The organism is Mesorhizobium sp. B2-1-1 (assembly GCF_006442975.2).
Taxonomy (GTDB): domain Bacteria; phylum Pseudomonadota; class Alphaproteobacteria; order Rhizobiales; family Rhizobiaceae; genus Mesorhizobium.
This window is the reverse complement of record NZ_CP083954.1, coordinates 4,091,623-4,149,293: the sequence shown is the minus strand read 5'-3', so window position 1 is coordinate 4,149,293 and position 57,671 is coordinate 4,091,623. Positions and strand designations below refer to the sequence as shown.

General features: G+C 63.4%; 47 protein-coding genes, 1 tRNA gene and 1 pseudogene (2 of these 49 only partly in view). 26 read left to right on the top strand and 23 right to left on the bottom strand.

What is annotated here, in order from left to right; translation table 11 throughout:
* Positions 1–988: the 3' portion of an L-threonine 3-dehydrogenase gene (gene tdh, locus FJ972_RS20450; protein WP_140494176.1), read on the top strand. 47 nt of this gene lie to the left of the window's left edge; the window shows 988 of its 1,035 coding nt (coding positions 48–1,035); the start codon falls outside the window, past its left edge; its stop codon occupies positions 986–988.
* Between the two features lie 39 nt (positions 989–1,027).
* Here the strand turns inward: tdh and FJ972_RS20445 are convergent, their stop codons facing one another.
* The 4 genes from FJ972_RS20445 to FJ972_RS20430 all read right to left on the bottom strand — a co-directional run bounded on the left by FJ972_RS20445 (position 1,028) and on the right by FJ972_RS20430 (position 3,867).
* Positions 1,028–1,675, bottom strand: a complete 648-nt coding sequence (locus FJ972_RS20445) for a CDP-alcohol phosphatidyltransferase family protein (RefSeq protein ID WP_181167398.1) — start codon at positions 1,673–1,675, stop codon at positions 1,028–1,030.
* A 4-nt stretch (positions 1,676–1,679) separates the two neighbouring features.
* Positions 1,680–2,606 carry a phosphatidate cytidylyltransferase gene (locus FJ972_RS20440; RefSeq protein ID WP_413466299.1) on the bottom strand — a complete coding sequence of 309 codons (927 nt, stop codon included), beginning with the start codon at positions 2,604–2,606 and terminating at the stop codon, positions 1,680–1,682.
* Positions 2,607–2,626: 20 nt separating this feature from the next.
* Positions 2,627–3,265 (bottom strand): lysophospholipid acyltransferase family protein, encoded by a 639-nt coding sequence (locus tag FJ972_RS20435; RefSeq protein WP_140521705.1) that lies wholly within the window; start codon positions 3,263–3,265, stop codon positions 2,627–2,629.
* A 158-nt stretch (positions 3,266–3,423) separates the two neighbouring features.
* On the bottom strand, positions 3,424–3,867 hold the full coding sequence (locus tag FJ972_RS20430) for a MarR family winged helix-turn-helix transcriptional regulator (RefSeq protein WP_140521707.1): 444 nt from the start codon (positions 3,865–3,867) through the stop codon (positions 3,424–3,426).
* Between the two features lie 99 nt (positions 3,868–3,966).
* Between FJ972_RS20430 and hmgA the strand changes: the two genes are divergently transcribed.
* The 3 genes from hmgA (at position 3,967) to FJ972_RS20415 (ending at position 6,968) form a co-directional block, all read left to right on the top strand.
* Positions 3,967–5,280 (top strand): homogentisate 1,2-dioxygenase, encoded by a 1,314-nt coding sequence (gene hmgA, locus FJ972_RS20425; RefSeq protein ID WP_140521709.1) that lies wholly within the window; start codon positions 3,967–3,969, stop codon positions 5,278–5,280.
* Between the two features lie 118 nt (positions 5,281–5,398).
* Positions 5,399–6,412, top strand: a complete 1,014-nt coding sequence (locus tag FJ972_RS20420) for a fumarylacetoacetate hydrolase family protein (protein ID WP_140521711.1) — start codon at positions 5,399–5,401, stop codon at positions 6,410–6,412.
* Positions 6,413–6,431: 19 nt separating this feature from the next.
* Entirely contained in the window at positions 6,432–6,968 is a 537-nt protein-coding gene (locus FJ972_RS20415) for a DinB family protein (RefSeq protein ID WP_140494164.1), read from the top strand.
* A gap of 9 nt (positions 6,969–6,977) precedes the next feature.
* Here FJ972_RS20415 and FJ972_RS20410 read toward each other — a convergent pair whose 3' ends face one another.
* The 3 genes from FJ972_RS20410 to hppD form a co-directional block, all read right to left on the bottom strand.
* A complete protein-coding gene (locus tag FJ972_RS20410) occupies positions 6,978–7,355 on the bottom strand; it encodes a type II toxin-antitoxin system VapC family toxin (protein ID WP_140494162.1) in 378 nt (125 codons plus the stop codon).
* Positions 7,352–7,576, bottom strand: a complete 225-nt coding sequence (locus tag FJ972_RS20405) for a type II toxin-antitoxin system Phd/YefM family antitoxin (RefSeq protein ID WP_023813589.1) — start codon at positions 7,574–7,576, stop codon at positions 7,352–7,354. The genes FJ972_RS20410 and FJ972_RS20405 overlap by 4 nt, the downstream gene beginning before the upstream one ends.
* A gap of 70 nt (positions 7,577–7,646) precedes the next feature.
* Complete coding sequence (hppD, locus tag FJ972_RS20400) at positions 7,647–8,759, bottom strand: 4-hydroxyphenylpyruvate dioxygenase (RefSeq protein ID WP_140521713.1); 1,113 nt, start codon at positions 8,757–8,759, stop codon at positions 7,647–7,649.
* A gap of 138 nt (positions 8,760–8,897) precedes the next feature.
* Between hppD and FJ972_RS20395 the strand changes: the two genes are divergently transcribed.
* A complete protein-coding gene (locus tag FJ972_RS20395; RefSeq protein ID WP_140494158.1) occupies positions 8,898–9,365 on the top strand; it encodes an Lrp/AsnC family transcriptional regulator in 468 nt (155 codons plus the stop codon).
* Here FJ972_RS20395 and FJ972_RS20390 read toward each other — a convergent pair.
* The 4 genes from FJ972_RS20390 to aztA form a co-directional block, all read right to left on the bottom strand.
* Entirely contained in the window at positions 9,362–9,700 is a 339-nt protein-coding gene (locus FJ972_RS20390) for a TIGR01244 family sulfur transferase (RefSeq protein ID WP_140494156.1), read from the bottom strand. The genes FJ972_RS20395 and FJ972_RS20390 overlap by 4 nt on opposite strands.
* Before the next feature lie 144 nt (positions 9,701–9,844).
* The gene (gene aztC, locus FJ972_RS20385; RefSeq protein ID WP_140494154.1) at positions 9,845–10,786 is read right to left on the bottom strand and encodes a zinc ABC transporter substrate-binding protein AztC; all 942 of its coding nucleotides are present in this window, start codon (positions 10,784–10,786) and stop codon (positions 9,845–9,847) included.
* A 28-nt stretch (positions 10,787–10,814) separates the two neighbouring features.
* Entirely contained in the window at positions 10,815–11,690 is an 876-nt protein-coding gene (aztB, locus tag FJ972_RS20380; RefSeq protein ID WP_140515812.1) for a zinc ABC transporter permease AztB, read from the bottom strand.
* The gene (gene aztA, locus FJ972_RS20375) at positions 11,690–12,523 is read right to left on the bottom strand and encodes a zinc ABC transporter ATP-binding protein AztA (protein ID WP_140494152.1); all 834 of its coding nucleotides are present in this window, start codon (positions 12,521–12,523) and stop codon (positions 11,690–11,692) included. Before aztA ends, aztB begins: the two co-directional genes overlap by 1 nt.
* 221 nt (positions 12,524–12,744) lie before the next feature.
* Between aztA and FJ972_RS20370 the strand changes: the two genes are divergently transcribed.
* The gene (locus FJ972_RS20370; protein ID WP_056562755.1) at positions 12,745–13,089 is read left to right on the top strand and encodes a RidA family protein; all 345 of its coding nucleotides are present in this window, start codon (positions 12,745–12,747) and stop codon (positions 13,087–13,089) included.
* Between the two features lie 61 nt (positions 13,090–13,150).
* Here FJ972_RS20370 and hutC read toward each other — a convergent pair whose 3' ends face one another.
* Both hutC and FJ972_RS20360 read right to left on the bottom strand, forming a co-directional pair.
* Positions 13,151–13,897: a histidine utilization repressor gene (gene hutC, locus FJ972_RS20365; protein ID WP_140521715.1), complete on the bottom strand. Its 747-nt coding sequence runs from the start codon at positions 13,895–13,897 to the stop codon at positions 13,151–13,153.
* A gap of 13 nt (positions 13,898–13,910) precedes the next feature.
* Positions 13,911–15,266 (bottom strand): formimidoylglutamate deiminase, encoded by a 1,356-nt coding sequence (locus FJ972_RS20360; protein WP_140521717.1) that lies wholly within the window; start codon positions 15,264–15,266, stop codon positions 13,911–13,913.
* 96 nt (positions 15,267–15,362) lie between these two features.
* Between FJ972_RS20360 and hutI the strand changes: the two genes are divergently transcribed.
* From hutI to FJ972_RS20320, 8 genes are all read left to right on the top strand, one after another.
* The gene (hutI, locus tag FJ972_RS20355; protein WP_140521719.1) at positions 15,363–16,598 is read left to right on the top strand and encodes an imidazolonepropionase; all 1,236 of its coding nucleotides are present in this window, start codon (positions 15,363–15,365) and stop codon (positions 16,596–16,598) included.
* Entirely contained in the window at positions 16,595–18,130 is a 1,536-nt protein-coding gene (gene hutH, locus FJ972_RS20350; protein WP_140521721.1) for a histidine ammonia-lyase, read from the top strand. Before hutI ends, hutH begins: the two co-directional genes overlap by 4 nt.
* Positions 18,131–18,200: 70 nt before the next feature.
* Entirely contained in the window at positions 18,201–19,016 is an 816-nt protein-coding gene (gene hutG / locus FJ972_RS20345) for an N-formylglutamate deformylase (RefSeq protein ID WP_140521723.1), read from the top strand.
* Between the two features lie 36 nt (positions 19,017–19,052).
* Complete coding sequence (hutU, locus tag FJ972_RS20340) at positions 19,053–20,723, top strand: urocanate hydratase (RefSeq protein ID WP_140521725.1); 1,671 nt, start codon at positions 19,053–19,055, stop codon at positions 20,721–20,723.
* Positions 20,724–20,734: 11 nt separating this feature from the next.
* Positions 20,735–21,322, top strand: a complete 588-nt coding sequence (locus FJ972_RS20335) for a HutD family protein (RefSeq protein WP_140521727.1) — start codon at positions 20,735–20,737, stop codon at positions 21,320–21,322.
* A 266-nt stretch (positions 21,323–21,588) separates the two neighbouring features.
* The gene (locus FJ972_RS20330; RefSeq protein ID WP_140521729.1) at positions 21,589–30,165 is read left to right on the top strand and encodes a GH36-type glycosyl hydrolase domain-containing protein; all 8,577 of its coding nucleotides are present in this window, start codon (positions 21,589–21,591) and stop codon (positions 30,163–30,165) included.
* A gap of 354 nt (positions 30,166–30,519) precedes the next feature.
* Complete coding sequence (locus FJ972_RS20325) at positions 30,520–32,292, top strand: glucan ABC transporter ATP-binding protein/ permease (RefSeq protein ID WP_140521731.1); 1,773 nt, start codon at positions 30,520–30,522, stop codon at positions 32,290–32,292.
* A gap of 165 nt (positions 32,293–32,457) precedes the next feature.
* A complete protein-coding gene (locus FJ972_RS20320) occupies positions 32,458–33,222 on the top strand; it encodes a heme ABC transporter permease (RefSeq protein WP_140521733.1) in 765 nt (254 codons plus the stop codon).
* 24 nt (positions 33,223–33,246) lie between these two features.
* On the opposite strand, the gene FJ972_RS20315 is transcribed toward FJ972_RS20320, so the two are convergent.
* A complete protein-coding gene (locus FJ972_RS20315; RefSeq protein WP_181168505.1) occupies positions 33,247–34,305 on the bottom strand; it encodes a D-TA family PLP-dependent enzyme in 1,059 nt (352 codons plus the stop codon).
* A gap of 186 nt (positions 34,306–34,491) precedes the next feature.
* Here FJ972_RS20315 and FJ972_RS20310 point away from each other — a divergent pair, with 186 nt between their 5' ends.
* Positions 34,492–35,178, top strand: coding sequence for a D-lyxose/D-mannose family sugar isomerase (locus FJ972_RS20310; RefSeq protein WP_140494127.1), 687 nt, complete (start codon positions 34,492–34,494; stop codon positions 35,176–35,178).
* Positions 35,179–35,272: 94 nt separating this feature from the next.
* Here FJ972_RS20310 and FJ972_RS20305 read toward each other — a convergent pair whose 3' ends face one another.
* Positions 35,273–36,277 (bottom strand): L,D-transpeptidase family protein, encoded by a 1,005-nt coding sequence (locus FJ972_RS20305; protein WP_140521737.1) that lies wholly within the window; start codon positions 36,275–36,277, stop codon positions 35,273–35,275.
* Positions 36,278–36,627: 350 nt separating this feature from the next.
* Positions 36,628–37,122: a hypothetical protein gene (locus tag FJ972_RS20300; protein WP_224519168.1), complete on the bottom strand. Its 495-nt coding sequence runs from the start codon at positions 37,120–37,122 to the stop codon at positions 36,628–36,630.
* A gap of 221 nt (positions 37,123–37,343) precedes the next feature.
* Here FJ972_RS20300 and FJ972_RS20295 point away from each other — a divergent pair, with 221 nt between their 5' ends.
* Complete coding sequence (locus FJ972_RS20295) at positions 37,344–38,531, top strand: helix-turn-helix domain-containing protein (protein ID WP_181173467.1); 1,188 nt, start codon at positions 37,344–37,346, stop codon at positions 38,529–38,531.
* 38 nt (positions 38,532–38,569) lie between these two features.
* Here FJ972_RS20295 and FJ972_RS20290 read toward each other — a convergent pair.
* A tRNA-Gln gene (locus FJ972_RS20290) sits at positions 38,570–38,643 on the bottom strand.
* A 122-nt stretch (positions 38,644–38,765) separates the two neighbouring features.
* Positions 38,766–39,698: a lysylphosphatidylglycerol synthase domain-containing protein gene (locus FJ972_RS20285; protein WP_140521741.1), complete on the bottom strand. Its 933-nt coding sequence runs from the start codon at positions 39,696–39,698 to the stop codon at positions 38,766–38,768.
* A gap of 426 nt (positions 39,699–40,124) precedes the next feature.
* Between FJ972_RS20285 and FJ972_RS20280 the strand changes: the two genes are divergently transcribed.
* Together FJ972_RS20280 and FJ972_RS20275 are read left to right on the top strand one after the other, a co-directional pair.
* The gene (locus FJ972_RS20280) at positions 40,125–41,474 is read left to right on the top strand and encodes a Ppx/GppA phosphatase family protein (RefSeq protein WP_140521743.1); all 1,350 of its coding nucleotides are present in this window, start codon (positions 40,125–40,127) and stop codon (positions 41,472–41,474) included.
* 343 nt (positions 41,475–41,817) lie between these two features.
* The gene (locus tag FJ972_RS20275) at positions 41,818–42,615 is read left to right on the top strand and encodes an RlmE family RNA methyltransferase (protein WP_140494122.1); all 798 of its coding nucleotides are present in this window, start codon (positions 41,818–41,820) and stop codon (positions 42,613–42,615) included.
* A gap of 6 nt (positions 42,616–42,621) precedes the next feature.
* Here FJ972_RS20275 and FJ972_RS20270 read toward each other — a convergent pair whose 3' ends face one another.
* The gene (locus FJ972_RS20270; RefSeq protein ID WP_140494120.1) at positions 42,622–44,043 is read right to left on the bottom strand and encodes an MFS transporter; all 1,422 of its coding nucleotides are present in this window, start codon (positions 44,041–44,043) and stop codon (positions 42,622–42,624) included.
* Between the two features lie 209 nt (positions 44,044–44,252).
* Here FJ972_RS20270 and FJ972_RS20265 point away from each other — a divergent pair, with 209 nt between their 5' ends.
* The 5 genes and pseudogenes from FJ972_RS20265 to FJ972_RS20245 all read left to right on the top strand — a co-directional run bounded on the left by FJ972_RS20265 (position 44,253) and on the right by FJ972_RS20245 (position 47,614).
* Positions 44,253–44,498 (top strand): type II toxin-antitoxin system Phd/YefM family antitoxin, encoded by a 246-nt coding sequence (locus tag FJ972_RS20265; protein WP_140521745.1) that lies wholly within the window; start codon positions 44,253–44,255, stop codon positions 44,496–44,498.
* Positions 44,495–44,944, top strand: a complete 450-nt coding sequence (locus FJ972_RS20260; protein ID WP_140521747.1) for a PIN domain-containing protein — start codon at positions 44,495–44,497, stop codon at positions 44,942–44,944. Before FJ972_RS20265 ends, FJ972_RS20260 begins: the two co-directional genes overlap by 4 nt.
* Before the next feature lie 137 nt (positions 44,945–45,081).
* Entirely contained in the window at positions 45,082–46,584 is a 1,503-nt protein-coding gene (gene guaB / locus FJ972_RS20255; protein WP_140494114.1) for an IMP dehydrogenase, read from the top strand.
* A complete protein-coding gene (locus tag FJ972_RS20250) occupies positions 46,535–47,164 on the top strand; it encodes a hypothetical protein (protein ID WP_140494112.1) in 630 nt (209 codons plus the stop codon). Before guaB ends, FJ972_RS20250 begins: the two co-directional genes overlap by 50 nt.
* A 29-nt stretch (positions 47,165–47,193) precedes the next feature.
* Positions 47,194–47,614: pseudogene (locus FJ972_RS20245) on the top strand (MAPEG family protein).
* Between the two features lie 30 nt (positions 47,615–47,644).
* Here FJ972_RS20245 and rnd read toward each other — a convergent pair.
* The 3 genes from rnd to FJ972_RS20230 form a co-directional block, all read right to left on the bottom strand.
* Positions 47,645–48,796 carry a ribonuclease D gene (gene rnd, locus FJ972_RS20240; protein ID WP_140494108.1) on the bottom strand — a complete coding sequence of 384 codons (1,152 nt, stop codon included), beginning with the start codon at positions 48,794–48,796 and terminating at the stop codon, positions 47,645–47,647.
* Between the two features lie 75 nt (positions 48,797–48,871).
* Positions 48,872–50,116, bottom strand: a complete 1,245-nt coding sequence (locus FJ972_RS20235; protein WP_140494106.1) for an MFS transporter — start codon at positions 50,114–50,116, stop codon at positions 48,872–48,874.
* A gap of 99 nt (positions 50,117–50,215) precedes the next feature.
* The gene (locus tag FJ972_RS20230; protein WP_319023019.1) at positions 50,216–51,220 is read right to left on the bottom strand and encodes a DMT family transporter; all 1,005 of its coding nucleotides are present in this window, start codon (positions 51,218–51,220) and stop codon (positions 50,216–50,218) included.
* Here FJ972_RS20230 and FJ972_RS20225 point away from each other — a divergent pair.
* Together FJ972_RS20225 and aspS are read left to right on the top strand one after the other, a co-directional pair.
* A complete protein-coding gene (locus FJ972_RS20225; protein ID WP_140521749.1) occupies positions 51,220–52,086 on the top strand; it encodes a LysR substrate-binding domain-containing protein in 867 nt (288 codons plus the stop codon). The two genes, FJ972_RS20230 and FJ972_RS20225, sit on opposite strands and share 1 nt — an antisense overlap.
* Before the next feature lie 179 nt (positions 52,087–52,265).
* Positions 52,266–54,056, top strand: a complete 1,791-nt coding sequence (aspS, locus tag FJ972_RS20220) for an aspartate--tRNA ligase (protein WP_181167403.1) — start codon at positions 52,266–52,268, stop codon at positions 54,054–54,056.
* A 123-nt stretch (positions 54,057–54,179) separates the two neighbouring features.
* Here the strand turns inward: aspS and FJ972_RS20215 are convergent, their stop codons facing one another.
* Positions 54,180–55,370: a hypothetical protein gene (locus FJ972_RS20215; protein WP_140521751.1), complete on the bottom strand. Its 1,191-nt coding sequence runs from the start codon at positions 55,368–55,370 to the stop codon at positions 54,180–54,182.
* A 312-nt stretch (positions 55,371–55,682) separates the two neighbouring features.
* Here FJ972_RS20215 and parC point away from each other — a divergent pair, with 312 nt between their 5' ends.
* Positions 55,683–57,671 carry the 5' portion of a DNA topoisomerase IV subunit A gene (gene parC / locus FJ972_RS20210; protein ID WP_140515655.1) on the top strand. 264 nt of this gene lie beyond the right edge of the window, so the window shows 1,989 of its 2,253 coding nt (coding positions 1–1,989); its start codon is at positions 55,683–55,685; its stop codon lies beyond the right edge, outside the window.

The window sequence follows — 57,671 nt, the reverse complement described above, 5'->3', positions numbered from 1 at the left end:
CATCTGGATGGAAGAGGTGCCGGTGCCGGAAATCGGCCCCAACGACGTCCTGATCAAGGTGAAGAAGACCGCGATCTGCGGCACCGACGTCCACATCTACAATTGGGACCAGTGGGCGCAGAAGACGGTGCCCGTGCCGATGGTGACCGGCCATGAATTCGTCGGCACCGTCGCGGATTTCGGCGCCGCGGTCACCGAATACAAGGTCGGCCAACGCGTGTCGGGCGAAGGCCACATCGTCTGCGGACATTGCCGCAACTGCCGCGCGGGCAGGGGGCATCTGTGCCGCAACACGCTCGGCGTCGGCGTCAATCGCCCGGGCGCCTTCGGCGAGTACCTGGCGATCCCACAGCACAATGTCGTGCCGATCCCCGACGATGTGCCGGACGAGATCGCCGCGATCTTCGATCCCCTGGGCAATGCGGTTCACACCGCATTGTCATTTGATCTGGTCGGCGAGGACGTGCTGGTCACCGGCGCCGGACCGATCGGCATCATGGGCGCGCTGGTGGCGCAATGCGTCGGCGCCAGGAAGGTCGTTATCACCGATATCAATCCGGTTCGGCTGGATCTTGCGCGCAAGCTTGGCGTCCAGCACGTCGTCGACGCCTCCAAGGAAAAACTGAGCGACGTGATGCCGGCGCTCGGCATGACGGAGGGTTTTGATGTCGGCCTGGAAATGTCGGGGGCAGCCCCCGCCTTCCGCGACATGATCGACACCATGAACAATGGCGGCAAGATCGCCATCCTCGGCATTGCGCCGACCGGGTTCGAGATCGACTGGAATAAGGTCATCTTCAAGATGCTGCATCTCAAGGGCATCTATGGCCGCGAGATGTTCGAGACCTGGTACAAGATGATCGCGCTGGTCCAGGGCCCGCTCGACGTCTCAGGCCTGATCACGCACCGCATCGGCATCGATGATTTCCAGGTTGGATTCGACGCGATGCGCAGCGGCAGTTCGGGCAAGGTGGTGATGGACTGGTAATCGATGCGCCGGGAGTCTCAGGCTTCGAGGCAGGCGATGCTAGGGTCGCCTGGTTTTCAGCCATCGCACCTGTCGCCAGGCGCGCCGCAACGCAGTTGCGGCGGCGCCGATGGCAATGGCGGCGAGCGCAAGCGTCAAGACTTCGTTGTGGCCATTCCAAAGGAATTCTCCGGTAGATAGCAGTGCCGCGACGGTTGCGACTGCCATGCGATGTGGCTTGGCCATCGGTCCGGTGAAATCACTCGGCGTCTCGTTGGCCCGCCCCAATTCCCGCACATAGGCGGTGAGAACCGAAAAACAGGCCGCTGCCCAGCCAAGGCCAGGCATGCCGATGCCGTAACCTATGCCGGCCATGATGGCGATATCGGCGAGCCTGTCCGGGAACTCGTTCCAGAACGGCCCGTCGGCCGACGCCTTGCCGCCCTCGACGGCGACCATGCCATCGAACAGATTGCACAGCAGCCGCAGTTGGCAAAACAGCGCCGCGCCCAGCAACAGCAGCAAACGAGAAGTGCCGCCGCTCTGCCCGCCAAGCCAGAAGGCCGTGCCTGCCAGCGCGCCGGCGAGGATACTGGCCTGCGAAATCTGGTTGGGGGTCACGGAGAGTGCGGCGAGACGTCTGGCCGTCGCTTGTGCCCAGCGCGTGTCGCGGCTTGCAAGTGGTCTGCGATCGCCCGTGTTCATCACTGCCTCATCCCGGTGACCAGAAATAACGAGTGAGATGGAAGAAGATCGGAGCGGAGAAAACCACCGAATCCAGCCGATCTATCAGGCCGCCATGGCCGTCGATCAGATGGCCCCAATCCTTCACGCCGCGGTCACGTTTGATGGCGGACATCACAAGGCCGCCGAAAAAACCCATCAGCGTGATCAGGAAGGCCATCGCGCCCGCCTGAAGCGGAGAGAACGGCGTGATCCACCACAGGCCAGCGCCGATGAGGCTGGCGCTTGCAACGCCGCCGAGGAAACCTTCAAGCGTCTTGGACGGCGAAAGCTTTGGTGCGATCTTCGTATGCCCGATCGCCTTTCCCCAGATGTATTGCAGTACGTCGCTCAATTGCACGACGATGACAAGGAAGGCTATCAGAAGCACATTGCGACCCTCGTAGCCGGGAATATGCAACGTCAGAAGAGCCGGGACGTGGGAGGCGCAGAAAACGCAGATCATCAACGCCCATTGCACCTCGGCAATTCGAACGAGGAAGTGCTGGGTGTCGCCCCGTATGGCTGAGATGATTGGCATCAACAGGAAGGCGTAGACCGGGATGAAAACAGAAAAGACCCCGTAGTCCTCGATCCAGAGCAGCACATACTGTACCGGCAGCACGACGAAAAACGCCGTGGCCAGCGCCCAGTGGTCGGCACGCCGGGTATTGGTCAGCGTCACGAATTCGCGAAGTGCGGCGAAGGAACAGAAGCCAAAGAGAAGCAGGACGCCGATCCGCCCGGCGATGAATGCTATGGCGATGAGGATCGCCATTACCCACCAGGCATTGATACGGGCGTTGAGGTTCTCGATGGCTGGGTTGGAGCCTTCCGGCGACAGCCGTCGCTCCAGGATATGCCCCACGAAAGAGGCCACGAGCAGGATCCCGCAGACGCCGAGCACGAGAACCATCATATCGAATTGGGTTGAGCTCATTCCGCTGCCTTTTTCGGTGCCAGCGCCAGCAGCGCCCCACGTGCCCGCTCGAGGAACATATCCTTGCTCTCGCCGTCAGCCAGGTGCATTGCCTCGCCGAACGTCACGGTGCAGATCAGCGGGATAGGCACGAATTCCCCTTTCGGCATCACCCGGTTGAGATTGGCGATCCATACCGGCACCAACTCGAAATCCGGGTGCGATGCCGCCAAATGGAACAGCCCGGACTTGAATGGCTGCAAGGACGCGTCGGATTGGTTGCGCGTGCCTTCCGGGAAGAGAATGAGCGAAGAGCCTTCTCTCATCGCCTCCCCCATGCTCTCGACGGGATCCATCGTGCGTCCATTGCGATTGCGCTCGATCAGGACGGCATTGAAAACGTCGCGGCCGATGAAGGCTCGGACTTTTGATTTCAGCCAGTAGTCGGCACCCGCTACGGGACGCACCCGCCGACGCAGGCGCGGCGGCAGAACAGCCCAGATCAGGATGAAATCGCCATGGCTGGAATGATTGGCAAAGAAGATCGAGCGACGCCGAGGCAATCTGCCTTCATGCCAAAACGGCCGCACGGCGGTGATGGCTCGGGCAAACAGCAAGACGACCACGGCCACCGGCCTCGCGAGCAGCGACTTCATCCTTCCCCCCAATTCGCCCGTCGATGATCACCGGCTTACATACAGCGCTGAAAATCCGCCACCGAGCAAGCAGCGATCGAAAATGACCGCCAGACAGTCTCTGCTTCAAGGCGCTGTCGCGTCGAGCCACCGTCTCATATTCTATCTGCCGATAGCCGCTATCTCAGACCCAACGCGCTTTCCAATGACGCAACGCCTTTGACGATGGAGGCTTGCTGGTCGGCGCTCAGCTGGGCCAGCAGTTCCTGTTCGAAAGCCTTCGCCAGTGGCACCATCTCGCTATAGGCCGCAAGTCCGGCTCTGGTCAGCGCCAGGTGCTCGACGCGGCGATCGTTCTCGTCAGTGGTTCGGATGAGCCAGCGGCGACGCTCAAGCTCCGCCACGGCACGCGAAACCTTTGTCTTGTGCATCGCCGACTGCGCGCCGAGTTCCGTCGCGGTCATTGTGCCGCGCTGGCCAAGCCCCGAAAGCGTACGCCATTCCGGCCGTGTGAGGCCGTGACGCTCCTTGTAGATCCGAGAGAATTCGCGGCTCAGCGCATCGGCCAGCCGATACAGCCGGTAGGGCAGAAAGCTTTCGAGTTCCAGGATTTCGGATTCCATGACCAGCCATCGAGAAATGCCCGCGCACGGCATTGATAGTTACATTTTGGATGGTTACAAATGAAACCAATTTGGTCAAGCATTCGCGAGGAGGAAGCGATGGCCTTTTCCTACATGCCGGGTTTCGGTAACGATTTCGAAACCGAAAGCCTGCCGGGTTCGCTGCCGCACGGGCGTAATTCACCGCAGCGGCCGGCCTACGGCCTCTATGCCGAGCAGCTCTCCGGTTCGCCCTTCACCGCGCCGCGCGGCACCAATGAGCGCTCCTGGCTTTACCGCATCAGGCCGAGCGTCAGACATACCGGGCGCTTCAAGTCGGTGAGCTATCCCTTCTGGAAAAGTGCGCCCAATGTCGGCGATCATGAGCTGGCGCTCGGCCAGTATCGCTGGAGCCCGGTGCCGATGCCGAAGGAGCCGACCGACTTCATCGCCGGCATGCGCTCGATCACCACCGCCGGCGACGTGCTTGGGCAGACCGGCATGGCGGCGCATGTCTATGTCGCCAACAGGTCGATGGTCGACGACCATTTCTTCAACGCCGACGGCGAGTTGCTGGTGGTGCCGCAGGTGGGCGCCTTGCGCTTCGTCACCGAGATGGGGGTCATCGAGCTCAGGCCCGGCGAGATCGCGGTCCTGCCGCGCGGTCTCGTGTTCAAGGTCGAACTGGTCGATGCCGAAGTGCGCGGCTATGTCTGCGAGAACTACGGCGCCAAGCTGACGATGCCCGACCGCGGCCCGATCGGCGCCAACTGCCTGGCCAATCCGCGCGATTTCAAGACGCCCTGCGCCTGGTTTGAGGAGAAGGAGACGCCCTGCCGGCTGATCGTCAAATGGTGCGGACATTTTCATGTCACGGAAATCGGCCAGTCGCCCCTCGATGTGGTGGCGTGGCACGGCAACTATGCACCCTATAAATATGATCTGGCGGCGTTTTCGCCGGTTGGTGCGATCCTCTTTGACCACCCCGATCCGTCGATCTTCACGGTGCTGACGGCGCCGAGCGGCGAGGAGGGCACCGCCAACATCGATTTCGTCATCTTTCCGCCGCGCTGGCTGGTGGCGGAGGATACGTTCCGCCCGCCCTGGTATCACCGCAACATCATGAGCGAGTTCATGGGGCTGATTCACGGCCAGTACGACGCCAAGGAAGAAGGGTTCGTTCCCGGCGGCATCAGTCTGCACAATCTGATGCTGGCCCATGGCCCGGATGCACCTGGCTTCGAAAAGGCCTCGCGCGCGGATCTGAAACCGGTCAAGCTCGACAACACCATGGCCTTCATGTTCGAGACCCGGTTCTCGCAGATGCTGACCCGCTACGCTGCCGAACTCGACACCAGGCAGGACAATTACATCGACTGCTGGGCCGATCTGAAGAAGCGCTTCAATGGCACGCCCGAGGGCGATTGGTCCTGAAGGATCGCTGCCGCCGGAAAACTGCCTTCAGGAAAGTTGAGCCGGCGGCTTGACGATTGCCCATAACAGCCTTGTTGTGGGCCAAGCGGCGCAAGGCCGCGTCAGGAGAGGAAACCGCATGAAGCTTGCCACATTGAAGAACGGGACGCGCGACGGAAAGCTCGTCGTCGTCTCGCGCGATCTTACACGCTTCACCGATGCCTCCTTCCTGGTGCCGACGCTGCAGGCGGCGCTCGACGATTGGCGGCGGATTTCGCCGCATCTGGCCGCAATGGCGGAGTCGCTCGAGAGCAATGCGGTGCCGTCGGCGCGCTTTCACGAACATAATGCCCATTCGCCGCTGCCGCGCGCCTATCAATGGGCTGACGGTTCGGCCTATGTGAACCATGTCGAGCTGGTGCGGAAGGCGCGCGGGGCCGAGATGCCGGCGAGCTTCTGGACCGACCCGCTGATCTATCAGGGCGGCTCCGACAGCTTCATCCCGCCGCGAGACCCGATCCGCATGGCCGACGAGGCCTCTGGCATCGACATGGAGGCGGAAGTCGCGGTCGTTGTCGATGATGTGCCGATGGGCGCCAGCCTCGAAAAAGCGCGGGAGGCGATTCGCCTGGTGATGCTGGTCAACGACGTGACGCTGCGTGCGATCACCGGACCGGAACTCGCCAAGGGGTTCGGCTTCTTTCAATCCAAGCCGTCCTCGGCCTTCTCGCCGGTCGCGGTGACGCCGGACGAGTTGGGCGAGGCCTGGGACGGCGGCAAGGTCAGCCTGCCGCTGCTTGCCGACCTCAACGGCAAACCTTTCGGCCGGGCGAATGCCGGCGTCGACATGACGTTCGATTTCCCTGCGCTCATCGTGCACGCGGCGAAAACACGGCCGCTGGCGGCCGGCACCATCATCGGCTCCGGCACAGTCTCCAACAAGCTCGGCGGTGAGCCTGGCAAACCTGTCTCGGCCGGCGGCGCTGGCTATTCCTGCATCGCTGAACTGCGCATGATCGAGACCATCGAGAGCGGCGAGCCGAAGACGCCGTTTCTGCGTTTCGGCGACACGGTGCGCATAGAGATGAAGGACAAGGCCGGGCATTCGATCTTCGGCGCCATCGAGCAGACGGTCGAGAAATATGAAGGGTGAGAGCGCAAGAAGTTGAAGGATGAACCTGCTTGATCATCTGCGCCGAATGGCCCGCAACAACCGCTGGTCGAACGACCGGCTCTACCGCGCCGTGCTTATGCTGGGGCCTGGTGAATTCGAAGCCAATCGCATCAGCTTCTTCCCGTCGATAAGGGCGACGCTCAACCACATCCTTGCGGTCGATCTTCTCTATCTCGATTTTCTGGAGCAGGGCGGTATCGGCGCCGCGGTGTACGATGATTTCGTGCCGTTCGATAACGCAGCCGATTTGTCAGTGGCCCAGATCAAGTTCGACCGCAGGCTGATCACCTTCTGCGATGCCTTGTTGGAAGCCGACCTCGACCGCCATGTCATCACTGACCGGCGTGGAGACGGCATGATCCCGGAAAAGATCGGCGATATCCTCGCCCATGTTTTCCTGCATGACATCCACCATCGCGGCCAGGTGCACGCGATGCTGTCCGGCACGTCGGTCGCGCCGCCGCAACTCGACGAGTTCCTGCTCGATTATGATTTGAAGCTGAGGCAGGAGGAGGTTGGACGGCTGGGTTTGTGAGACCACTGCTTATGTCAGGGCGACGTCGTAGCGGGCGAAATGCGGGTCGGATGTCATGATGGTTAGTTTGTCCATTTGCGCCTGCGCAATCAGTAGTCTGTCGAATGGATCGCCATGGTGGTGGGGTAGGCCAGCGACAGCGTTCGCATGCTGGAAGGTGACGGCGAGCGGCTGAAATTGCATCCTTGGAAGCAGTGTTGGCAGATCATCCGGCGCATCGAGTTTTCTGATTGAGCGCTTGATGGCAATTTCCCAGACGCTTGCCGCGCTGGCGAACACCACCGCTTCCGAAGCCAGGATGGCGCGGTAGTGCTTGCTGAGACGTCGATCGTCCGAAATCGACCAAAGGATGATATGTGTATCGGCGAGAAACGGGCCGATCATCATTTGACGTACTCGTCCCATTCGGGGCCGAGTTCGTCAAAATCGTCCGCAATCCAGATCTTGCCTTTCAACGCGCCGATACGCGGCAAGGGTTCCGCCGCTGCCGGAGGCACGATACGCGCAGCCACCTTGCCGTGGCGCGTGAGTACAATCTCTTCACCGGCTTCCGCGCGGCTGACGAGTTCCGACAATTTGGCCTTGGCCTCGGCGATGGAAACATTCATGGCTCGATCCTTTGTGACCATAATTTAGGTCATAATTTATCGAACCGCAAGCCGCCTGGTCGGGGTCGATCTACTCCGCGGCCTGCACCTTGATCACGCCGCGCTTGATCTGGTCCTGCTCGATCGATTCGAACAGTGCGCGGAAATTGCCTTCGCCAAAGCCTTCGTCGCCTTTGCGCTGGATGAATTCGAAGAAGATCGGTCCGATCACGGTCTTGGAGAAGATCTGCAAGAGGATCTTCGTCGTGCCGCCGTCGACCACGCCTTCACCGTCGATCAAAATGCCATGCTTCGTCATGCGCTCGATCGGCTCGTCATGGCCGTTCACGCGTGCATGCGACATCTCGTAATAGGTCTCCGGCGGGCCGGGCATGAATTTCAGCCCATTGGCGGCAAGCTTGTCGGTGGCCTCGTAGATCGCGTCGGTGCCCACCGCTATGTGCTGGATGCCCTCGCCATTGTACTTCTTCAGATATTCGGCGATCTGGCTGGTGTCGTCCTTGGACTCGTTGAGCGGAATGCGGATCTTGCCGCAGGGCGAGGTGATCGCCCGGCTGACCAGCCCGGTGATCTTGCCGTCGATGTCGAAGAAATGGATCTGCTTGAAGCCAAACAGGTCGCGGTAGAAACCCCACCATTTGTCCATGTTGCCGCGGTAGACATTATGCGTGAGGTGGTCGAGGAAATAGAAGCCGACGCCTTCCGGCCTGGGGTCGCGTTTGCCCAGCCATTCGAATTCGGCATCATAGGCCGAACCCCTCTCGCCATAGGTTTCGATGAAGTAGAGCAGCGAGCCGCCGATGCCAACGATCGCCGGCACGTCAAGCGTCTTGTCGGCGCCTTCGTAAGGCGTGGCTCCTTTCGATACCGCGTGTTCGAAGGCATGCTTGGCGTCCACGACCCGCCACGCCATCGAGGAGGCGCATGGGCCATGCTTGTCGACGAACTTCATCGCATGCGAGCTGGGCTCGGCGTTGACGACATAGTTGATGTCGCCTTGCCGCCAGACGGTGATGTCCTTGGTGCGATGCCTGGCCACGGCTACGTAGCCCATGCGGGTGAACAACTCGGCCAGCTTCCGCGGCTCCGGATGCGCGAATTCGACGAACTCGAAACCGTCGGTGCCGGCAGGGTTGGTCTTGCTGATCTTGGCGGGCGGGGCGTCGTGCGGGAAGGGACCCATGATAATCCTCCGGAAGCTGGCTTGGCCTGGATGGGCCATCTCAACTCATCATAGCGCGGGCAGGTCGCACGGTGCTTGCATTCAAACGCTTGAAATGTTTATCTGATGCATGAAATGTGCATGGTTTTTGGAAGTATCATGAATGATACGCGTCTTGATCAGTTTGATCGCAAGATATTGGCGCTGTTGCAGTGTGACGCACGGCTCACCAACAACGACCTTTCGGAGCGGGTGAACCTCTCGGCCTCGCAATGTTCGCGCCGCCGCCAGCGGCTTGAGGAGGACGGCTATATCAAGGGCTATCGCGCCGTGCTTGACCGCGACCGGCTGGGCTTTTCGCTGGTCAACGTCATCTCGGTGACCTTGGCCACTCACAACCGCGACAATGCGCGGCGCTTCGGCGAACTGGTGGCGCGGCTGCCCGAAGTGCAGGAGGCGCACGCGCTGACCGGCGAAATGGATTATATCCTGAAGGTGGTTACGCCCGACCTGAAATCATTGTCGGAGTTCGTCAATGGCGTGCTCTTGCCCCACGAATCTGTGCAGCACGTCAAGACGGCGATTGTGCTCGAGACGCTCAAGGAGACGGGCGCGCTGCCAATCTAACCCTTCGACTGCTGAATCAGCCCATAGAGATTGGTGCAGCGGGCGCCGGAACGGCAGTAGGCGAACACCGGGCCTTCCAGCTCGTCGAGCGCTTGTCCCTGGTCCTCGACATTCTCCGCCGTGATCTGGCCGCTGATGACGGGGATGTAGCGGAAGGCAAGCCCGGCAGCCTCGACTGCGGCCTTGAGCGTGTCGGCCGAAGGCTGGCCGGGCTGCTCGTCGTCCGGCCGGTTGCAGATCACGCTCTTGAAGCCGGCTGCCTTGATGGCGGCGACGTCCTCGGGCTGGATCTGGCCCGAGACCGAATAGTCCTCGCTGATCTCGCGGTATTCCATTGTGGTGTCCTCGCAATCTGGTTGGGCAGTCTTGCCACTCCCCGGCACGGCCGGCAATCCACGCCGAGGGATTTCTCTGCCAAATAGCGAGTGCTGACCGGAAAATCCAACCGGGCCGCGAGGGCCCGGTTGGGTCGGAGCGGCTCAACTGCCGAGGATCGCGCCTTTGATCTGCGTGATGTTGTTGTGCATCATGTCGACATAGGTCGAGGCCGGGCCTTCGGGCTGCGACAGCGCGTCGGAATAGAGCGTGCCGCCGACCTTGATGCCGGTCTCGCTGGCGATCTGCTCGATCAGGCGCGGATTGGTGATGTTCTCGACGAAGATCGCCGCCGCTTTGTCCTGCTTGACCTGCTCGACCAGCTTGGCGACGTCGGCGGCCGACGGTTCGGAATCCGTCGAGACGCCCTCCGGCGCTAGGAAGGTCAGGCCGTATTCGTGCTCGAAATAGCCGAACGCGTCATGCGAGGTGATGACAACGCGTTTTGCCTCGGGGATGGACTGGATCGCCGCCTTCACCTCGCTTTCGAGCGCGTCGAGCTTCTTTGTGTAAGCCGCGGCGTTGGTCTGGTAGCTGACGCAGCCATCATTGTCGGCCGCGCAGAACGCTTCGGCAATGTTCTTCACATAGATCTTGGCGTTGGCGATCGACTGGAAGGCATGTGGGTCGGTGACCGTCTTGCCGCCGCCGGTACCCGCGCCCTCCGCCGCGTCCGCATCGGCGAATTCCGGTTTGAAGTCGATCGCCGCCACGCCCTTGGTCAGGGTGACGATCGAGGCCTTAGTGGCGCTGGCATCGACCAGCCGCTGTAGAAAGCCCTCGAAATGCAGGCCGTTGACCAGCACCAGATCGGCGCCCGCCATGGCTACCGCATCAGCCGGGCTCGGCTCGTAGACATGCGCATCGCCGTCGGGTCCCACGATGGTGGTGATGTTGACGCGGTCGCCGCCAACATTCCTGGCGAAATCAGCAATGACGGTAAAACTTGCGACCACTTTCAAGGGCGCCGCAAAGGCCGACGACGCGTCGAGAGCAGTTAATGTTATAACGCTCATCGTAAGGGCGGCGCGGATCGATTTCAACATGGGCGGTCTCCTTGGAGGCTGGGGTGGATCAGGCCGTCCGATGACGGTGATGGATGATGCGGGCGCGCAGCGCGCCGCGTGTGCCGAACAGGATCGAGGCGAAATAGACGACGCCTGCCGACAGGATGATCGCCGGGCCTGAGGGCAGCGAGGCGTGGTAGGACAGAAGCAGTCCGGCGATGCAGGAGGCAAAGCCGATCAGCACGGCCAGCACGCACATCGGTTCGACGCGCACGGTCCAGAAACGGGCCGCGGCGGCCGGCAGCATCATCAGTCCGACCGACAGAAGCGTGCCCAGCGCCTGGAAGCCGCCAACGAGGTTGAGCACGACGAGGCCGAGGAAAATGAAATGCACCGGACTGCCCCACCGGCTGACCGAGCGCAGGAACAGCGGGTCGAGGCATTCGGCGACCAAGGCCCGCCAGAAGACGGCGAGACTGGCAAGCGTCACCAGCACGATGCCGCCGATCAGCGTCAGCGCTTCATCGTTGAGCGCCAGCACCGTACCGAACAGCACATGCATGAGGTCGACGCTGGAGCCACGGACCGAAACCATCAGCACGCCGACGGCGAGCGAAATCAGGTAGAAGGCGGCCATCGAGGCGTCTTCGCGCTGGATGGTGAATCGCGAGACGGCGCCCGCGCCGAGTGCAACGACGATGCCGGCGATCAGGCCGCCAATGGTCATCGGCAGGATTTCCAGCCCGTAAAGCAGGAAGCCGGCGGCGGCGCCCGGCAGGATCGCGTGCGCCATGGCGTCACCCGAGAGGCTCATGCGCCGTAACATCAGGAACACGCCGACCGGACAGGCGCCGAGCGACAGCATCAACGAGCCGAACAGCGCCCGCTGCATGAAGGCGAAATCGGCGAAAGGCGCGATGAAGAGTTCGTAGAAGACGTTCATCATGCAGCCCTTGGTCCGGCGCCATGATGGTGGTGACGATCCTGTGCATGGGCAGGCTCATCATGATTGTGATCATGTCCGTCATGGTCATGATCGGGTCCGCCCGGCTCGCACCATGGCGCGTTCTCTTCCCACGCTTCATGGAAGCGCCTGGCCCGCAGGAGATTCTCAGGCCGCAGCGTCTCCTTCGTCTCGCCCCAGGCGACAGGCTGGCGGGCCAGCAGCAGCGTTTCGGGAAAATTCTGCCGGACAAGGTCGAGGTCGTGGACGACGACCATGATTGTGCGTTCCTCGCCATGCCAGCGCTTGATCAGCGCAATAAGATCGCCCATCGTCTTTGCATCGACGGCGTTGAACGGCTCGTCGAGCAGGATTAGATCCGCATCCTGCAACAGCACGCGGGCAAACAAGGTGCGCTGCAACTGGCCGCCCGACAGCGTGTCGATCGGGCGGGTCTCGAAGCCGCCAAGGCCGACCGCCATCAACGCCTCGCTGACGGATTGGCGATCCTCCTTGGTATGGCGGCCGAGCAGCCCGCGTTTCGGCCACAGGCCGAGCGAGACCAGATCGACGACCCGGGCCGGAAAGCTGCGGTCGAGTTCCGACTGCTGCGGCAGATAGGCGGCGCGCACGCCAGGCGCCCGCGTCACAGCGCCGGCCATCGGCTTCAGCACGCCGACGATACCCTTCATCAACGTCGACTTGCCCGAACCATTGGCGCCAACGACGGCGGTCAGCGAGCCTTTGCGTATGATGCCGTCCAGATGATGGATCGCCGGATGGCTGTTATAGCCAAGCGTCAGGTCACGGAATGTCAGGCAGGTTTCGGTCATTTGACGGTCCGTGGGGCGGTAGTGCGGCTGCCGGGCAGCGCCGATTGGATATGTGATGTTATTACATTAGTCAACAAGCCAATCGAGCGGAATTGTGGCTGCCGGCTCAACTTGCCGTGACCCTCCGGCGCTGCTGGTCCAAGGGGATTTGGAACGCTCGGCCTTGCCCGAAGCCGGTGCCAACTCTAAAGAGGCGCGACCACAAAGGAAGGAAACCTCCCATGAGCATTCGTCGCATCGATGTTGGCCCGCGCATGAGCCAGATCGTCATTCACGGCAATACCGTCTATCTGGCCGGCCAGGTCGGAGAGCCGGGCGGCAATGTCGCCTCGCAGACTCGCGATATTCTGGCGACGATCGACGAATTGCTGGCCAAGGCCGGCACCGACAAGACCAAGATCGTCCAGGCGATCATCTGGCTGGCCGACATGGGCACCTTCGCCGAGATGAACTCGGAATGGGACAAGTGGGTGCCGCAGGGCCACACACCCGCACGCGCCACCGGCGAAGCCAAGCTCGCCGGTCCGGAATATCTGGTCGAGATCATTATCACCGCGGCGATCTGAGGCGCTGCGCTTTCCCTTCTCCCCTTCCTTGCGAGGCAAAAAGGGGAGAAGGGAAGAGATGCTATCCGTGTGACGGCGTGAATCTTGCCACCAACGTGTGGCTCTCGGCTGCATAGGTGAAGCGCACATGGGTGACCGGGTGCTCGGCGCTCCATGTCCGGCGCTCGACCACAAGACAGGCCGCGCTCAGGTCGATGTCGAGGGCATCGGCAACACGCTCGTCGGCGGCAACAGCACGAATGCGATGCTCGGCCTCGCTCCATGGCACACGGCCGATCAGCCACGGGCCCGGTGCAATGTCGAGGAACTCTTCCTCGCCGGCTTCCGTGACGGCGGAGAGATTGATCAGCCGCTCTTCGAGCGCGAACGGTCGCTCTCCGGCGAAATGCAGGCATTCCAGCGATAGTACCCAACCCGAGGCAGAAAGCCCGAGCAGCGACCGGTCTTGCGCGCTGCTGCGCCGCTTCAGGCGCGCCAGCCGCTCATAGCGATAGGGCAGGCCGAGCGCTTCGACCTCGATCCTGATGTCGTGGATTTCCAGCACCGCCGCTTGCGATTGCGGCTGACGCACGAAGCTGCCTGAGCGCCGGCGGCGTTCGATCAGTCCTGACTTGGCAAGCTGCGACAGTGCCTTGTTCACCGTCATGCGCGAGCAATCATATTCGGTCGTCAGCTCGTGCTCGAACGGGATGCGATGCCCCGGCGCCCAGGCGCCGGACAGGATTTTCTCGCTTATGTCGGACAGGATACGCTGATGCAGCGACACCGTCTCGCCGCCCTCCGTCTCCGCTGTCGCCACCATGCTCATGGGCTGTCCCTGATCAGCCTGCCGAAAGCGCGGTCATGACATTGCGGAAACACGCCGCGATGGCGTCGCGCCTGGCGTGCTTGCCGCCGCTGACTTGCTTTTGGCCGTGCACCCAGACGCAATCGACCTTGGTGCCGTTGGCGAAGATCCAGGCGTCGAGGATCGCGTCTCCGGTCTTGCCGGCAAGCGAAGCCTGGCTGTGGTCGAGCGATACGAGGTCGGCGGATGCGCCAATGGCGATCCGCGAGGCGCCGGCGCCAAGGGCGACGCTGCCGCCGTCAAGCGCTGCGTCGAACAGCGCGCGGCCGGTCGAGCCGCCGGCGACCGCCAGCACGTTGCGGGCGCGGTGGGCAAGACGCTGCGAATATTCGAGTTGCCGAAGTTCGTCCGGCAGCCCGATCAGCACGTTGGAATCGGAGCCGACGCCGAAGCGGCCGCCATGTTGCGCGAACAGCGGCGCCGCAAAAATGCCATCGCCGAGATTGGCTTCGGTGATCGGGCACAGCCCAGCGATCGCGCCGCTTTTTGCCATCGCCATGGTCTCGGCATCGGTCATGTGGGTGGCATGGATCAGGCACCAGCGCCGGTCGACATTGGCATGGCCAAGCAGAAACTCGACCGGACGCGCGCCCGACCAGGCAATGCAGTCCTCGACCTCCTTCACTTGTTCCGCGACGTGGATGTGGATCGGTCCGTCCGGCGCCATCGCAGCGACTTGTCGCAACTCCTCGACCGTCGCGGCACGCAAACTATGGGGGGCGACGCCGATGACCGCTTGATTCAAGGCGCGAACACATTCGCGACTTTTCTCAACCAGGCGTGAGAACCGGTTAACATCATTGAGAAATCTGCGCTGACCTTCGTTGGGAGCCGCGCCGCCGAAAGAAGAGTGTGCATAGAAGACCGGCAGCAGCGTCAAGCCTATGCCGGTTTCTGCGGCGGCGGCCGCGATGCGCTCGGCCATTTCGGCAATGTTGGCGTAGGGCTTTCCGTCGCGGTCGTGATGCAGATAATGAAATTCGCCCACACGCGAAAAGCCGGCCTCCAGCATCTCGACATAGAGCTGGGCGGCGACCGCCTCGACCTGGTCGGGCGTCATCGACAGCGCGAAACGGTACATCACCTCGCGCCAACTCCAGAAACTGTCGGCCGACGGGCCGCGCAACTCGGCAAGTCCGGCCATGCCGCGCTGGAACGCGTGGCTATGCAGGTTGGGCATGCCCGGCAGGACGATGGCGTGGCGTTCGTCGCCGGTGTTCGGCGCAACCCCGGCGTCGATTGCCGCAACGCGGCCTCCGCCCAGGGCGATGCGCACATTGCTTCGCCAGCCTTCCGGCAGAAGCGCCTGTTCCGCAAAGATCGCCGTCACGTTGTTCTCCGAATCCTGGCTTATGATGACAATAGCACTTGCGGTGCTTTTTAATATGTATATACATAACCGCCATCCTTTCAAAGGGAAAATATGATGGCTGGAGAAAGCAGGGGCCGGGCGGCGGCGGTTCGCATATGGCGCAATGCGCGCCTGGCGACTTTTGCCGAAGGGGCAGCAGGGCAGGGCGTCGTCGAAAAGGGCGCCGTCGCCGCGCGTGACGGCATCATCGTCTATGCCGGCGCCGAAGCCGATATTCCGGCGGCGTTCGAGCAGCGTGCCGAGATCGTCGATTGCGAGGGCCGCTGGATCACGCCCGGCCTGATCGACTGCCACACCCATCTCGTCCATGCCGGCGACCGCGCCAACGAGTTCGAGATGCGGCTGGCCGGCGCCACCTATGAGGAGGTCGCCAGGGCCGGCGGCGGCATCGTCTCGTCGGTTGGGGCCTTGCGTGCCGCGGGTGAGGACGAACTGGTCGCTCAGACACTGCCGCGTCTCGATGCGCTGATCGCCGAGGGCGCCACCACCGTCGAGGTCAAGTCCGGCTATGGCCTTGACCTGGAAAACGAGAAAAAGTCGCTGCGCGCGGCGCGCCGCCTGGGCGCCGAGCGCCCGGTGACGATCCGCACGACCTTTCTCGGCGCCCATGCCTTGCCGCCGGAAGCCAAGGGCGACAAGGACGCCTTCATCGATCTCATCACCGCCACGATCCTGCCGGCCATTGCTGCCGACGGGCTTGCCGACGCCGTCGATGGTTTCTGCGAAGGCATCGCGTTTTCGGTCGAGCAGATGGCACGGGTCTTCGAAGCCGCAAAGGCGCTTGGCCTGCCGGTAAAGCTCCATGCCGACCAATTGTCGAACCTGCATGGCGCCGAACTCGCCGCGCGCTATGGCGCGTTGTCGGCCGATCATCTCGAATACACCGATGAGGCAGGCGCGGCGGCAATGGCTGCATCGGGCAGCGTGGCGACGATCCTGCCCGGCGCCTACTATTTTATTCGCGAAACGAAGAAACCTCCGATCGAATTATTCCGCAGGCATGACGTCAGGATGGCCGTCGCCACCGACAACAATCCCGGCACCTCGCCGCTGACGTCGTTGCTGCTGACCATGAACATGGCGGCGAGCTTGTTCGGCATGACGGTCGATGAATGCCTCGCGGGCGTGACCCGCGAAGCCGCCCGCGCACTGGGTCTGCTCGGACAGACCGGCACGCTGGAGGCGGGCAAATCCGCCGATCTAGCGATCTGGAGCATCGAGCGCCCTGCCGAACTCGTCTACCGCATGGGCTTCAACCCCTTGCACGCGCGCATCTGGAGAGGACAATGACCGAACTCGTACTGAAACCCGGCAACGTGACCCTGGCCGACTGGCGCGCCATCTATCGCGGCGCCGTGCCCAGGCTCGACGATGCCTGCCGGCCAAAGATCAAGGCGAGTGCGGAGGCTGTCGCACGCATCGTCGCCAAGGGCGAGCCGGTCTATGGCATCAACACCGGTTTCGGCAAACTGGCCAGCGTCCGCATTCCTGCCCAGGATCTCGAAACGCTCCAGCGCAACATCGTGCTCTCGCACGCCGCCGGCGTCGGCGAGCCGATGCCGGTCGCTGTTTGCAGGCTGATGATGGCCTTGAAGCTTGCCAGCCTGGCGCAGGGCGCCTCCGGCGTGCGGTCGCGCACCATCGAGCTGCTGGAAGCGATGCTGGCCAACGATGTCATCCCGGTGGTGCCGGCGCAAGGTTCGGTCGGCGCCTCCGGCGACCTCGCGCCGCTGTCACACATGACGGCCGTGATGATCGGCGTCGGCGAATGCTTCACGCCGCATGGCCGCTTCCCGGCCAAGGTCGCCTTCGTCTCGCATGGGCTGGAGCCTGTCATCCTTGGCGCCAAGGAAGGGCTGGCGCTGCTTAACGGCACGCAATTCTCGACCGCCTACGCGCTGGCGGGCTTGTTCGAGGCCGAAGTTCTCTACCAGTCGGCACTGGTCGCGGGTGCACTGTCCACCGACGCCGCCAGGGGCTCGGACGCCCCCTTCGATCCGCGCATCCATCTCTTGAGGAAGCATCGCGGCCAGATCGAGACGGCGAATGCGCTACGCAGTCTGATGGCCGGCAGCGCCATCCGCGAATCCCACCGCGTCGGCGACGAGCGCGTGCAGGATCCCTATTGCCTGCGCTGCCAGCCGCAGGTGATGGGGGCCGCTCTGGACGTGTTGCGCAAGGCGGCTGACACGCTCGGCACGGAAGCCAATGGCGTCACCGACAATCCCTTGATCTTCGCCGAGGACGACACCGCCTTGTCGGGCGGCAATTTCCATGCCGAGCCGGTGGCTTTCGCTGCCGACATGATCGCACTCGCCGTCTGCGAGATCGGCTCGCTGTCGGAGCGCCGCATCGCCATGCTGGTCGACCCTGCGCTGTCGGGCATGCCCGCCTTTTTGACGCCGAAGCCCGGCCTGAATTCCGGCTTCATGATCCCGCAGGTGACGGCGGCAGCGCTGGTTTCCGAAAACAAGCAGAAGGCCTATCCAGCAAGCGTCGATTCGATCCCGACCTCGGCCAACCAGGAGGATCACGTCTCGATGGCCGCACATGGTGCGCGCCGGCTGATCGGCATGGTCGAGAACGCCACGGCCGTCATCGGCATCGAGTTGCTGGCCGCGACCCAGGGCTGCGATTTCCACGCGCCGCTTGCTTCCAGCGCCGCACTCGAAGCGGTGCGCAAATTGGTCAGGGCCGAGGTGCCGCATCTCGACAACGACCGGCATTTCCATCCCGACATGGAGAAAGCCATCGCCATGGTGCGAAGCGGTGCGGCGGTGAAGGCGGCGAGCGCGGTGGCGCTGCCGGGGATTGCCTCATGAGAGTGCTTGGCATGATAGGTCTCGTTCCTTCGCATCCCAGCCGTAGAGCTCCAACTTGCGGAGATCTCGCATGACACCTCCTTGGCTGACGGTAAATCAAGGCACCGCACCGCTGCTGGTTTCCATGCCGCACACCGGCATCGATCTCGCCGGTCTCGACAACCGGCTGGTCTCGAGCTGGCTTGGCCAGCGCGACTGCGACTGGTGGATCGACAAGCTCTATGATTTTGCCGCAGGTCTTGGCGCCACCGTCGTGCACACCGCCATCTCGCGCACCGTCATCGACGTCAATCGCGATCCGTCCGGGGCCTCGCTCTACCCTGGTCACGCGACGACCGGCCTCTGCCCGACCGAAACCTTCGATGGCGATCCGCTCTACCGTACAGGCGAGGAACCGGGACCGTCGGAAATCGACGAGCGCCGCCGAAAATTCTTCATGCCCTATCATGCCGCGCTCCAGGCCGAGATCGACCGGCTGCGCGGATTGCATGGCAAAATCGTCCTCTATGACTGCCACTCGATCCGCTCTGTGCTGCCGCGCCTGTTCGATGGCACGCTGCCGGTCTTCAATCTCGGCACCAATGACGGCAAGAGCACGGATCCGGCGCTGCAGGAAAAGGTCGCCGGGATCCTGGCCGAGACCGGCGAGACCTTCGTGGTCAATGGCCGCTTCAAGGGCGGGTGGATCACGCGCCATTTCGGCCAGCCGCAAAACGGCGTCCATGCGCTGCAGATGGAACTGTCCAACCGCGGCTACATGCGAGAGCCCGAAGGCAAGGGCGCGCCCGACAACTGGCCGGTGCCTTACGACGCCGCCTTCGCCGCGCCGATCCGCGCCACGCTGACATCCATCCTCGAGACCGCGATTTCGTGGGTCGAGAGCTGACGCCTCGCCGCACTCATCTGAAAGGGAAGTGACGACATGACCGATCCTCGCCACAACATCCGCGAAGTGCGCAGCCCCCGCGGCGACAAGCTCAATGCCAGGTATTGGACGACCGAAGCGCCGCTGCGCATGCTGATGAACAATCTCGATCCCGATGTCGCCGAAAATCCCAACGAACTGGTCGTCTATGGCGGCATCGGCCGGGCCGCGCGCACCTGGAACGATTTCGACCGCATCGCCGCTTCGCTGAAGACGCTTGGCGAGGACGAGACGCTGCTGGTGCAGTCCGGCAAGCCGGTCGGCGTCTTCCGCACCCATCCGGACGCGCCGCGCGTTTTGATCGCCAACTCCAATTTGGTGCCGCATTGGGCGACCTGGGAGAAATTCAACGAGCTCGATAGGAAAGGCCTGATGATGTACGGCCAGATGACGGCCGGCTCGTGGATCTATATCGGCACGCAAGGCATCGTGCAGGGCACCTACGAGACCTTCGTCGAAGCCGGACGCCAGCACTATGGCGGCGATCTCAGGGGCAAATGGATCCTGACTGGCGGCCTCGGCGGCATGGGCGGCGCGCAGCCTCTCGCCGCCGTCATGGCCGGCGCCTGCTGCCTGGCCGTCGAATGCGATCCCGACCGCATCGATTTCCGGCTGCGCACCCGCTATGTCGACGAGCGGGCCGATACGCTTGACGAGGCGCTGGAGAAGATCGCGCGCTGGACCAGGGCAGGCGAGGCGAAGTCGGTCGGCCTGGTCGGCAACACCGCCGATATCGTGCCCGAGCTGGTGCGGCGCGGCGTGCGCCCCGATATGGTCACCGACCAGACTTCGGCGCACGATCCGTTGAACGGCTATCTGCCCAAGGGCTGGACGCTGGCCGAGTGGCGCGAGAAGCGCACGTCCGACCCGAAAGCAGTCGAGAAAGCCGCCCGCGCCTCGATGCGCGAGCATGTCGAGGCGATGGTGGCCTTCTGGAACGCCGGCGTGCCGACGCTCGACTACGGCAACAACATCCGCCAGGTCGCCAAGGAAGAAGGCTTCGAGAACGCCTTTGCCTTTCCCGGTTTCGTGCCGGCCTATATCCGCCCGCTGTTCTGCCGCGGCATCGGCCCGTTCCGCTGGGCGGCCCTTTCCGGCGACCCGCAGGACATCTATAAGACCGATGCCAAGGTGCGCGAACTGACGCCCGGCAACACCCATTTGCACAACTGGCTGGACATGGCGCGCGAGCGCATCGCCTTCCAGGGCTTGCCGGCGCGCATTTGCTGGGTCGGCCTCGGCGACCGCCACCGGCTGGGCTTGGCCTTCAACGAGATGGTAGCCAAAGGCGAACTCAAGGCGCCTGTCGTCATCGGCCGGGACCATCTCGATTCCGGCTCGGTCGCCTCGCCGAACCGCGAGACCGAGGCGATGAAGGACGGCTCGGATGCGGTTTCCGACTGGCCGCTGCTCAACGCCTTGCTCAACACGGCATCGGGCGCCACCTGGGTGTCGCTGCACCATGGCGGCGGTGTCGGCATGGGCTTTTCCCAGCATGCAGGCATGGTCATCGTCGCGGACGGCACGCCTGAGGCAGCCAGGCGCCTGGAGCGGGTGCTGTGGAACGATCCGGCGACCGGCGTCATGAGGCACGCCGACGCCGGCTACGACATCGCCATCGATTGCGCCAGGGAGCATCAGCTCAATTTGCCCGGCATTCTGGGATAACAGGCCGACCGATGCGCGTCCTGCGGGCAGCCGAATACAAATCGATGCCGTGGAAGAACGGCGGCGGCGTGACGACGGAAATCGCCGTCTCGCCGGCCGATGCCGGGCTCGACACCTTCGATTGGCGTGTCTCGATGGCCCGCGTCGAAGGCAGCGGGCCGTTCTCCAGCTTTGCCGGCATTGACCGCACCCTGTCGGTATTGGAAGGCGAGGGGATCATTCTTGATGTCGCCGGCGAGCCGCCGGCGTGCCTGACCGCCGCTTCAGCGCCGTTTTCCTTTCCAGCCGACCGGCCGACCAGTGCCGAACTGATCGCCGGTCCGATCACCGATCTCAACGTGATGACCCGGCGTGGCCGCATGAGGCATTCCGTCGAACGCCTCGTAATGTCGAACCCTTTGGAAATCGGGATTGAAAGCAGAGCGACCCTCGTCCTGTGCCTGGGTGGGGAAGTCTTGGTTTCCGCCGCAGAGCCTATTCGCCTTAGCCACCTCGACGCACTCCTGACTGCCTCAGCCACAGCTGGCCTGCGCATCAAGCCCATCGACCACCCGACAGTATTCGTGGTCCGGATCGATGGCATTCGACCCAACGATTAACGCTTGTTTCCAAACATGATCGTGATGCCGGCGAAATATAGGGTAAGCTCCAGCCGGGATCACGAAAAAGCCTGAATCCTTTCCGTCGATCGGTCTCGGCGGGAGTGAGGGGCGTTCGTCTTTGAAACTGTCGAAAGACGATGCCTTGTCGTGGTGCGGAAACAATTTTCGGCAAAAGCTGGGCATGCAACCAATTGCATTTGAATCGGTTTTAGGGCCATTGCCGTGGCGGTGACGCCGCTGAGTGCCCGCTTACGGAATTTTCAATGAATATTCAGACGAATCCAGCACAAATCGAAAAGACTAGCGCGAGCTTCCCGCCCATCACGGAAGAACCGATAAGATCCATTTTCCTGCCGGAGGAACGCCTTCGGCTGCTCGGTGAAAGCCTGGCCAAGGGCGATCTCGCGGATCTGTTCGGCCTGACGCCATTCGATTTCCAGGCCCGCATCCGCGACAGCGCCAAGAAGATCCTCGAAGTCTACCGTTCGACCAACGCCGCGCAGGCGAGGGGCGAGACCATCACGCCCGCGGCGCAATGGCTGCTCGACAACAACTATCTGGTCGAGGAAACCATTTTCCAGGTCAAGCGCGACCTGCCGCGCCGCTTCTATCGTCAACTGCCGACGCTGAAGCTGCCGGACGGCGGCGGCGTGCCGCGCGCGCTGGCGCTGGCCTGGACTTATGTGGCGCATTCCGACAGTTCCGTCTCCGCGACCATGTTCAAGGCCATCGTCCAGGGCTTCCAGTCGGTCGAGCCGCTGAAGATCGGCGAACTCTGGGCGCTGCCGTCGCTGTTGCGCTTCGTTCTGATCGAAAATCTTCGCCGCCTTGCGGTCAGGGTCAACCGCACCCGGCAGATGCGCCAGATCGCCAATGATGTCGCCGACAAGGTGCTGGCGACCGACGATACCCGGGACCGGCAAGCGATCCTGGCCAATTTCAGCGCGCACGCCCAGGACACCACCTTTGCCACGCAACTGCTCTACCGCTTGCGCGACGGCTCGCAGAATGCAGGCAAGGCGCTGGAGTGGCTGGAAGGCGAACTCGAGAAGACCGGCTCGGACGCCGAGGAAATCATCATTTCCGAGCATCATACGCTGTCCAGCGGCAATGTGACGACCGGCAACATCATACGCGGCCTGCGGCTCATCAACGATATCGACTGGACGGTGTGGTTCGAGGGCGTCAGCCGTATCGACACGGTGCTGCGCGAGCGCACCGACTTCGCCGCGCTCGATTTCTTCTCGCGTGACCAGTACCGGACCGCGATCGAAGAGCTGGCCCGCCGCTCGAATCTGTCGGAATATCGCGTCGCCGAAAAGGCGATCGAACTGGCCGGCCAGATCACCAACGAAATTGCATCCGCCGCCGACGGCGCAGATGGCTTTGCGGCTCCTTTAGCGCACACGGATGTCGGTTTTTTCCTTGTCGGGCCACGCCGGCTGGAACTGGAAAAGGCGATCGGCTACCGACCGACCGTCAGTCAGACCGTCAAGCGCACCTTTGCCAAGACCGGATGGCTGGGCATCGTCCTGCCGGTCTTTGCGCTGACCGTGCTGCTGCTGGTGGTTTCCGGCAATGCCCTTGCCAATCTCGGCCTGTCTGTGCCTTCGATCGTCTTGATGCTGGCGCTGTTTGCCGTGCCGGCCAGCGAAGGCGCGCTCGCTTTCTTCAATACCGTTGTCTCGCTGTTCCTCAAGCCGACGCGCCTTATCGGCTATGACTACAGGCACGGCGTGCCGTCCGAGGCACGCACGCTGGTGGTGGTGCCGTCGCTGATCGGCTCGCGCGACGATGTCGAGGAAAACATCCGCAACATCGAGGTGCATTACCTCGCCAATCTGGCGGACGAGATCCACTTCGCCCTGCTGTCGGACTGGCCCGACAGCAAGACCGAGATCGACGCGGCCGACACCGAGATTCTCGAATTCGCCCGTGACGAGATCGCCCGCCTCAACGCCCGCTATCCCGCCGAAGGCGCGCCGCGCTTCTATCTCCTGCACCGGCGCCGGCTCTATAATGCCGCGCAGGGATGCTGGATGGGCTGGGAGCGCAAGCGCGGCAAGCTGCACGAGCTTGACCTGCTGCTGCGCGGCGACAGCGACACCACCTTCCTGCCGCTCGATGTGCCGCTGCCGGAAAAAGTCGTTCACGTAATGACGCTCGACGCCGACACGCGCACCACCCGCGATGCGGTCGCTACGCTTGTCGGCAAGCTTTGCCACCCGCTCAACCGACCGCATTTCGATGCCACCAGGCGCGTCGTCACCTCGGGCTACACGATCCTGCAGCCACGTATCACCGCTTCGCTGACCAGCGGCGACGAGGCGTCGTTCTTCCAACGGGTCTTCTCGGCCAATCGCGGCCTCGATCCTTATGTCTTTGCGGTGTCCGACCTGTACCAGGACGTCTTCGGCGACGGCTCCTTCACCGGCAAGGGCCTCTACCACGTCGATGCCTTCGAGGCCGCGTTACAGGGCCGCATCGAGGAAAACACCATCCTCAGCCACGATCTGCTCGAAGGCGCGCTGGCGCGTTCGGCGCTCGTCACCGACGTCGAACTGGTCGAGGATTACCCGACCCGCTACTCGGTCGATGCCTCGCGCCACCACCGCTGGGCACGCGGCGACTGGCAGCTCCTGGGCTTCATCCTCGATCCGCGCTCCGGCGTGCCGGCGCTGTCGCGTTGGAAGATGGTCGACAATCTGCGCCGCTCGCTGACGCCGATCTTCTGGGTGATGGCGGCGATCGCCGGCTGGACGCTGCTGCCCTTCACGCAGGCAGCACAATGGCAGGCATTGCTGATCCTCAGCCTGTTCATGGCGCCCACTTTCGACGTCGTCAACGCCATACTGCCCAAGAGCGGTGACCAGACGCCGCGCGGCCATTTCTCCGCGCTGGCGCGCGACGTGGCCTTCGGCACCGCCATGGTGGCATTGAAGATCGTGCTGATGGCGCATAACGCCTGGATGATGGGCGACGCCATCGTGCGCACGCTCTACCGGCTGTTCGTCTCCCGGCAGAACCTGCTGGAATGGCGCACCGCCTCGCAGGCGCACAAGGCCGGCGACAACGATGTCGGCTCCTACTACGGCATGATGTACGGCGCCGTGATCATCGGCTTCGTCGGCCTCGCCATTCCGGTGCTGGCCGATTCCACCGGCGCCTTCGTCGCCTTTTTCTTCGCTCTGTTCTGGATCGGCTCCCCGGCGATCGCCAGCTGGATCAGCCGTTCGGCCGAGACCGAGGACCGGCTGCGCATATCGCAGGCCGACATCCATGCGCTGCGCACGGTGGCGCGCCGCACCTGGCACTATTTCGAAACCTTCGTCACGGCCGAGCATCATCATCTGCCGCCGGACAATTTCCAGGAGAGCCCGGCGCCAGTGGTCGCGCCGCGCACCTCGCCGACCAACATCGGCGTCTATCTCCTGTCGGTCGTCTCGGCCCGCGATTTCGGCTGGATCAGCCTGTCCGATGCCATCACCCGCATCGATGCCACCATGACGACCATCGAGAGCATGCCGCGCAACCGCGGCCATCTCTTCAACTGGTACGACACCACCACACTGAAGCCGCTCTATCCGCTCTACATCTCGGCTGTCGACAGCGGCAATCTCGCCGGCCATCTGGTGGCGGTGGCGGCGGCCTGCGCCGAATGGGCCGAGGCGCCGTCCGTTCATCTCCAGGGCGATTTCGAGGGCATCCTCGACACAGTGACCATCCTCGGCGAGAGCCTGGATGAGCTGCCCGACGACCGCCGTCAGCTGCGTCCCTTGCGCCAGCGTCTGGCCGACCGCCTCGACGGCATGCGGCGCGCCGTCGACACCATCAAGGCGCAGCCGGAAATGGCCTCGATCCGCACCATCAATTTGGCTGTGCTGGCCGGCGAGATCCGCAAGCTCGCCACCGCCATCCACACCGAGGCGGCATCGCCACAGAGCGATGTCATCGTCGACTGGGCGGCCAGGCTCGAAGCCACCTGCGAGGCGCATGTCCACGACGCCCACAGCGACGACAACGCCGTAGAGGCGCTGCGTGCCAAGCTGCTCACCCTGCGCGAGCGCACGCGCCGCTTCGCCTTCGAGATGGAGTTCTCGTTCCTGATGCGGCCGGAGCGCAAGCTGCTGTCGATCGGCTACCGGGTCGAGGAGCACCAGCTCGACGAGAGCTGCTACGATCTTCTGGCCTCCGAGGCGCGGCTGACCAGCCTGTTCGCCATCGCAAAGGGCGACCTGCCGACCGAGCACTGGTTCCGGCTTGGCCGGCCGATCGTCGAGATCGGCTTCCAGGGCGCGCTGATGTCCTGGTCCGGCTCGATGTTCGAGTATCTGATGCCGCCGCTGGTGATGAAGGAACCGCAAGGTTCGATTCTCAACCAGACCAGCAAGCTGATCATCAAGCGCCAGATCCAGTATGGCCGTCAGAAGAATGTGCCCTGGGGCATTTCGGAAGCGGCCTACAATGCCCGCGACCGCGAGCTGACCTACCAGTACACCAATTTCGGCGTGCCCGGTCTCGGGCTGAAGCGCGGCCTTGGCCAGAACACGGTGATCGCGCCTTACGCCACCGTGCTGGCCGCGCAGTTCAACCCGCGCGAAGCGGTGCAGAACCTAGCGCGCCTACGGGAGCTCGGCGCGCTTGGCCGCCATGGTTACTACGACGCCGTCGATTTCACGCCGCAGCGCGTGCCGGAAGGCACCGATCACGTCGTCGTACAGAACTACATGGCCCACCATTCCGGCATGTCGATCGCGGCGGTCGCCGACGCCATTTTCGAGGGTCGCCTGCGCGACCGTTTCCACAGCGATCCGGTCATCGAGTCGGCCGAGCTTCTGCTCCAGGAGAGGGCGCCGCGCGACATCCCGACCGCGACCGTCAGGACCGAGGCGGACGAACGGGCGAAGGACGAGACCGAAACCGAGAGTCCCGACACCCGCATCGTGCTCGATCCTGTGCGGGCTCTGCGTTCGACCAATGTGATGTCGAACGGCCGCTATTCGGTGATGGTCACCGCGACAGGCTCCGGCTACAGCCGGTGGGGCGATCTGTCCGTCACGCGCTGGCAACCGGATCCGACCGAGGACCGGCTCGGCTCCTACATCTTCTTGCGCGACGCCGGCACTGGCGACTGGTGGTCGGCGACGGCGGAGCCCAAGCGCGCGGCCGAGGAGCGCACCCAGACGCTGTTCTCCGACGACAAGGCGAGCTTCGTCAAACTGGTCGGCACGCTGCGCTCCGAGGTCGAATGCATCGTCATCTCGGAAGGCAATGGCGAAGGCCGCCGCGTGACGCTGTTCAACGAGGGACCGACCGACCGTCACATCGAAGTGACCTCCTTCGCCGAGCTGGTGCTGGGCCTGGAGGTATCCGACAATGCCCATCCCGCCTTCTCGAAAATGTTCGTGGAGACCGAAATTGCCCCCAATAATGGGGCGATCTTCGCCACGCGGCGCAAGCGCGAGACCAGCGAGCCAGACGTGACGATGGTGCATTTCGTCACCGACCCGTCCGGTCCGGCGCGCGACGCCGAAGCCGAGACCGACAGGCGCGCCTTCATCGGCCGCGGCCGCACCATCGTCGACGCTGCGGCGTTCGATCCAGGCGCTCGGCTTGGCGGCCATTCCGGCTTCACCCTCGATCCCGTCGCCTCGCTGCGCCGCCAGGTGCGCGTGCCCGCCAACAAGAAGATATCGCTGACCTTCTGGACCGTCGTCGGTTCCAACCGCGCGGAGCTGGAGGAGGCCATTGCCCGGCTCGACCACCCGGAGAGCTTTGCCCGACAGGCAATGCTTGCCTGGACGCGCAGCCAGGTGCAGACCCGGCATCTCGGCCTCAGCCTGGCCGACGCCGCCAACGTACAGAAGCTGGCGCGCTATCTGATCTATCCCGATCCATTCCTGCGCCTGCCGGCCGAATCCATCGCTTCGGGACTGGGCAAGCAGTCGAGCCTGTGGCCGACCAGCATCTCCGGCGATTTCCCGATCTTCCTGGTCAGGATCGGCGACGTCGCCGATCTCGAAATCGTCGCCCAGGCGCTCCGTTTCCAGGAGTACATGCGCACCCGTGGCATGATGATCGATTTCGTCGTCGTCAACGAACAGGCCTCCTCCTATGTGCAGGACCTGCAGCGAGCAGTCGAATCCCTGTGCGAGAACAGCCGCTTGCGCGGCAAGGAGCTCGGACCGCGCCAGCACATATTCGCCGTGCGCCGCGACCTGATGGACGAGACCACCTACAAGACGCTGCTTGCGGTCGCCCGCGTGGTTCTGCACACGCGCAACGGCACCATCTTCGATCAGATCGAGCGGGCCGAGGTGGCCGCCTTGCAGGCGCGCGATGCCCAGCAGCCGGCGGCATTGCCCGAATTGGGGCCTATGACGCATTCCTTTGGCTCGCAGGCCCTGGCGGCGGACGGGCACGGGCTCAGCCAATGGAACGGGTTCGGTGGTTTTGAGGGCGACGGGCGGCATTATGTCGTGCGCCTGGCCGGCCGCAGCACCACGCCCCAACCCTGGATCAATGTTATTTCCAATGCCTCGTTCGGCTTCCACGTCTCCGCCGAAGGCGCTGCCTTCACCTGGAGCCGCAACAGCCGCGACTACCAGCTGACGCCGTGGTCGAACGATCCGGTTTCGAACCGGCCCGGTGAGGGCATCTATATCTATGATCACGCCAGTGGCCGGGCATTCTCGCCGCTCGCCGCCGTGGTGCGCGATCCGTCGATGACTTACGAGACGTGGCACGGCCAAGGATTCTCCACCTTCCGGTCGAAGCGCGGCTCATTGTCGATGGACCTTACCCATGTCGTCGACCCTGTCGACCCGGTGAAGATTTCCCGCCTGCGCATCCAGAATACCGGCCCGGCGCCGGCCAGGCTGCGCGTCTATGCCTATGCCGAATGGGTGCTGGGCGGACATCGCTCGCGGACGGCGGCGACCATCGTTCCGTCGCGCGATGCCGCCACCGGCGCCTTGCTGGCACAGAACCCCTACGGGCTCGATTTCGGCGAGCGTGTCGCCTTCCTCGCCGCCGATGACGGCGTGCATTCGGTGACAGCAGACCGGACCGAATTCCTGGGCCGGCACGGCACCAGCGAGTTTCCGCAGGCGGTGCTGAGCGGTGCGGGACTGTCAGGCCGCGTGGAGGCCGGCGACGATCCCTGCGCTGCAATCGCCCGCGACATCGATGTTCCGGCCGGCGGCGACGTCACGCTGTTCTGGCTGCTCGGGGACGCTGGCTCGGCCGCGGAAGCGAGCGCCCTGGTGCGCAAGCATCGGGGTAGGGATTTCGACCAGCGTCTGGCCGACAACGAGCGCGAGTGGCGTGGCTTCCTCGACACCATCCAGGTCGAGACGCCGGACAAGGCGCTCGACGCCATGGTCAACCACTGGCTGCCCTACCAGAGCCTCGCCTGCCGCATCCGCGCCCGCTCTGCCTTCTATCAGGCCAGCGGCGCCTTCGGCTTCCGCGACCAGTTGCAGGACACGCTGGCTCTGCTGGCGCACGATCCCAAACTGGCGCGAGACCAGATCCTCAACGCGGCGCGTCGGCAGTTCCCTGAAGGCGACGTGCAGCATTGGTGGCTGCCGCGCACCGGGGCGGGCGTGCGTACGCTGATCTCCGACGACGTGGTCTGGCTGGCCCATGCCACCGCGCGCTACCTGATGGTGACGGGTGACACCACCATCCTGAAGGAGCAGCTGCCCTTCATCGATGGACAGCCGCTCAGCGAGGGCGAGCACGATGCCTTCTTCACGCCCGAAATTTCGAAAAAGACAGCGTCCCTCTACGAGCATTGCGCGCGTGCGCTCGATCTTGCCATTACGCGCAGCAGTCCCGCCGGGCTGCCGCTGATCCTCGGCGGCGACTGGAATGACGGCATGAACCGCGTCGGCGAGCAAGGCAAGGGCGAGAGCGTCTGGCTCGGATGGTTCCTGCTGCGGACGCTGGGCGACTTCGCCGCCGTGGCCAAGACGGAGGGTGATGCCAAGCACGCGCAGGCCTGGGCAAAGCATGCCGACGCGCTGAAACGCGCGCTGGAGAGCACGGCATGGGACGGCGAATGGTATCGGCGCGGCAGTTTTGACGATGGCACGCCGCTCGGTTCGCGCTCATCCCAGGAGTGCAGGATCGACTCCATCGCCCAGTCCTGGAGCGTGCTCTCGGGCGAGGGCGATCCGGCGCGTTCGACGACGGCGATGCAGCAGGCAACCAAGCTGCTCGTCGACGACGAACTCAAGATCCTCAAGCTGTTCACGCCGCCCTTTTCGAAGACGAAGAAGGACCCGGGCTACATCAAGAGCTACCCGCCGGGCGTTCGCGAGAATGGCGGCCAGTATACTCATGCCGCCACCTGGTTCGTCATCGCGCTGGCCGAAATGGGGCTGAACGACGAAGCCTATCGCTGCTTCTCGATGCTGAACCCGGTCAACCACGCATTGGACGAGGCCTCGGCAGAGCGCTACCGCGTCGAGCCCTACGTGGTTGCGGCCGATATCTACGCCGGCGACGGCAATGCCAGCGACAACAAGGGCGGCCGCGGTGGCTGGACGTGGTACACGGGCTCGGCGGGCTGGCTGTACCGGGCGGCGGTCGAAGGCATTCTCGGCATCGAGCGGCGTGGAAAGCAGATCACGTTTAGGCCGAAACTGCCCAGCCATTGGGATGGCTACGCCGCCACGCTCAAAATGCTGGGGGCCGAAGTCACGGTGCGTGTCGTCCGCGACAAAAAGACCAAGTCGATCTCGCTTGAAGTTGATGGTTCGAAGACGAAATCCGCGTCTTTCCAACCGAAGGCTGGTAGCAAGGTCGAAGTTGTCGTGAAGATACCCTCGTAAAATCAACAGCTTCAACCCTGTCCCGCGCATCCTCCGGAATGCGCGGGATAGTCTTTTGTCTATTTGCAGATCTCCGCTTGGGCAGCCGGCGGATCCGGTCGGGCCATGCCGGGCAAGATCGCCGTGATTAAAAATGTGGCAGCGCTCAGCGGCTGCCATGATTTTGCCGCAAGGCTGACATTTCACCTTTTATCTCAACCCGTTAGGTGATCACGTGAGATTTCGCATCGTCGTCATCTTTTGTTCGCTAAACGGGAACGGAAGGGATAGACGGGCATTGTTTTGCGACGCGTTAACCGATACGTGTCAAGAAATGGTGCGGTGCACAATGAATGTTTTGGCGGAGTAGCTGAAGTGTCCCTTCTGCAAATCTACTGGCGAGCGCTCGGTTATTTGGCAGCTGACAGGAAACGCGTAGCGCTGATCTGCTCAGCCAATGTCGCGCTGGCCATCATCGCCATCCTCGAGCCGATCATGTTCGGTCGCGTGATCGACGCGATTTCCGCACACGGCTCCGTCTTTTCGACCCTCGCCCTCTGGGCCGGCCTGGGCGCCTTTAACATCATCGCGTTCGTTCTTGTGGCGCGCGGCGCCGACCGCTTCGCCCACGCCCGGCGCAGCGAAGTGCTCTGCGACTCCTTCGAGCGCGTCATCACCATGCCGCTCGCCTGGCATCATCAGCGCGGCACGTCCAATTCCCTGCACACGCTGCTGCGTGCCGTGGAGACCTTGTTTAGTCTCTGGCTCGAATTCATGCGCCAGCATCTGTCCACGGCCGTCGCGTTGTTCCTGCTGATCCCGACCGCGCTCAGCATGGACGTGCGCATGTCGATGGTGCTGCTGGCTCTCGGCGTGCTCTATGTCGGCATCGGCCGGCTGGTGATGAAGCGGACCAAGGCAGGCCAGGCCGCCGTGGAGCGCCACTATCACACCGTATTCGCCCATGTGACGGACTCGGTCAGCAACGTCGCCGTCTTGCAGAGTTACAACCGCCTCGGCCATGAGGCCGATACGCTGCGCCGCTACGTCAAGAACCTGCTCGATGCGCAGAACCCTGTGCTCGACTGGTGGGCCATGGCCAATGCGCTGCATCGCCTGTCGTCGACGATTTCGATGATGGTGGTGCTTTTGATCGGCGCCTATCTGGTCACCCACGGCCAGCTGCGCATCGGCGACGTCATCGCCTTCACCGGTTTTGCAACGCTGCTGATCGCCCGTCTCGACCAGATGTCGGCATTCGCCAACCAGATTTCGGAAGCCCGCGCCAAGCTCGAGGATTTCTACCATCTCGAGGACTCGGCGGCCGACGCCGCCGAACCGGACGGGCTGCGCGATCTCACTAACGTCACCGGCCATGTCCGTTTCGAGAATGTCGGCTTCGAATTCGCCAATTCGGGGCAGGGCATCCACGACGTCTCCTTCGAGGTCCAGGCGGGCCAGACCGTAGCCATCGTTGGGCCGACCGGCGCCGGCAAGACCACGCTCATCAATCTGTTGCAGCGCGTCTTCTCGCCGTCCACCGGCCGTATCCTGATCGACGGCATCGACACCCGCACCGTGACCCGCAAGTCGTTGCGCCATTCGATCGCCACCGTGTTCCAGGATGCGGGCCTGCTCAACCGCTCGATCGAGGACAACATCCGCGTCGGCCGCTCCGATGCGACCAACGACGAGATCCATGCCGCCGCCGACGCGGCTGCCGCACAGGACTTCATCCTGGCCAAGAGCAATGGCTACGACACGGTGGTCGGCGAACGCGGCGGCCAGTTGTCCGGCGGCGAGCGCCAGCGCATCGCCATTGCCCGCGCCGTGTTGAAGGATGCTCCGATCCTGGTGCTGGATGAGGCGACCAGCGCGCTCGACGTCGAGACAGAAGACCGCGTCAAGGAAGCGATCGACGAATTGCGCCGCGACCGCACCACCTTCATCATCGCCCACCGCCTGACCACCGTCCGCGACGCCGATCTGGTCGTGTTCATGGACAAGGGCAGGGTGGTCGAAATGGGCGGCTTCGCCGAGCTATCGCTGCGCAACGGCCGTTTCGCCAGCCTGCTGCGCGCCGGCGGCCTGCTCAACGACGAAGAGGTCCGCCGCCTCAGCCGCTCGATACAGGGCGAGGCCGCCTGAGCGGGTTCTTTTACCTCCCCCCGTGGGAGGTCGGACCGAAGGTCCGGTCGGGGAGCGCCGCCGTCCTCACCCCGCTGCTTCGCAGCAACCCCCCAAGGGGAGGTGACAAGGCCTGCGACACTCCCTCGATTGCCCCAGACGCATAGCCGGGCTATTTAAAGCGGCATGAGCGACAGCACTTCACGCCTGAGCGGCTGGACCGATCTTGCCAACCCGACACGGTTCGTGGCGCTTGCCGACCGGGTGGTGCCGTGGCTGGCGACGATTGCGGCGCTGACCCTTGCCGCCGGCCTCTATATGAGCTTCACCGCGCCCGAGGACTTCCAGCAAGGCATCACCGTCCGCATCATGTACATCCATGTGCCTTTCGCCTGGTTGGCCATGATGTGCTACACGCTGATGGCGCTCTCGGCGCTCGGCACATTGGTCTGGCGCCATCCGCTGGCCGATGTCGCACTGAAATCGGCGGCCCCCATAGGTGCCGTCTTCACCGCGCTGGCGCTGGTCACCGGTTCGATCTGGGGCAAGCCGATGTGGGGCACCTGGTGGGTGTGGGACGCGCGGCTGACTTCGGTTTTCGTGCTGTTCCTGATGTATCTCGGCATCATCGCGCTGACCCGCGCGCTCGATGATGCCGGCCGCGCCGCCTGGGCCGCCGCCATCATCACGCTGGTCGGCTTCATCAACATCCCGATCATAAAATTCTCGGTCGATTGGTGGAACACGCTGCATCAGCCGGCCTCGGTGTTCCGCATGGGCGGATCGACCATCGACCCCTCGATGCTCTGGCCGCTGCTGGTGATGGCCATCGGCTTCACGGTGCTGTTCTTCGCGCTGCACCTGATGGCGATGCGTACCGAAATCCACCGGCGGCGGGTGATTGCGATGCGCAGGGTCGCGGCCCGGCAGGCTGAGCGTCAGCCGGCTTGAATCACCCGCGCCTGGCCAAAGAAGTCATCCCATCCGCCCACGTGCGGCCACCGGCAGGGTTTCCAGCACCGTCTCGCCGTCGATCAAATTGACCTCATTGAACAGGTTGGTGACGACGCAGCAATGGTCGGGCACCACGCGCACGCGCTCGCCGATGCGAAGCTTGCCATCGCCTGAGAGCGTGACCGTGCCGTGTTCCTCGCTCAGGCCCGTCACCCGCGCTCCCGCAACGCCGAGCAGCTCGCCGAAATCGGCGAGCCCCAGCGTATCGCTCGACAGCGCCTTGCTGCCGGCGTCGAGGATGGCACGCGTCCGCGTCGGATGGCTGACCACGGTCGACAGCACGCTCAGCGCGCAATCGTCGAGGCTGCCGACGCCCTTGGCGACCTGGTAGCGGTCGAGATAGATGTAGGTGCCGGGGCGGTATTCCGTGACGACGCTGTCTTCGCCCGAGCGCCACATGTCGGGCGTGCCGCCGCTGGAGATGCGCGCGCAGGCGAGACCGCAGGCGGCCAGCGCCTGCCTGGCGCCGGCGAGCCAGGCCTCGGCCTCCCCCGCACGGCCCGCGGCCGGATAGGTCATCAGCCCGCCGAAGGCGAGGCCCTTTGCCGTCTCGATCTGTCTTGCCAGGCCAACCGCTTCACCGGCCGTCTGCACGCCGCAGCGCCCCATGCCAGTGTCGCATTCGACCAGCACCGGCAGGGGATGGCCGGCATCGGTGAAGGTGGCGGCCAAGCCTTCGATCGTCTCCACGCTGTCCGCCGTCACCGATAGGGTAACGCGCCCATGCAGCGCCTTCAGCCGCTCCAGCTTGGCCCGGCCAAGGATGTTGTAGGGGAGAAAAATGTCGGTCAGCCCGGCATCGGCCATCACCTCGGCCTCGCCGATCTTCTGGCAGGTGATGCCGACCGCGCCCGCCGCCACCTGCTTCTTCGCCCAATAGGGCAGCTTATGCGTCTTGATGTGGGGCCTGAGCTTCAACCCGTGACGGTCGGCATGCGCCTGCGCGCGGGCAATATTGGCTTCGGCGCGCGCGGCGTCGATCAGGATCGATGGCGTATCGAGGTCGTGAATGGTCGGCATCATCTGTCACCCTGTGGAATCCGCAGGGGTTATGGCCCTGAAAGTGCCTTGTGTCACCCGGCCAGCCGAGCGGATCCGTGGTTCCATGCGGCCACGCCGCAAGCCGGGATCGGGCAATACGGATCGACACCGCATCGGCGTTCGGCTATGCGATTTGTCGGAAAAGTCGACACGAGGACCACGATCATGAAACGCTCCGCCATCAACGACATCATCCGCGAAGCCGACGCTTTCATCCGCTCGTTCGGTTACATCATGCCGCCCTTCGCCTATTGGTCGCCGGAAGAGATGAAGGCGCGCCAGGTCGATTCCTCTGCGATCTTCACCTCACGGCTCGGCTGGGACATCACCGACTACGGCCAGGAAAAGTTCAAGGAGCTCGGCCTGTTCCTGTTCACCGTGCGCAACGGCCGCTACGAGGACATGAAGAAGGGCATGGGCATGCTCTATGCCGAGAAGATCATGATCTCGCGCAAGGACCAGTTGTCGCCGATGCACCGCCACAACATCAAGGCCGAGGACATCATCAACCGTGGCGGCGGCAAGCTGGTGCTGGAACTGTTCATGCACGATCGCGACGGCGGCATCGATCCCAAGGCCGAGGTGTCGGTGCCTGTCGACGGCACCATCCACCGGTTGCCGGCGGGCGGGCTGCTGAAGCTTGATCCGGGCCAGAGCGTCACGCTGCTGCCCGGCGTCTGGCATGCCTTCTGGGCCGAAGGCAAGGACGTACTGATCGGCGAGGTGTCGACCGTCAATGACGATCTCACCGACAACGTTTTTCGCGAGCCGATCGGCCGCTTCTCCAACGTCGACGAGGACGTCGCCCCGCTGCACCTGCTGGTGTCCGACTATGAGAAGTGGCTGGGGTAAATCAGCCGTGAATTGAGGCACCGGGCGGCTGACGTCAAGGCTGGCAGCCTCGATGGCAGCAGCCAAGTCGAAAGTGAGTCGCTCCCGGTTGCCGCTACGGCGATCCCTGGTCGATCGATCCCACCGCTTCGCCGGTGAAGATGACCTTCGTGTCTTCGTGCACTTCGGAGGCGAGGTCTTCGGCGTCCCAATTGGTCAGCCTGATGCAGCCATGCGAGAAGGTTTTCCCGATCTTGCTCGGGTCCGGAGTCCCGTGAATGCCGTAACTTTCGATGGACAAATCAATCCACACCGATCCCACCGGATTGTTTGGCCCGGCGGCGATTTTGAAGGGGCGTTTGGTCCTGACTCCCTTGAAGGCGAAGTCGGGATCGTAGTGATAGGTGGGGTTGTGCACCACGCGTTTGACCTCTGCCTGGCCGCTCGGCGCCGGCTTCTCCTGGCTGCCGATCGAGGCGGGGTACACCGCAAGCACTTTGCCGGACGGGTCGAGCACGCGAAGCTGGCGCGCGCCCTTGTCGACCTCGACCTCAGCAACACCCGCGGGCGGATCGCCTCGGGTGACGGCAGGCACCAGCACCTTTTGCCCGGCCTTCCTGAAGCCGACGCCAGGGTTGAGCCGTTGAAGCAACTGTTGGCTGACGTGGAAGCGCTCCGCTATTTTTTCCGCCGCGTTGTGGTAGCCGAGCCTGCGCAGGCGGGCCATTTTCTCCATGCGCGCCGGAATTCGCCTGGTAAACGGTCCGCGCACATCCTTGCGCGTCAGCTCGTACGTCTCGAGCGCCGGGCTCGGGGAGGTCGCGACCAGCTTGTCCCAGGTCTGGCGGGTGAGCTTACCATCGGCGGGCAGCCCGTTGGCTGCCTGAAACGCCCGGACCGCCTTGGCGAAGTTCTCTGCTGCGCGGCCGTCGATCAGGCCCGGCGAGAAGCGCGCGCGATCCAGAAGGATCTGTGCCTTCAGCACGGTCGCACTGACGCCTTTTGCTTCGCTGTCGTCGAATTGCGCGTTGTTGACGGCTGCGACGTCCAGCTTTGCCGCCGCCGATACGTCACATGCCATGGCGAGCACGACAGCCGCGACGAGAAGGAGCCTGGTCATCGACGTCACACTCCTGCATGAGCACCTGCTTCTATGACGTTGCAGGGCCGATCTGGTTCCATTCCCCCCTGCATTTGAGCCGCGATCACCGACTGCCAGTATGAGGAATACGGATCGGGACGTCCGGCGGTCGCGCGGATGCATGTGATGATAGACTTAACGGCAAGAACTCGGCGCCGGCTGCACGCTCGTCCTGCACAGGCATGACGAGCTGATTGGTACATCCGTCTTGGCCAACCTTGCTTGCAGCGCCGGCAACGCCTCGCTTCGCCGCGCCGTGTCAGGCATTCCACCAGCCCGTGCAGCGCCTATGACAAAGCCGGGCTCACCCGCATCGGTGCCGAACGTCTTTAACTGCCAGGCCTGCCCTTGTTTTGTTTGCGGGCATAGACGACGCATGCGTCGACGGCGCTGACACACAGCCCATCGCGGCGGTTTGGAAGGTTGTTGTCGCCCGCATAGGCGACCTCAGCCACACGGCCATCGACGATGCGAACCTGTGTGTTGCAATAACCTCCCGGAGCGACATTCAACGACCCGCCGACGGAAGGGATGGGGCCCACCGCGAAGGTAGGAAGCACGACATTGACATTGCCCCGCTGCACCGCGCGCTCATAGCTCCAGATTTGCCCCGATGCTCCTTCGTCGGCGGTGGCGGTGGGGAACCCCGCGCACATTCGCAGGTCCGCTTCGCTGAGGCCGACCATTTCCTTTTGGGCGGCAGCCGTTGTGGGATCCTCTTTCGCAAGCTTGGACGTATCGTCGGGAACGACGCAGGACCAGAGCGCGCCCGTGCCGGTGAGAAGAAACAGGATAGCCGGTAGTCGAATCCCGCGAGACGCCAAAACCGCTCTCCGATCTGCTGGATTGTTCGCCCGCCCTTCACCGAGGTAAGAGGCCGCCCCGATATTTCAACCCGTGATGATCGGGCTGCCTGTTCGATCGCGAGACGGCGGATCAGGCTGGTTGGTCTGGTGCGGACGGTGGGATGCCCTTCCCGAGAGATGGGTGACAGTTCATTCCGGATAGATGGGTTACACTTTCGGCCCTTTGCAAGGAGAGCAAGGTGCCTTGGAAGGAGTGTAACGTCATGGAAGAGCGGCTGAAGTTCGTCGCCCGGCTGCTGGACGGTGAGAAGATGGCCGTGCTTTGCCGAGAGTTCGATATCTCGCGCAAGACCGGCTACAAGATCCTCGCGCGCTACAACGGTAGCGGCCTGGAGGGGCTGACGGATCGATCGCGTCGGCCCTATCGCCACGCCAATCAGCTTCCGTTTCAAATCGAGAAGCTGATTGTGCGCCTCAAGCAAGACAAGCCGACATGGGGCGCGCCGAAGATACGCGAGCGGCTGGCCCGGCTGTATCCGGATGTGCACCGGCCGGCGATCTCGACGGTGCACGCCGTGCTCGATCGCCACGGCCTGGTCGAGCACCGCAAGCGCAGGCGAAACCGGGCGACGGGGACACCGCTTTCAAACGGCTGTCGCCCCAACGATCTGTGGTGTGCCGACTACAAGGGCGAGTTCATGCTCGCCGATCGGCGCTATTGCTATCCGTTGACGATCACCGACTTTGCCAGCCGCTATCTCATCGCCTGCGAGGCGCTCTCGACCACCAAGGAAGCCTATGCCTTCACCGTGTTCGAAAGCGTTTTCAAAGAGTTCGGCCTCCCCAGCGCGATCAGGACCGACAATGGCGTTCCCTTCGCCAGCCCCAATGCGCTGTTCAACCTCAGCAAGCTGTCGGTCTGGTGGCTGCGCCTGGGCATCGACATCGAGCGCATCAAGCCGGGCTGCCCGCAGCAGAACGGGCGTCATGAGCGCATGCACCTCACCCTGAAGAAGGAAACCACCAAACCGGCTGGTGCCAATTTCCTTCAACAGCAGGCCAGGTTCGATGACTTCATCGATGAGTTCAACTCAGAACGCCCGCACCAGGCGCTCGACATGGACTACCCGGCGGAGCGCTACGCGCCCTCAACGCGTCCCTATGCCGGCCTACCAGACCTCGACTATCCGTTTCACGACAAGGCCGTCACCGTCACCACCTGCGGCCGCATCTGCTATAACAGAAAGAAGATCAACCTCAGCCTTGTCTTTGCCGGCCAGATCGTCGGCATCAAACAGGTCGAGGACCATATCTGGCTGGCTAGCTTCATGGACTACGATTTGGGATATTTCGATGATGAGACATGCAGGCTCGAACCACTCCAAAACCCCTTCGGGCCAAAAGTGTTACCCATGTCTCCGGTATAAACCGTAACCTATGTGTCCGGAACGGACCCGAGTGAAGCTGGCTGGGGAACCTGGATTCGAACCAGGACTAACGGAGTCAGAGTCCGTGGGTCTACCGTTAACCTATTCCCCAGCAGGCGAGGTCATGAACCGCGCGGGCCGAGCGGGCGAACCGCTGTGAGCGCTGCCTTGTAGCCGCCAGCAGAAAATAGTCAAGCCTGCCGGTGTTTCAATTGTGATGTTTCGGCGCGGCTTTCAATTGCCTGTCCGCCCGAACTGCGAGCGCTCGAAATAGAGCACGATGCCCAGGCCCAGAAACAGCGGGACGATGAGATAAAACAGCCGGAATACCAGCAGGGCCGCCAGCACGCCCACGGGGTCCATGTCGGAGAGCCCGGCCAGGAACACCACCTCGAACACGCCCAGCCCGCCCGGCGCGTGCGAGATCTGCGCGATCGAGAAGGAGACGAGGAACACGCCGAGCACGACGAAATAGCCGGGGTTATGGGCCTCGGGCAGGGCAAAGAAGATGATCGCGGCTGCCGCCAGGAGTTCGATCGGGCCGATCAGCAATTGCCGCGCCACGATCGGCAGGGCCGGATAATGAATCTGGAAGCTGCCGATCTTCAGCGGCCGCAGATGCAGCCAGCTGCCGAAGATATAGGCGGCGACGACGGCAAGCATGACGATGCCCGCCGCCCGCGACAGGCCGTGATGGGCAATGCCGGAGAAGCGATCGATGATCTGCGGTTCGAACACCAGCACGAGGCCGGAGGCAAGTACCGTCGACAGCACGAAGGTGATCCAGCAGATCGCCACCAGCACGCCGACGTCCTGTCCGCTCAATCCCCTCGTGCCATAGGCGCGATAACGGATGACGGCGCCCGAAAACACCGAGCCGCCGATATTGTGCGACAGCGCGTAGGTGGTGAAGGAGCACAGCGTGACGAACAGCCACGACACGCGTTTGCCGATATGCAGGAGCGCGATGTGGTCGTAGCCGGCGAGCGAGGCATAGGCGACAACCGAGCTCAGCCCCGCGAGGATCCAGCCGCGCGCCGGGATCGCCGCAATGCCGTCCCAGACATCATCCAGCGAAATGCCGCGCAATTCGTGCCAGAGCAGCAGGAGCGAGAAAATCACCGCCCCGATGCCGACGACCGGCCAGAAATAGCGTCTCCAGTTCATTGCCTGACTGCCATGCGTTGCGGGCCCGTTGCCTTCGCTGTCATCGCGGGAAAGCGGTCGGCGATTCCGATCGCTTTGCCCCCTCTATTTCAGAGATGCCTCATCGAAGCCGGCTATTCAACCGCCGGGCCTTGCCGCTATGGCAAGCCGCAATCGTTATCGTCGTCGAGAGGCGGAAAATCGACAGCCGAGCGGGAATATCGGCCCGGCCATGCGACCGTCTCCGCATGCATTTGTGCTGAAAGTCGCTGTTTACCCCCACTTTGCGTAAGACGCGGCAGCAGGCGGTTTGCGGACAGCCGGCAAAATTCGTGCCATGCGGCACTTGGTGATCCGGGCCGGCGCTGCTAGTCTGGCGCCAACTTGAAACAAAGAAGCGCCTGCTGCGTCCGTTCGCCGGTTCGCGCGGCGCCGGAAGGAACGACAGTGGAAGACCGCGACACCGGCGCCGGCGCGCCGGAGGTGGGCGCGTCCAGCGCTTCCCCGGGGCCGGCAGGCCCGGGGACCGCCAAATGGCAGCAACGCCGCCCGACGGAGCCACGCTCCGCCGACGGGCAGGCGAGCGACGCGAACCACCATCAAAAGGGCAAGGCCAAGAAAAGGCGCAAACGCCGGCGCGGGCGCAAGGTTTTTGCGCGCGACGATATCCGTCCCGCGGCGAACGGGGCGCCGACGGCACGCGCCGCTGCGGCTGGCGCGGCGCTTGCAGGCATAGCCACACCGCCCATCGCGGTGGCTCGGCCCGAATCGGGGGCTCGTCGGCCGCCGATGCCGGAATTGCCGGTCTTCGCCGCGCTCGATCTCGGCACCAACAATTGCCGGCTGCTGGTCGCCGTGCCGGCGCGTCATGGCCAGTTTCGCGTCATCGACGCCTTTTCGCGCATCGTGCGACTGGGCGAGGGGCTCACGGCCAGCGGCCGCCTCGGCCAACCGGCGATGGACCGCGCGGTCGAGGCCCTGAAGGTCTGCGGCGAGAAACTGCGCAACCGCAAGATCAGAAAGGCGCGGCTGATCGCCACCGAGGCCTGCCGCTCGGCGGCGAACGGGGTCGAATTCCTTGAGCGCGTCGAGCGCGAGGCTGGCCTCAAGCTCGAAATCATCGACCGACAGACCGAAGCCCGGCTCGCGGTGTCCGGCTGCGGTTCGCTGGTCGAGCGCGACACGCAGGGCGTCGTGCTGTTCGACATCGGCGGCGGCTCCTCCGAGATCGCGCTGATCGATCTCACCGGCCGCCGCTCGCCGCGGCTCGCCAACCATATCGTGTCATGGACGTCGTTGCCGGTCGGCGTCGTCTCGCTGGCCGAGCGTTTCGGCGGCCGCACGGTGACGCGCGAGATTTTTGGCGCCATGGTCGACGACGTCGCCGCCCGGCTCGCCGCCTTCGATGGCCGCGATCGGCTTAGCCACCTCAAGGCCAGCCCGAAATTTCATCTGCTGGGCACTTCCGGAACGGTGACGACGCTTGCCGGCGTCCATCTCGATCTCGAGCGCTACGACCGCCGCCGCGTCGACGGCCTGTGGATGGACAGGGACAGCGTCGACCGCATGGTGGAAAAACTTGTCGGCTGGGATTTCCAGCAGCGTGTCGCCAATCCCTGCATCGGCGCGGACCGCGCCGACCTGGTGCTGGCCGGCTGCGCCATCCTGGAAGCGATCCGCGCCGTGTGGCCGTCGGAGCGGCTGCGCGTTGCCGACCGCGGCCTGCGCGAGGGCATATTGAGCGAGCTGATGGCCGATGACGGCGTCTGGCGCAACGATGGGCGCGGCAGAACATGATCCCGAACCGCAGGACCGCGTCAGCGAAAAGTGGCGACCGGTTTTCGCGAACAAACGGTTCCGTTTGTCCAGAAGTCACGCTCGGGCAACCAGGCGGAAGCGTTGCTCCGGTGAACAGTCGACCCCCACTCCGTCGAGCCTCGCTCGACACCTCTCCCCCGATCGACGGGGGAGAGGAATGGCGCGAGCTAGCCAATCTTGGCGCCCTTCCTCTCCCTCCGGAGGGGGGAGAGGTGGCGCTGCGAAGCAGCGACGGAGTGGGGGAAGCCGTTTGCCAAACGCGCTGCCGCCGAAAAACGGCCACAACCCGGCAAGCGAGAAAACTTGGACAAGAAGTCAACCAATGACCAAGAAACCGGAAAAGCCGGGCTCAGCCGGCATTCGCGTGCTGAAGACGCGGATCAAGAAGAAAAGCGGGCTGAAGGAATCGTCGCGCCGCTGGCTGCAGCGCCACATCAACGATCCCTACGTCCAGCGCTCCAAGGCTGACGGCTACCGCTCGCGCGCAGCCTACAAGCTGATCGAGATCGACGACAAGCACCATCTGCTGAAACCCGGCATGAAGGTGATCGACCTCGGTGCGGCCCCCGGCGGCTGGTGCCAGGTCGCGGCCGCGCGGACCAAATCGACCGCGGAAAATCCGCATGTCGTAGGCATCGACTATCTCGAGATGGATGCGGTGCCCGGCGCGCCGGTGCTGTTGATGGATTTCCTCGATCCCGAGGCGCCGCGGAAGCTGGCCGAGGCGCTTGGCGGCGATCCCGATGTCGTGCTGTCCGACATGGCGGCGCCCACCACCGGCCACAAGCGGACCGACCACATCCGCACCATGCATCTGTGCGAGGTGGCCGCCGATTTCGCGCTGTCGGTGCTGAAGCCGGGCGGCCACTTCCTGGCCAAGACGTTCCAGGGCGGCGCCGAAAACGAGCTGCTCTCGATGCTGAAGAAGAATTTCCGGTCCGTCCACCACGTCAAGCCGCCTGCGTCGCGCGATGAGTCGGTGGAGCTGTATCTACTGGCGAAGGATTTCAAAGGGCGAGAATCCGGTCCGCCATCAGGCGGATCGGAACGTCCAGTGGATGTCTCGAAGAACTTGAGCGCACGGAGCCATGGCGAAGGGCCGGCGGACGGCGACGGCTGAACCGTCTCACTCCCCCGGCGACCTCACCGGTTCCAGCGGCTTGGGCATGGTCAGGCGGCCGTGGCCCGATACGGCGTTGCCGGCATCGGGCGCCAGCCGCATGAACGACAGCGATGCGGCGGCGGAAATTGCCGCGACGATGAAGAAGGCGGTATGGAAGTCCGGCAATGTCAACGGGCCGCCGTGGATACCCGTCGATACTTCCAGGATGCCGCCGGCAACCGCCACGCCCAGCGCGATCGACAGTTGCTGGAACACGGCGGCGATCGGTGTTGCCTTGCTTGTGTCCTCGGCTGAAACCTCGGCGTAGGCGAGGGCGTTGATGCCGGTAAAGAACATCGAGCGGATGAAGCCGCCCACCAACAGCATGGCCAGCATCAAGAGATAGGGCGTATCGGGCGTGAACAGGCCGTTGACGGCGATCGACGCGGCGGCCACCAGCGAGCCGACGATCAGCACGCGACGAAAGCCGACGACGCGGAAGATCAGCGCTGTGACGAATTTCATGCCGATGGCGCCGATCGCGGAGACGAAGGTAATCATGCCGGACTGGAACGGCGTCAGCCCGAAACCGATCTGGAACATCAGCGGCAGCAGGAACGGCACGGCGCCGATGCCGATGCGGAAAAGTCCGCCGCCAAGCACGGAGGAGCGGAATACCTGGTTGCGGAACAAGTCGAGCGCCAGCAGGGGGTTCCTGGCACGGCGCGCATGCATGAGGTAGAGAGCGCCCGACACCAGCCCGACGCCCACGGTGATGAAGCCGGTCGCCGGCGGCAGATAGGGCAAGCTGATCACTGACAGGCCGAACACGACGCCGGACGCCGCCAGCCCGCTCAGCACGAAGCCGACGAAATCGAGCGGCGGCGTCTCCATCGATTCGGTTTCCGGCAGGAAGCGGGTGGCCAGCCAGATGCCGATCAGGCCGATCGGCACATTGATCAGGAAGATCCAGTGCCAGGTGAAGTAGGTGGTGATGAAGCCGCCGATCGGCGGTCCGACCAGCGGGCCCACCAATGCCGGCACGGTCAGCCAGGACATCGCCGCGACAAGTTCGCTCTTGGGCGTGGCGCGCACCAGCACCAGGCGCCCGACCGGCGTCATCATGGCGCCGCCTATGCCTTGCAGGAAGCGCGACACCACGAAGGCCGGCAGCGAGCCCGAAACGGCGCAGGCGACCGAACCGACGATGAACACCGCGATCGCGGCGCGGAAAACGTTCTTGGCGCCGAAGCGATCCGCCATCCAGCCGCTGATGGGAATGAAGATCGCCAGCGACACAAGATAGGAGGTCAACGCCAGCTTGAGCGCGATCGGGCTGGTGTGGATGTCGAGGGCGATCGCCGGCAGCGATGTGGCGATGACGGTCGAATCCATGTTTTCCATGAAAAGAGCGACCGCCAATATGAGCGGAATGGTTCGGTTCAAAGGAACGCGTCCGGGCTTGATTCCAGATGTTGCCGACCGGGAGTTTGCCGGCAGGCAGGGCGGTTATCACGGCTGGACACCAATGTCGTGTTAAATTGCTGTCACTTTTATGCGACCGCAACCTCCGGTGGCGGCTGCGATACGCGATTGCTTGCAAAAAGCGGACACTATCCCTATTGTAGTGAAAATAACTACAGGACGTTATGATCATGGAAGAGGCCGTTTCGGCAGCCGATGCCAATCGCAGATTTTCTCGCATCCTGCGTGAGGTACGCGAGGGCCAGAGCTACGTCGTGACAAGCCATGGTCGGCCGGTGGCACGGATCGTGCCTGCGGAGAGGCACGAGGGTGTGGCCTCCCGCTCGCGCGCGGCATTGCTGTCGCGACTCGAACGGCAGCCGGTTGCCGATGCAGGACGCTGGACCCGCGATGAGCTCTACGAGGATGACCTGTGAGGGTCGCGCTCGACACCAACATTCTTGCCTACGCAGAGGGCGTTAACAACGTAGCCAAACGCGACCACGTTCTCGAACTGCTGCGCAAGGTTCCACAAGACGCTGCCATTGTTCCGGTTCAGGTGCTGGGTGAACTGTTCAATGTCCTCGTCCGCAAAGCCGGAAGGTCGCGCCAGGAGGCTCGGGATGCGCTGCTTAGCTGGCGCGACGCGTTCCCGGTTGCTGGGACGACGCCGGAGGTGATGACGATGGCTGTCGATCTTGCGGCGGACCATCGCTTCGGCATCTGGGATGCCGTCATTCTTTCGGCTGCATCCCAAACGGGTTGCCGGCTGCTTCTGTCGGAAGACCTGCAGGACGGCTTCACCTGGGGCGGTGTAACCGTCGTCAACCCCTTTGCATCGCCGCGTCACGCTTTGCTGGATGCTTTCCTTGGTTCGCAATAGAAGCTGAAGCGTCCGCAACGATCGGCTTTTCTTCCGTGCCGGGACGTGGTACCAGCCACCGCCAATCCTGAAAGGGAAGAAGAGAGTCGCGCTGTCCATCCCGGTCCAGCGCTTTTCCCGCATTCAAAGGGCTGGCCATGGCAAAAATCATCGAAACGTCCACCGGCGCGCTGGCGCTGACCTTTGACGACGTGCTTTTGCAGCCCGGCCATTCCGAAGTCATGCCCGGCCAGACCGACATCCGCACCCGGATTGCCGGCGACATCGACCTCAACGTGCCGATCCTGTCGGCGGCCATGGATACCGTCACGGAGGCAAGGCTTGCCATCGCCATGGCGCAGGCCGGCGGCATCGGCGTCATCCACCGCAATTTCTCGCCGGCCGAGCAGGCCGAGCAGGTGCGGCAGGTGAAGAAATTCGAATCCGGCATGGTGGTCAACCCGGTCACCATCGGTCCCGACGCGACGCTGGCCGACGCGTTGTCGCTGATGCGCACCTACTCGATCTCGGGTATTCCGGTGGTCGAGAATGGCGGCTCCGGCGGCCACAAGAGCGGCCGGCTGGTCGGCATCCTGACCAATCGCGACGTGCGCTTCGCCTCCGATCCGGCGCAGAAAGTCTATGAATTGATGACCCGTGAGAACCTGATCACCGTCAAGGAGAATGTCGACCAGGACGAGGCCAAGCGGCTTCTGCATCAGCACCGCATCGAAAAGCTCGTCGTCGTCGACAAGCAGGGCAATTGCGTGGGGCTGATCACCGTCAAGGACATCGAGAAATCGCAGCTCAACCCGCACGCCACCAAGGACGCGCAGGGGCGTCTGCGCGCAGCAGCCGCCACCAGCGTCGGCGACGACGGTTTCGAGCGCGCTGAGCGGCTGATCGAGGCAGGCGTCGACCTTCTGGTCATCGACACCGCGCATGGCCATTCGCAGCGCGTTCTTGATGCCGTCACGCGGGCGAAAAAACTGTCCAACTCGGTGCGCATCCTGGCCGGCAACGTCGCCACCGCCGAGGGCACCCAGGCGCTGATCGATGCCGGCGCCGATGCCGTCAAGGTCGGCATCGGCCCCGGCTCCATCTGCACCACCCGCATCGTCGCCGGCGTCGGCGTGCCGCAGCTGTCGGCCATCATGTCGGCGGTGGAAACTGCGCACAAATCGGGCGCCTCGGTGATCGCCGATGGCGGCATCAAATATTCCGGCGATCTGGCCAAGGCGCTTGCCGCCGGCGCCAGTGCCGCCATGATCGGCTCGCTGCTTGCCGGCACCGACGAAAGCCCAGGCGAGGTCTATCTGCACCAGGGCCGCTCCTTCAAGGCCTATCGCGGCATGGGTTCGGTCGGCGCCATGGCGCGCGGCTCGGCCGACCGATACTTCCAGGCGGAGGTTCGCGACACGCTGAAACTGGTGCCGGAAGGCATCGAGGGGCAGGTCCCCTACAAAGGACCTGTGTCTGGCGTGCTGCACCAGCTTGCAGGCGGCCTGAAAGCCGCTATGGGTTATGTTGGTGGCCGCGACCTTGCCGATTTCCGCGAACGCGCCACCTTTGTGCGCATATCCAACGCCGGACTTCGTGAAAGCCACGCCCATGACGTCACGATCACCCGCGAAAGCCCCAACTATCCCGGCGGAGCCTGATCGGCCCGACCAGTACACGTTCTGGCGCAATCTGGCCGCGACCATCTTGCGGCTATCGCGCCACGCTGCCGCCCTTTGCACCGCATCGGTGGCGGTTTTCATCGCCATGACGCTCATGGAGTTCTTCTATTTCCGCCAGTTGAGTGGCGGTTTGCCGTCGCTCGACATGCGCGTTTTTGGCTTCACGCCGGATGAAGGCATGGCTTGGCTGACGGCGCTCGGCCGGCGCGGCGGCGAGATCATCCTGGTCTGGCACTATCTGACCTTCGATCTTCTGTTCCCCGCGCTGTTGTCGGTGACGCTGGTCAGCCTGATCCTGGCAACGGGAAGGCGGTTGAGGAATTTCCGCGTGCTTCCGGGCCAGATGCAATCGATCTTCGCACTGATCCTGGTGCTGCCCTACACGATCGCCAACTACGCCCAGAACATCGCCGTGGCCCGCCTTCTGTCGGATTTCCTGTCGGCCAATCCCGATTCCCTGGGTCTCGCCTCGGCGCTGATCGTCACCAAATTCGCGCTGCTCGCAATTCCGGTGATCGTCATCGCCGTCTTCTGGCTGGCGGGTCAGAAACAGAATTGATCTGACCCGGCACCGGGCGGGGAGGGTTCATGAACCAGACATCGATTTTCTGGCCTGTTCTGGCGCACGTGTTGCTGGTCTACATCGTCTATGGCGCCATGGCCCGGCGCAAGGTATGTCGCCATCCAGTCGGGCGAAGCCAAAGTCAGCCAGTACAAGGCGCGCTCGACCGAGCCGGCCTCCTGCGTGACAGTTGCCAGCAACCTCAGCAACCAGTTCGAACTGCCGGTGCTTTTCTATGTGCTGTGCCTGATGTTGCACCTGACCAACGGCGTCAACTATCTGACCTTGGCCCTGATGTGGATCTTTGTCGCGACCCGCTATTTTCATGCCTGGGTTCACCTGACCAGCAACAATCTGCTCCTGCGCAGCCGGTCTTTCTCCCTGGGGGCAGTCATTCTGTTGCTGGGCTGGATCTGGCTCGCGCTGCACCTGCTCCGGGTGGTTTGAGCAGTACTCCCCTTCGTTGGGGCGCTCCGCCTACAAATCGAACACCGCTATTTTGCGCTTGTCGAACTTGATGCCGATCTCGCCGCGCACCAGCTTCAGCGCCGCCTCGCCGAAAACGGCGCGGCGCCAGCCCTGCAGCGCCGGCACGTCGGCGGCTTCGCCTTCGGCAGCGATGCGGTCGATGTCGTCGCTGGAAGCCAGGACCTTCGATGCGACGCCTTGCTTTTCGGCCACGATCCTGAGCAGCACCTTCAACAGCTCCGCGGCGGCGCTCGATCCCTCGGGCGGCTGAAAACTCTTTGGCAGCTTCGGCAATTGCTCCTTGGGCAGAGCTAGTGCGGTGTTGACCGCGCCAAGCAGCGCCGCCGCGGTCGAGGAGCGCTCCCAGCCCTTCGGTATCGTGCGCAGCTTGGCCAGCGCGGCCGCGTCGCGCGGCGCCTGCTGCGCCACCTCGTAGATGGCGTCGTCCTTGAGCACGCGGCCGCGGGGTACGTCGCGTTCGCGCGCCTCGCGCTCGCGCCATGCCGCCACGGCCTGCACGATCGCCAGCTCCTGCGGCTTGCGCAGCCGCATCTTCAGCCGCTTCCAGGCATCCTCGGGGTGCGGATCGTAGGTTTCGCGCGAGGTCAGGACGTCCATCTCCTCGTTCAGCCAGTGGGCGCGGTTCTCCCGCTCCAGTTCGGCGCTGAGATGCTGGTAGACCTCGATAAGATGGGTGACGTCGGCAAGCGCATAGTCGAGCTGCTTTTCGGACAGCGGCCGGTGGCGCCAGTCGGTGAAGCGCGAGGACTTGTCGAGCCGCGCGCCGGTGACGCGCTGCACGAGCTGATCGTAGGAAACGCTGTCGCCGAACCCGCAGACCATCGCCGCAACCTGGGTATCGAACACCGGATGGGGAACGAGATCGCCCAGATGGACGATGATTTCGATGTCCTGCCGCGCGGCATGGAAGACTTTGACGACAGATTCATTGGCCATCAGCCTGAAAAACGGCTTCAGGTCGATGTCTGGCGACAGCGGATCGATCAGCGCCGTTATTCCGGGCGCCGCCATCTGGATCAGGCACAGGATCGGCCAGAAGGTCGTTTCCCGGATGAATTCGGTGTCGACGGTGACGAAATCCGATTTTTCGAAAGCAGCGAGAACGGTCTCGAGTTCTTTTTGGGTGGTGATGACGTGCATCAAATCGCTTTTGGCAGGAGTAGGGTCTTCCTAGATTTCAGCCGGGAAGGCTTTCGTCAAGCGTTGGCGCTCGCATCACGGCCCGTCCGGCCCGTCCGGATCGCCGTTTCTTCTCGCCAGCCGGGCGAAAACCGTCGAGGTGCGCAACAGCGCGGTGAAGCGGCTGCGCTTGCCAGCCGGCACGCCCGATCGTGCCCGCATCCGATAGAGGATGACGGCGATGAAGATTGCATAGACCAGCGCGCTGAACACGAACAGCGCGCTTGGGCCAAAATACTGCATCGCCGTCGATGCGGCGAAAGGGCCGCCAATGGCGCCGAAGGAATAAAACAGCATCAAGGCGGCGTTGATCAGAACGAACTCGCCCGCGCCGGCGCGGTCGTTGGAGTGCGCCGCCGACAGCGAGTAGAGCGGCATGGCGAAACAGCCGAAGATGAAGATGATGAGGAAGTTGAGAAACGGGTCGGCTCCCGCCACGAACGCAAGCGCCAGCGCTGCCAGCATGGCGCAGCATGTCGTCGCCAGCAGCACCGAGCGCCGGTCCCAGCGATCGGAGAGATAGCCTAGCGGGTATTGGATGAGTGCGCCGCCGAAGATACCGACGCTGACGAAGGTGACGACATCGGCGACAGACATGCCGATCTGCTCGGCATAGACCGGCGACAGCGTGCGGAACGCGCTGTTGGTGACGCCGACGGCGATGCAGCCGAAACAGCCGAGCGGCGAGATGCGCCAGACCCGCGCCAGGTCGAGCTTGACGTCTTCCGGCGGCGTCGGGTTGGAGCGATCGCCCAGCGATACCGGCACCAGCGACAGCGTGATCATCATCGACATGATGGCGAATATGGCGAAGCCGCCTGCTCCGAAGATCGGGATGAGGAACTGCGCGCCGGTGACCGAGCCGATGTCGACCATGCGGTAGATGGCAAGCACGCGGGCGCGGTCCTTGTTGCTGACCCCGGAGTTGAGCCAGGCCTCCATCACCGTGAACAGGCCGGCGAAGCAGAAACCGCCGGCAAAACGCACCGCGCACCACATCACCGGGTCGATGACCAGAACCAGGAGCAATGTGCCGGCCGAGGCGGCCGCGGCCAGCGCCGAGAAGGTCCTGACATGGCCGACCGCCTTCAGGATGCGGGTGACGGCCAGGCAGCCGAGCAGGAAGCCGGCGAAATAGAACGTGCCCATCAGGCCGATGTCGGAAGCCGAAAAACCTTCCTGCGCGCCGCGCAGCGCGATCAGCGTGCTTTGCAGCCCATTGCCGCCGAGCAGGATGCCTGCGGCGATGAGGAGCGGGATCAGCGGACGGATGGAGGACATTAAGAGGCGATCACATGTCTGTGATCCCTTCTTGAACCATCGCTTCCGTCAATACCAGCGGCAATTCCCCGCGCCAACAGGATGTGTCCGCCTTTCTGTTCAAGGTAGTCGGCGCCTGCCTCCTCGACGTCCCACGGCGAACCGCCCGGCTGCTCCCGACGCGATGGCTATTCCCGCGAGGACAGCGATGAGCCCGATAATTAGGTTTGCATTGATTTGCTCACCGAGAAAGACGGCGCCGAAGATCGATGCCGTCACGGGGTTCACGGCAACTGAAACGGCAACCAGCGTTGGCGGCGCACGTTCAAGCGCGAACGCCCAGAGGAAGAAGATCAGGGCGCCGCAAATTACGGCCAGGTATCCGCTGGCAACCCATTGCGACGCCTCAAGCGCGGCAAGTCGCGTCAGGCCTCCAGTCAAAGTCGACAGCGCCAACAGGCAGGCCGTGCCGACGGCCATGCCAAACGCGGCGAATGATGTCGGCGCGCAGCGGGTGAGAAAAGGTCGCGACCAGACATTGTAGAGCGCCATGCAGAATGCCGCCGCGATCATCAGGAGGTCTCCGCGCCAGGCGCCCTGGGGAGCTGTCGTCAGGCTGCTGCCAAGCGCGACAGCCACTCCGGCCATCGCGACCAGGACGCCGACGATCTTGCGCGTCGTCGGCGGTTCGATCCCTAGAACCGCGCCTGCGAGCATTGTGAGCACAGGCAGCGTCGAAAGCGCCAGAGCTCCTCGCGCCGCCGTCGTGTAGACAAGGGCTCCGTTGAAGAGCACCGGGAATAGGCCGAAGAACAGCAGGCCCAATGCGGCGGCGCCCGGCCAATCGCTTTTCGCAGGCCACTTGTCCCGCCGCAGAAGCGCTACGGCGGCGAGCACTAGAAAACCACCCCCGAACCGGATCGCGCCGATGGTGAGCGGATCCAGCGAACGCGCGAGATAGCGCGTTGCACCGACAGCGGTGCCGCCAAAGGCGCTGGAGAGAATCGCCGCGAGCACGCCTCCAGTTTCCATCGCTTCCCCTCTGCCAGTTCGGAGTCCAGCGGTATCGGGCAAACCGGGTAAAAGGAATCGAATAAATGCAATGAGCTTGATAAGCTTGCGCAATGAGCAGTCGGAGTCTCGATCCGGAATTGTTGCGGACTTTCGTCGTCGTTGCCGAGCGGCTCTCTTTCACGCGAGCCGCCGAGCAGCTCAATCGAACGCAAGCCACCGTCAGCTTGCAGGTGAAGCGCCTTGAAGAGCGCCTCGACATTTCGCTGTTCCGTCGATCGACGGCCTATGTCGAGCTTACGGCCGCCGGCGAGGGGTTTCTGATCGACGCACGCCGCATTCTTGCACTTAACGAGCAGGCGATTGCCCGTGTCTCCAACCAACGGGTAGCGGGACGCATCCGGATAGGCGTCATGGAGGACTACGGCACCAAGATCCTGCCACGCCTCCTCGCCGATATCGCCGTGCGATTTCCGCTCATGCAGGTCGAAATGGAGATCGGCCTCACGGCGCGGCTGCTGAAACGGCTCGGCTCATCATTTGACGCGGTCATCGCCATGCATCCGGAAGGTGTGGCCGAGGGCGATCTGATATGCCGCGAAAGAGCGATATGGGCGGCGGCGAGGACCCACTCTGTCGAAGAACTCGATCCGCTGCCCGTCGCGTTGTCGGACCCTGATTGCTTGTTTCGCGCATGGGCGACTGACGCGCTCGACAGAGCGGGCCGGCCGTGGCGACTGGCCTATGTCAGCCCGAGCCTTGCCGCGACGGAGGCGATCGTCGAGCAGGGCCTTGCGGTTACCGTGGTCAAGGGCAGCATGCTCGCGCCCGGCCTGCGCGATGTCCATCCTGGCCCTTATGTGCCGCCGCTGCCCGGGGCGGAGATCCGCCTTCATCGGGCCACAACGTCTTCCGCAAGCGCCGCATTGGTCGTCGATCACCTCGCGCATCGCCTGCGGTTGTCAAGCCTTGGTTCATAGGGCGACCTGCGCGCCGGCGAATGCTCCGAAAGAACCCGTCAACCCGGGTTCGTTGCCCTGGCCCTCCGCCCACTCGCCTTGACAAACCGGGCCTCCCATGCGCTTTTCGCGCAAATTTTTCAGGCCGGGCCGCGATGCTTCGGCCGGCAACCCAACATCCCGGACTTTTGCCCATGACAATGCACCGTTACCGCAGCCATACCTGTGCCCAGTTGAGAAAGAGCGACGTCGGCGCTTCCGTTCGCCTGTCGGGCTGGGTGCATCGCGTGCGCGACCATGGCGGCCTGCTGTTCATCGACCTGCGCGACCACTATGGCCTGACCCAAATCGTCGCCGATCCCGATTCGCCGGCCTTCAAGATCGCCGAAACAGTGCGCGGCGAATGGGTGATCCGCGTCGACGGCGAGGTCAAGGCGCGCCTGCCTGAAACCACCAATGCCAACCTGCCGACCGGCGAGATCGAGATTTTCGCGCGCGAGATCGAAGTGCTTTCGGCGGCCAAGGAATTGCCGCTGCCGGTCTTCGGCGAGCCGGACTATCCCGAGGACATCAGGCTGAAATACCGCTTCCTCGACCTGCGCCGCGAGACGCTGCACAGGAACATCGTGGCGCGCACGAAGATCATCGCCGAGATGCGCAAGCGCATGGGCGAGGTCGGCTTCACTGAATTCTCGACGCCGATCCTCACCGCATCGTCGCCCGAAGGCGCGCGCGACTTCCTGGTGCCGTCGCGCATTCACCCCGGCACTTTCTATGCGCTGCCGCAAGCGCCGCAGCAATACAAGCAGCTGATCATGGTCTCGGGTTTCGATCGTTATTTCCAGATCGCGCCCTGCTTCCGCGACGAGGATCCGCGCGCCGACCGCCTGCCCGGCGAATTCTACCAGCTCGACCTCGAAATGAGCTTTGTCGAGCAGGATGACGTGCTTTCCACCATGGCGCCGGTGATGACATCGGTCTTCGAGGCCTTTGCCAACGGCAAGCCCGTCACGAAGGACTGGCCGCGCATTCCCTATGATGTTGCGATGCGCAAATACGGTACCGACAAGCCGGATCTGCGCAACCCGATCGAGATGCAGGCGGTCTCCGACCATTTTCGTGATTCCGGCTTCAAGGTCTTCGCCAACATCCTGGCCAACGATCCCAAGGCCGAGGTCTGGGCCATTCCGGCCAAGACCGGGGGCAGCCGTGCCTTCTGCGACCGCATGAACAGCTGGGCGCAAGGCGAGGGGCAGCCCGGATTGGGCTACATCTTCTGGCGCAAGGAAGGCGAGAAACTCGAAGGCGCGGGTCCGCTTGCCAAGAACATCGGCGAGGAGCGCACCGAGGCGATCCGCCTTCAGCTGGGCCTTGCCGATGGCGATGCCGCCTTCTTCGTCGCCGGCGATCCCAAGAAATTCGTCTCCTTCGCGGGTGCTGCGCGCACCCGCGCCGGCGAGGAACTGAACCTGGTCGACCGCGACCGTTTCGAGCTGTGCTGGATCGTCGACTTTCCGTTCTTCGAGTGGAACGAGGACGAGAAGAAGATCGATTTCGCCCACAATCCGTTTTCGATGCCGCAGGGCGGCATCGACGCCCTCAACAACCAGGAGCCGCTCGGCATCAAGGCATTCCAGTACGACGCCGTGTGCAACGGCTTCGAGATTGCCTCGGGCGGCATCCGCAACCATTTGCCCGAAACCATGGTCAGGGCCTTCGAGATGGTCGGACTGGATCGCCAGACCGTCGAGGAGCGCTTTGGCGGCCTTTACCGTGCGTTTCAGTACGGCGCCCCGCCGCACGGCGGAGCGGCATTCGGCATCGACCGCGTCGTGATGTTGCTGGTGGGCGCCAAGAACCTGCGCGAGATCACCATGTTCCCGATGAACCAGCAGGCTTACGACCTGTTGATGAATGCGCCGTCGGAAGCCACGCCGCAGCAGCTTCGCGACTTGTCGCTGCGTGTCGCACCGATCAAGAAAGAGGCATGATGGCGCTTCGGACGGCGCTTTAAAGAAGCCTCCGAAGTGACTCGTTCGATTGAGAATCGCAGACAAAAGCCCGGCATCGCTGCCGGGCTTTTCGTATCTTGAAGCAAGTCGAGGTCGCTTCGATCAGTCTTCGTTGGCCTTGACGGTGACGCCGAGCGTCTTCGGCAGGTCGGTCGGATTGGACATGGCGCCCGCCATGATCAGTGCGAACGGCACCGACGCCGGCGGCTTAGCCGAGATTTCGAGGCTCTTCGGATCGTCGAGATATTTGCCGACCGCCGCCGTTACCTGCGCCGTCAGCTCCGGATTGTTGAGCTGCGCCATGCCGAACGGCACGATCGCCTTGGCCTGGTTGGCGATATCCTTGCCCGACATGCCTTGCTGCTTGCCGACATAGTCCAGCACCTTGCCCGTCAGCGAATCGTCGTCGAAACGGATCGAGGCGCTGTTGAAGGAAAGCTGCTGCAACAGGCCGAGCATGGCCATGCCTTGCGCCGAGTTGTCGGCCCCTTCGGGCTGCGCGGCCATCTTCTTCTGCATTTCCTGCAGCGACTTGATGAAGTCGAGCGTGTAGCCGCCGAGATCGAAGGTCATGCCGAGCGTGCCGGCATTCTCGACCGAAATGTTGTATTTCGACAGCTCCATCTTGCCGTCCGTGGGCTGCCAGGTGCCGGCCATCTCGAAATTGCCCGCAATGTTCTGGTAGCCGAGTGCGTTGATGACTTCCTTCGATTTGGGATCCTCGACCAGCGTCAGGTCGGCATTGAACTTCTCGGTGGTGCCGGTGAATTTCATCGCTTGGCCGTCGGCCGGCGGCGTGATTTCGATGGCAAGCCCGTCCATCGAGAAAGCGGTCTTGTCGGCGATCTTGACCCTCATGTTCGAGAGTTCGGCGGACTTGTACATCATCAGCGAGCCCAGCGGGCCGCTGGCGCCGCTGGCCGGAACCATCATGTCGTGGATGACGAGGGGGCTTAAATTGAGGGTGACGCCGTCCTTGCTATGTTCGAATGCCGAGGTCGACACGGTTGCGATATCATAGCCGCCATTGGCTTCGGTCACGCCTTCGAGTTTGACGTCGCCGATCGCAAGGGCTTCTTTTTCCGCGCCCGGTTTGATGGATACGCCCTGCAACACCATGCTGGCGTTGTCGCCGGTCACGCCGGTCCAGGAAATATCGACGCCCTGCGCGGCAAGCGCCCTCTTCAGCCGGTCGGCGACCGCGGTGTCCTGGGCGAGCGCCGCGTTCAGCGGCAATGTGAGCAAGAAGGTCGAAAAGGCGAGTTTCCTGAGAGTCGAGCGTTTGATTGTCATCGCGAATGCCCCTGAGAGTGTCCTGAAAATTATTTTTCAATTTTTGGCGCCATCACCCTTCAGTGACGAACTGGACGGGAAAAAGGCGCATCCCGCCACAATGGTCAAAAATCGCGGCGAAAGGCAAACCCGATCCGAACATGCTGGAGACCGGGCCGCCGAGCGTCGTCGCGCTTCGCAATAGAGACGGCATGTAACGGATTGATGTTGGCTGGCGGGCTTGCCTGGGACTTCGTGTTGCAGGGCAGGGCATGCACCCACTTCAAGGCTTGCCCTCTTGCCGCGAATCACCCGCTCGGCTAGTTCCAGCCCATGGGAAAAAGGCTTTTGCCGCCTGACAATGGTGGCGGCGATCATATCGAACCGGTCGACCTGAAGAAGGCGCTGGAAGAGCGCTATCTTGCCTATGCGCTGTCGACCATCATGCACCGGGCGCTGCCCGATGTCCGCGACGGGCTGAAGCCCGTCCATCGCCGCATCATGCATGCCATGCGCCTGCTGCGCCTCAACCCCGACCAGGGCTTCGCCAAATGCGCCCGTATCGTCGGCGAGGTGATGGGCAAGTTCCACCCGCATGGCGACCAGTCGATCTACGACGCGCTGGTGCGATTGGCGCAGGATTTTTCGATGCGCTACCCCTTGGTCGACGGCCAGGGCAATTTCGGCAACATCGACGGCGATAACGCCGCCGCCATGCGCTACACCGAAGCGCGCATGACCGATGTGGCGACCGAGCTGCTCGCGGGCATCACCGAGGATGCCGTCGACTACCGGCCGACCTACAATGAGGAGGACGAGGAGCCGGTGGTGCTCCCGGGCGCCTTCCCCAACCTGCTGGCCAACGGCTCGTCCGGCATCGCGGTCGGCATGGCGACATCGATCCCACCGCACAACGCGGCCGAACTTTGTGACGCCGCCCTTCACCTGATCGAGCATCGGGACGCGCCGGTGGCCAAGCTGATGGATTTCGTCCAGGGCCCGGATTTCCCGACCGGCGGCATCATCGTCGACAGCCGAGCCTCCATCCTCGAAGCCTATGAAAGCGGCCGCGGCGGCTTTCGCGTGCGGGCAAAATGGAGCCAGGAAGACCAGGGCAGGGGCACCTGGAGCATCGTCGTCGCCGAAATCCCCTATGGCGTGCAGAAGGCGCGGCTGATCGAGAAGATCGCCGAGCTCCTGATGGCGCGCAAATTGCCGCTGCTCGAGGACATCAGGGACGAGAGCGCCGAGGACATCCGCGTCGTGCTGGTGCCCAAGAGCCGTTCCGTCGATCCCGGCATCCTGATGGAATCGCTGTTCAAGCTCACCGAGCTTGAAAGCCGTTTCCCGCTCAACATGAACGTGCTGTCGCGCGGCAAGGTGCCCAATGTCCTGTCGCTGAAGGGCGTGCTGCAGGAATGGCTCGAGCATCGCCGCGACGTGCTGATCCGCCGCTCGAAACATCGCCTCGGCGAGATCGAAAGACGGCTGGAGATCCTTGCCGGCTACCTGATCGCCTATCTCAATATCGACGAGGTGATCAAGATCATCCGCGAGGAGGATGAGCCCAAGCAGGTCATGATGGCCCGCTGGTCGCTCACCGACACCCAGGCCGAAGCCATTCTCAACATGCGCCTGCGCGCCCTGCGCAAGCTGGAAGAATTCGAGATCCGCAAGGAATTCGACGGCCTCACTGCCGAAAAGAAGCAGATCGAGGCGCTGCTTGCGTCCGAAGCCAAGCAATGGGGGACGATCAAGTGGGAGGTTGCGAGCCTGCGGGACAAATTCGGCCCCGAGACCGAGCTCGGTAAGCGCCGCACCCAGTTCGCCGATGCGCCCGAGCATGACCTGACCGACATCGCACATGCCATGATCGAGCGCGAGCCGGTCACCGTGGTGGTCTCGGAAAAGGGCTGGCTGCGTGCGATGAAGGGTCATCTGACCGATCATTCGCAGCTTGCGTTCAAGGAAGGCGACAGCCTGAAACTCGCCTTCCATGCGCAGACGACCGACAAGATCCTGGTGTTCACCACCGGCGGCAAATTTTACACCATCGGCGCCGATCGGCTGCCAGGCGGGCGCGGCCATGGCGAGCCGATCCGCATCATCGTCGACATGGACAATGACCAGGACATCGTCACCGCCTTCGTCCACGATCCGAAGCGCAAGCTGCTGCTGGTCTCGCATGACGCCAACGGTTTCATCGTGCCGGAGGAAGAGGTCGTCGCCAACACCCGCAAGGGCAAGCAGGTGATGAACGTCAAGGCGCCCGACGAAGCCAAGCGCTGCGTGCCGGTCGGCGGCGATCATCTGGCTATCGTC

Bases quoted from the DNA above. Each gene is read 5' to 3' on its own strand.
- FJ972_RS20235 (WP_140494106.1), bottom strand. From the start codon at position 50,116: ATGTCCTCCATCCGTCCGCTGATCCCGCTCCTCATCGCCGCAGGCATC.
- aztC (WP_140494154.1), bottom strand. From the start codon at position 10,786: ATGTTGAAATCGATCCGCGCCGCCCTTACGATGAGCGTTATAACATTA.
- FJ972_RS20275 (WP_140494122.1), top strand. From the start codon at position 41,818: ATGACCAAGAAACCGGAAAAGCCGGGCTCAGCCGGCATTCGCGTGCTG.
- guaB (WP_140494114.1), top strand. From the start codon at position 45,082: ATGGCAAAAATCATCGAAACGTCCACCGGCGCGCTGGCGCTGACCTTT.
- FJ972_RS20415 (WP_140494164.1), top strand. From the start codon at position 6,432: ATGAACCTGCTTGATCATCTGCGCCGAATGGCCCGCAACAACCGCTGG.
- FJ972_RS20440 (WP_413466299.1), bottom strand. From the start codon at position 2,606: ATGGTTCTCGTGCTCGGCGTCTGCGGGATCCTGCTCGTGGCCTCTTTC.
- aztA (WP_140494152.1), bottom strand. From the start codon at position 12,523: ATGACCGAAACCTGCCTGACATTCCGTGACCTGACGCTTGGCTATAAC.
- hutI (WP_140521719.1), top strand. From the start codon at position 15,363: ATGGCTGGAGAAAGCAGGGGCCGGGCGGCGGCGGTTCGCATATGGCGC.
- FJ972_RS20435 (WP_140521705.1), bottom strand. From the start codon at position 3,265: ATGAAGTCGCTGCTCGCGAGGCCGGTGGCCGTGGTCGTCTTGCTGTTT.
- FJ972_RS20390 (WP_140494156.1), bottom strand. From the start codon at position 9,700: ATGGAATACCGCGAGATCAGCGAGGACTATTCGGTCTCGGGCCAGATC.
- rnd (WP_140494108.1), bottom strand. From the start codon at position 48,796: ATGCACGTCATCACCACCCAAAAAGAACTCGAGACCGTTCTCGCTGCT.
- FJ972_RS20315 (WP_181168505.1), bottom strand. From the start codon at position 34,305: ATGCCGACCATTCACGACCTCGATACGCCATCGATCCTGATCGACGCC.
- FJ972_RS20370 (WP_056562755.1), top strand. From the start codon at position 12,745: ATGAGCATTCGTCGCATCGATGTTGGCCCGCGCATGAGCCAGATCGTC.
- FJ972_RS20305 (WP_140521737.1), bottom strand. From the start codon at position 36,277: ATGACCAGGCTCCTTCTCGTCGCGGCTGTCGTGCTCGCCATGGCATGT.
- FJ972_RS20320 (WP_140521733.1), top strand. From the start codon at position 32,458: ATGAGCGACAGCACTTCACGCCTGAGCGGCTGGACCGATCTTGCCAAC.
- FJ972_RS20410 (WP_140494162.1), bottom strand. From the start codon at position 7,355: ATGATGATCGGCCCGTTTCTCGCCGATACACATATCATCCTTTGGTCG.
- hutC (WP_140521715.1), bottom strand. From the start codon at position 13,897: ATGAGCATGGTGGCGACAGCGGAGACGGAGGGCGGCGAGACGGTGTCG.
- FJ972_RS20420 (WP_140521711.1), top strand. From the start codon at position 5,399: ATGAAGCTTGCCACATTGAAGAACGGGACGCGCGACGGAAAGCTCGTC.
- hutH (WP_140521721.1), top strand. From the start codon at position 16,595: ATGACCGAACTCGTACTGAAACCCGGCAACGTGACCCTGGCCGACTGG.
- FJ972_RS20225 (WP_140521749.1), top strand. From the start codon at position 51,220: ATGAGCAGTCGGAGTCTCGATCCGGAATTGTTGCGGACTTTCGTCGTC.
- hutG (WP_140521723.1), top strand. From the start codon at position 18,201: ATGACACCTCCTTGGCTGACGGTAAATCAAGGCACCGCACCGCTGCTG.
- hmgA (WP_140521709.1), top strand. From the start codon at position 3,967: ATGGCCTTTTCCTACATGCCGGGTTTCGGTAACGATTTCGAAACCGAA.
- FJ972_RS20265 (WP_140521745.1), top strand. From the start codon at position 44,253: ATGGAAGAGGCCGTTTCGGCAGCCGATGCCAATCGCAGATTTTCTCGC.
- FJ972_RS20405 (WP_023813589.1), bottom strand. From the start codon at position 7,576: ATGAATGTTTCCATCGCCGAGGCCAAGGCCAAATTGTCGGAACTCGTC.
- FJ972_RS20335 (WP_140521727.1), top strand. From the start codon at position 20,735: ATGCGCGTCCTGCGGGCAGCCGAATACAAATCGATGCCGTGGAAGAAC.
- FJ972_RS20330 (WP_140521729.1), top strand. From the start codon at position 21,589: ATGAATATTCAGACGAATCCAGCACAAATCGAAAAGACTAGCGCGAGC.
- FJ972_RS20310 (WP_140494127.1), top strand. From the start codon at position 34,492: ATGAAACGCTCCGCCATCAACGACATCATCCGCGAAGCCGACGCTTTC.
- hutU (WP_140521725.1), top strand. From the start codon at position 19,053: ATGACCGATCCTCGCCACAACATCCGCGAAGTGCGCAGCCCCCGCGGC.
- FJ972_RS20215 (WP_140521751.1), bottom strand. From the start codon at position 55,370: ATGACAATCAAACGCTCGACTCTCAGGAAACTCGCCTTTTCGACCTTC.
- FJ972_RS20395 (WP_140494158.1), top strand. From the start codon at position 8,898: ATGAATGATACGCGTCTTGATCAGTTTGATCGCAAGATATTGGCGCTG.
- aztB (WP_140515812.1), bottom strand. From the start codon at position 11,690: ATGAACGTCTTCTACGAACTCTTCATCGCGCCTTTCGCCGATTTCGCC.
- hppD (WP_140521713.1), bottom strand. From the start codon at position 8,759: ATGGGTCCCTTCCCGCACGACGCCCCGCCCGCCAAGATCAGCAAGACC.
- FJ972_RS20285 (WP_140521741.1), bottom strand. From the start codon at position 39,698: ATGAACTGGAGACGCTATTTCTGGCCGGTCGTCGGCATCGGGGCGGTG.
- FJ972_RS20430 (WP_140521707.1), bottom strand. From the start codon at position 3,867: ATGGAATCCGAAATCCTGGAACTCGAAAGCTTTCTGCCCTACCGGCTG.
- aspS (WP_181167403.1), top strand. From the start codon at position 52,266: ATGCACCGTTACCGCAGCCATACCTGTGCCCAGTTGAGAAAGAGCGAC.
- FJ972_RS20250 (WP_140494112.1), top strand. From the start codon at position 46,535: ATGACGTCACGATCACCCGCGAAAGCCCCAACTATCCCGGCGGAGCCT.